Origin of the sequence: Variovorax sp. RTB1, assembly GCF_035018765.1 — a bacterium.
In the GTDB taxonomy this organism is placed as follows: Bacteria; Pseudomonadota; Gammaproteobacteria; order Burkholderiales; family Burkholderiaceae_C; genus Variovorax.
Map to the genome: position 1 here is coordinate 1 of NZ_JASJXG010000037.1, position 50,297 is coordinate 50,297.

Genomic DNA, 50,297 nt, shown 5'->3' on the forward strand with positions numbered 1-50,297 from the left:
GTGGCGCCTTGGGCAGGGGAACTGCTGCATCACTGGTTGCAGGTCCGATACGAGGCCCAGATCGTGGGGGATTGGCTGTTTCCGGCGACGCGGACAGGCAAGCCCTGGAGCAAGGATGCGCAATACCGGGCCGCGCGTGCGGTGCTGGAAGACGCGAGGATCGACAGTGCGGACGGGGGGTCGTTCCGGTTGCGGCATACGTTTGCGTTGCGGCAGCTGCGACGAGGGACAGAGCCAGCGCAAGTGGCGCGCTGGCTGGGGGTGGAGCCCGAGGTCATGGCGCGGTATGACCGGGTGGTGGCGGGGCCGGCGGACGTGGTTTGAGTTTCCATTTTCCGGCCAGCACATTGGCTCTTGTGAGCGTGCTCTTCGCGCGCTGATCCAGAAGCAGACTGACATGGCTCACTCAGACGATCGGAACCCACAGGCTCGCAACAGACCAGTTACATTATTTCGCTGAAGCAATTGGCGCAGCGAACGGCAAACTGAGTGCGGAGGCCGAAGCTGTTGAATTCGCAAAAGGGTACGCAAAGTCGAAGTATCAATGCGTCCAATTGAGAAAAGGTTCGGAGTTGCTTGGCTCTGGTTTCCTCCTCGATACGTCGCCGGCATTCGTTGCAATCGTCAACACTGAGCGCCAACGCGCACGCGTCATTCCACGTGAAGGCGTTGAATTAATTTCCGGCAGGCCGCCAGTGTTACCTGAAGCGCACCGTCCGTAGGCCTTTCTTTTTGCCGGCTTCTCTGTCTTCTCCTTCACACGCCAAAAAAGGTTCGACAGCTTGGTTGCAGCAGAAAGTCGCTCTAATTTCATGGCGAGCGTTGGTCTTGCCGACCAATTCGTTGACAGAATCCGGACTACGGTTCGATGCAGCCGTCATGCGGCCGAGACGACATCGCAGTCGCCCATTCAACGCAAGCGATAAAGCGAGGAATGCAAGGGTCAAATATTATCCGGCAACTTCAAGACACCCGAAGCGAATGAGCGATGACCTTCCCTGCCCTTTCTGCGCGATCGATGCATCGAGGATCGAAGGACAGAACGCGCACGCTTTCTGGATCAGAGATGGCTTTCCGGTTTCGGCAGGGCACAGCCTGGTCATTCCTAAGCGGCATATAGCGTCGTTTTTTGAAGTGACAGCGGCAGAACGAGCTGCCTTGCTCGGGCTTTTGGATGAAGCCAAGGCGCTTATCGCTGGCGAGCATCGACCCGACGGCTACAACATCGGCATCAACGACGGCGCGGCCGCAGGGCAGACGGTGCCGCACCTCCACATCCACCTGATCCCGCGCTACGCCGGCGACATGACGGATCCGCGCGGTGGCGTGCGCTGGATCATCCCGGACAAAGCCGACTACTGGTCGCATCGCGGGTGAGCACACAGCGACTCCCTTCGCCCGAGGAACAACTCTCCTTCCTCGCCAAACTGCAGCGCCTTTTCGCTGAAGGCGACTTCACCGCCACGTACAAGTTCGCACTGCTCATTACCCTGTCGGACCTGGCCGTCGAGCTCGGCAATGATCACGGCCATGAGCTCCTGGTTACAACCCGTCAGATCGGCGAACGTTTCGTCCAGCTCTACTGGCAGCAGGCCGCACCGTATGCCGCCTCCTATTTCACGACTTCTGTGATGCGCGACGAAGCCACCGTGCTCGTTCAGAACAATGGCGCCCAGGCAGCGATCGTCAATCTGGTCAAAGCCTTTCGCGAGCAGACCGGTGCAGCGACCGCGCAGCAGGGAATGCGTGATGCGGCATACCCGGCACTGCTGGCATCCGTCACACGCACCGTGTCGGCCATGCCACTGAATTACCTGCAGAATTTTGGCGGCTCGACCGACGAGTTCCTGTACGTACGTCGCAGCGACGGCCTCGTTGGCTTCAGGCCGGCCAGCGTCTACTGCCTGCGACGCTTCCAGCCGTTGGTGCAGCAGCTAGCCCGCTCGCACTGGGTCGACCACATCAAGGCGAACCGCAGGAACTTGTCGGTGCTTGGTCCAGGCAACGACCTCGAGGACTTCCTGTTCTCGTCGTCGCGGCAGTCGTTGTTGATTCTGGGCCAGGGACTTCGCAAGGTCGACGGATCAAAATGCTTCTACTGCGGCCAGACCATGACGGGTGCCGACGTCGACCACTTCATTCCGTTCTCGCTGTACCCACGCGACGTGGGCCAGAACTTCGTGCTGGCCCATCCTTCTTGCAATCGCAGCAAGTCGAGCACGCTGGCAGCGCGGGGTCACCTGGAGCGCTGGCTGCAGCGGCTCGACACGCATGCCGACAACCTACTCGAGATCGGCGCAGCAGCGGGGATGCCGTCAGACCCGCAGGTCAGCAGACAGGTGGCCCACTGGGGCTATGCCAATGCGATCGTCAGCGGTGCGCACGCGTGGCGCAGCGCTCGCGACTACGAGCTGATAAGCCCGGGTTATGCGGACTGCTTTGCGGGCCAATGCACTTGAGATTGACGGCAAATCCTATCGAATGCTCTTCGCACACGTCCTTCCGATCCATGAAATCTCTTGCTGCTTTCACGTTCCTGGTTTTTACGATCTGCGCTGCGGCACCACCGACCGTGTACCGGTGTGAGACGAATGGCAAGGTCAACTATTCGGATGCGCCTTGCGTGGGTGCAAAGGTTATCGACGTAACGCCAACGCAGGGAGCGGACAAAATGACTGGTCGCTCCAGCAAAGGCCGCGATGTGCAGCGCGAAGAGTTTCACAGCACCCTGGACAACGCCACACGGCCGTTGCACGGGCTCTCCCACGACGAGATGGATACGCGCCGGCGCCGCTACCAGTTGTCATCGACCGACCAGCTTCAGTGCGCCACGTTGGACCAGCAGTTGCCAGCGCTGGAAGAACAAACCTCGAAGGCTGCCGGACGGGCCAGGGGACAGGCCGATGTCGCGCTCTACCAGGCACGCAAGCGGGCGTTCGATCTGAAGTGCTGAAATCGCCAAGCACTGATTCGCTGTACCGGCAGGTGATGGGCGACGCCTTCCTGCAACTGCATCCCGCCGTGCGGCGCTTCCACAGCCCGTTCGGCACGCACATCCTGCGAGGCGAGGCGAGGTGCGGATGCAGGCGCCACATTCATGGGCCGCGAGGCAACTGGCCCGCCTGCTGGGCTCCCCGTTGCATGCAGTCAATGGCACGATCCGCTTCCGGCGCGACGCACAAGCGGACCGAGAAACGTGGACACGTCATTTCCCAACCTGATCGATGACCTCAACGCTGACAAGACCACATCGGTTCATTGTTGAGAAACTTGGCGCGGCGCGACTGACTTTTCGACTGCAGGCCATACAGAGGCGACTGGTGATGCGTCTTGAACAGCTGCACTTCCTCGGCTTGCCCTGCCCCCGATGGGGACACCCGACGATCGCGGCGGAAGAGTCCGGTGAGGGCGAACTTATCCACTTCAACGTCAGCGCTTCCCTGCGCTGGATCCGGCTGGTGAGCGGCTATCGGGGCACACTGCGGATTCCGAAGGAGCTGAACCCATGATCGTGGTCTTCGATACGCAATGCCTGCTGTGCAATGGCTGGGTGAAGTTCCTTTTGCGGCATGACCGCAAAGGCGTCTTCCGCTACGCATCGATCCAGGGAACCGCGGGACAGACCCTTCTGTCCCAGGCCAATCTCAAGGTCGAAGGCCTGGAGACATTGCTGTTGATCGATGGACCACGCATCTGGCAGCACACCGGCGCCATCTTCAGGGTGCTGGGGGCTTTGGGCTGGCCCTGGCGACTGGCCTGGATAGGTTGGCTGGTGCCCGTGCAGGTCAGGGACCCGTTGTATCGCCTGCTGGCCAGGAACCGGTACCGCGTCTTTGGCAGACTCGACGAATGCGCCATGCCACCCGCGGACTACAAGGTCCGGTTTCTGGATTGAAAACTTCCGCACCGGATCACGTCATCCGGGCTAAATGGCGCTGTTTCCGTAGTTCTCCAGAGTGGCTAATGCCGCGCGCAGTGGACCACGACTAACGCAGCCGCGGCAAGCAGCAGGCCACTGAGTATCTTGGTGCGGACATAGCGGTCGATGTTGCGCCGGTTCGAGCGCTGCACCCAAAACAATGCCTGCCGGGCAGTGTCGATGTCGTGCTGGCCTGCGTCTTCGAGAGCGCGTTGCGCCTCGCGCTGCGCTCAGCTGTCGGCCATCTGGTCAAAGACGAGTTTGATGGGAAAGAGATGCGGAGAGAACGATCGTCTGGATTGCCGGTCATGTCAACAAAGTCACGGCAATGCAGACGGAATTCAACCCTTAGGTGAATAGTAATTCGGAGTGTGCACAGATCAGCTTTTGAGATGCCGACTTTTCAGGATGAGCCGCCAAGAGTCTTAGTTAATTGCAAACAGGTAAGCTCGGGACTATCTCAACCCTACTTCCAAAGACTCATGGCAAAGACCTACGAACAGATCCAGCAGCAAATCGAGAAACTCCAACGGCAGGCCAAAGCCCTCCAAGCCGTTGAAGCCAAGGGCGTTATCGATCAAATCAAAGCAGCCATCGAGCATTACGGCCTGACGGCCGAGCAACTCGGATTCGACGGTGCCAAGACTTCCCCCCTTGCGACTTCGGCAGCTCCCGCACCGACGTCGGCGCCTGCCGCGAAGCAGTCTTCGAAGCCAGCGACCAAGAGCACCAACAAGAGCAAGAGCAAGCCGCAGTTCAGTGATGAGTCTGGCAACGTATGGGGTGGCCGCGGTCCGCGCCCGGCATGGCTGCGCGATGCGCTGCAGGCTGGCCGTGACATCAACGAGTTCCGCATCGGCAAGCGCGCCAAGGCAAAGAAGACGCCAATGCCGCTGGGTGCTGCGATTGCTGCAGTCTCGCCGTTGACCAAAACCGCAGCGACACCGGCTCCACTCACCAAGCGTTCCAAGATGAGCTACGGCGACGATGTCGGCCATTCGTGGAGCGGCATGGGTCCGAAGCCGGGCTGGCTGAAGGCTGCAATCGAAGCGGGCAAGTCGCTGGCTGACTTCGCGAAGTAGTCACCGGCCATATACCGGGTGACAGACTTCGTGGACGGCGAGCCGTCGAAGATCAAGCCGGACGGGCTGCGCTACAAGGCCAAGCCTGCCGGCACCCCGTTCAAGACGAACGCAGTCGGCAGCAGCATGTCCTGCCTGCTCTGCGGCCTCCACAAGCCGCGAGCAGAAGGCGCTGTGAAGACAATGTTTGGGGCCAAACAGTTTGTGTGCTTCGGGTGCCGGCCCACCGCGACACGTTGAGGATCTGGCGCAAAGGTTGCTGCGCAGTTCAGCGGACAGGAGCGCTTAGAACGGCTGATCGCGGACGCTGTTTCAGGGCCATCGTGGAGCCTGTTGGGCGGTCGCTACGCTGCCCGAGAACCGCGCACGTTTCATGATCAAGGTAGTGCGGCAGAACCGGATCCGCCGGTTCGCCGGCGTCATGGAGGCGCGTATTAGCATGGGCCACAACGCGTCAGTCCCGCTGCAACAGCGCACCGGATCCGCGCCAACAGCGTGCTTACCCCTACTTGGGTACTTGAGCAGGCCGGGATGACCAACCAACTTCGGAAACATCATCACCTGCGTCATCCCGACCGATCGCAGCGGGGCAGACCCCCGGGCGGGTGATCGCGCGACGCGCGCAGGGCATTCCGTTTCCTCGCGATGCCAGCAGCACTCGTGCACTTCGGTGGAGTGATGCGCCGGCTGGACGATGTACGAGACCGCGCCTCGAATACCGCCGCAGCAAGTTGGAGTAAGCGCTGCTGGATGGGGTCTTCCTAGCGACTCACACCGCAGCAGGATGACCCTGCCGCCGTTGGACCTGAACGTCGCCGGGCTCGGCAACAGGCGGCTTCGAAGGCCAACCATGGGCATCGAGCATTCCTACGAAACACGGCTCGCTGCCAATTTGAAGACGCACTCGAGTTTCGATATGCAAGAGAACTCGGCCGTCAGCTGCCCGCTCTGTAGAGCGCAGAATTTGTCTACCGTGCGTTCCCAGGTGCGTTCAACCCACCTGGTCGATGACTCGGCGTCGCTTGACGGTAACGATGGGCTGCGATGGCGCAGCAGCCGACCCTGTGCTTTCATCCCAACCGTCTTTTAGCGGCGCGGCCGGGTTTAAAAAGCCTTGAAGATCGTGTTCGACACAAATGCGCTCGATCTCGCGTTGGCGATCATCGCCGTCTCGTTTGTCTGCTTTAGTTACGGCGCGGCGCGTCGACTTGGATTGCATGTGTGAGTGCAGCGGGTTGAACCGAGAAGGGCGACTTGCCGCTAACGGTCGTTGGCATTGCAGGGAGACCCTGCTGCCGAAAGACAAATATGCCAGGGAAAGCGGTAGCGCCTGTAGGCGCAGAGCCCGAGGGCCGGCGCGATGCCAGCCCCCATTTCCGTTTGCTTACTTCTTCTTTGAAGCGACAGCCTTCTTTGCTGGGGTGGCCTTCTTCGCCGGAGCCTTCACCGCCACAGCCTTGTCGGCCTTGCGTTTGGCCGCCTTCGGGTCAACGGCAGCCTTGAAAGCGGCGCCGGCGACAAACTTCGGCACTTTCTGTGCGGCGATCTTGATCCTCGTTCCAGCCGTCGGATTGAAGCCCGCGCGTGCTGCACGGGCGACTTGCTTGAAGGTCCCGAATCCAACGATCTGAACTGGATCGCCTTTCTTGACGGAGGCCACGATGGCCTCGGTAACGGTGGCGAGAATGCGTGCGCCCTCCGCTTTGCTCACGCCATGCGCGGCGGCGATCTTGTCTGCGAGTTCGAGTCTGTTCATGTTTTCCTGGGGTACGTGAACGCCTGGCGATGAACGCAGGCGTTGCTTGTTTAAGCGAGGGCGATTCTATGCACTGCTGGTGGGTACTTTTGAGTGCTCAGGCTTCGAAGGCGCTCCGCCGTCCGAAAAGTCGCGTTCGAGCATGCCGAGGGCTGCGTCCAGTTCGTCGATCGGGACCTGCGTCGACAACGTGAATGGCGCTGAGAGCGTCAGAGGTGATTCAAGTGATACGGCCTTAGAAGCACGATCATGTTGGCAGTCTACTTTTCGCCGGGCCGGCTATCCTGATAGGTGAACTCGTCCTTCGCGTTCTCATCGTCGATGGGGCTCAAAAAATGGCGCAGTTCCCCGATCAACGAACGCATGGTACTCACCGTTTCGGTTGCCATTTCCCGAGCTCGAGATATCCGAATTTCTTCCGAGTAAAGCGAGCGGACAACATGCTGGAAACCGAGGACGTCCTGCATTGCCTTGTAAGTGGAATGCGAAATTAGCGCATACCGCACACCCGGGTTTTGGGCGCTGGCGGCGTTGAGCAGTTCGGCTTGCCATGCGCCTCCGGGCGAAACCTTACCGTCGATCGCCTCGACGAGGTTTTTCAGTATCGACTCGGCCTTGGTGTAAATGCCCTGAACCATCGCGCTCAGAGAGCTTGCTTCGCCAACCTCGCTGTAAATCTCGGCGAATTCCGCCAGCATCCGGCGTTGCCGTGCGACCTCGCGTTCGAGCGTGCCGAGTGCCGCGTCCAGTTCGTCGATCTGGACCTGCGTCGACAACGTGAATGGCGCTGAGAGAGTCATAGGTGATTCAAGTGATACGGCCTTGAAAGCGAGATCATGTTGGCAGTTTTCTTCTGGCCAAGTTCAGTCGCGAACATCAGGTCGACGGGGGTCGGGTGGATGGTTTCCACGATGCGCGCATAGACCTCGCATTCGGTCAGTTCACCCGCATCGAGGACAAGAATGTCCACATCCGATCCGTCACCGAACGACGATGGGCCACGGGCATACGAGCCGACCGTGACCGCACGTACACCTACCGCTGCCAGGGACGCCATGCAGGCGTCCACCTGTGGCCGCACAGCCTCGTAGGAAGCCAGTCGGCGTTCGGCCACCAATTCGGCAAGGGGTCTGATCATTCCACGCATGGTGGGATGTTCGCATTGCGGCATCCCGTTGTCGACCTGTGGAGGGATACAACGATTGCTGCTTTCGACCGCGCGTTTCGATCAGCCAAGAAAATGCCCCGGCAGCTTGTGCTCCGGGGCATTGGGTTCACGCGAGACGTGAGCCTTTGGGCAGTCGACTGGCCAGCCATTCATGCACGTCAGCACGGATGTTGCGGCCATCCAGAAGGAAAGCCTCGAACCGTGATGGCACGTAAGGCAGGTACACAAGAGGCATCTTCGCTTCTTCGGGAGTGCGGTCACGCTTGCGGGAATTGCAGACGCCGCACGCCGCCACCAGGTTGGTCCACACCCACTGGCCACCCCGGCTTTCAGGAAGGATGTGCTCGCACTGGAGGTCGCGATCGGCGAAGACCTGAGCGCAATACGCACACGTGTTTCGATCACGCTTGAGCAGCTTGGCCTTGGTAAAGCCCGGGCCCACTTCGAACAGGTTGACCTTTGAGAAGCCGCGCAGCGCAATGATCGGCGCGACGTCGATGATCGACTGCACGCCGCGCGCGACGCAAAAGCCTCCACGCATCGTCAGGAGAGGCCCCGTGCCTTCCTCCCACGCCACCGAATCGGTGGCGTAGTGGGTGGCCGCCTGTTCCGGCGAAATCCACGCCTGTGGCGTCCCCTGGATGTCGAGTTGGAGTACGTGTCGCATGGTGTGGCCTCCTTTCGTGGCCTGTCTATTTGCAGCTTGCTTTCAACCTCTTAGCCCCTCGGTCTATCAACCTTTCAGCCTTTCACGCAAAGCACCTGCTTGAGCGTGTGTTCGATCGAAACCAGATCCGCTTGCGCGGCCATCACGACTTCGATGTCCTTGTAGGCACCCGGAATCTCGTCGAGAACACCCGCATCCTTGCGGCATTCGACGCCGGCCGTTTGCGCGACCAGCGCGTCGATGTCGAAGAACTTCTTGGCGGCGCCACGTGACATGCGACGGCCCGCCCCGTGGCTGCAAGAGCAGTACGAGGCAGCATTGCCTTTGCCCCGCACGATGAAGCTTTTTGCGCCCATCGAGCCCGGGATGATTCCGAGCTCGCCGGCGCGCGCGCTCACGGCGCCTTTGCGGGTGAGCCAAACCTGTCGCCCAAGGTGTTCCTCGATGCTCGCGTAGTTGTGATGGCAGTTGATCGCATCCTTCGTCGATCCAATGTCGCGCCCGAAGGCGCTACGCAGAACGTTCATCACGCGAAACATCATCAGGTCGCGGTTGAGAGCCGCGTAGTCCTGCGCCCAGCGGAGCGCCTGAACGTACTGCTCGAACTCGACGGTACCTTCGGCCAGCCACGCCAGATCCTTGTCGGGAAGCGCAACACCGTTGCGGTGGGCGCTCTCGCGGGCCATGGCGATAGCTGCTTCACCGATGGTCTTGCCGATGAAACGCGATCCCGAATGAAGCATCACCCAGACATCCTGGCTCTCATCGAGGCACAGCTCGATGAAGTGATTGCCGCCGCCCAGCGTGCCCAGCTGCTTCCAGATCCGGCGAACGTCCAGCTTGCCGAGTACGGCCAGGATGCTCAGCGCCTCGAAGCGTGCGTACAACGCGTCCATGCGCTGCCGCAAGACACGGCCATGAGGTCCCTCATGGGTCGGATTCAGTTCCTTGTCATGCACCGAAAAGCCGACCGGGATCGACGCCTCAATGCACGAGCGCAGGGGCCCCAGACTGTCCGGTAAATCGGTCGCCCGCAGCTCTGTTCGCAACGCAATCATTCCGCAGCCAATGTCCACGCCGACAGCCGCCGGGATAATTGCGCCGATGGTCGGAATCACAGAGCCGACAGTCGCACCCTTTCCGAAATGCACATCGGGCATGACGGCGACCGGTCCAGCGAGGATCGGCAGCCCTGCGATGTTGCGCAACTGGCTCAGGGCTTCGTGCTCGATCTCCAGGCCGGCAGTCCAGGCCTGGACGTTTTTCATCAGTTCCATTTTTTTCTCCTTCGCAGTCTTGTTGTTTGGTGCGGCGCGCGAGGTTCGAACTCGCATCCTCAGGCATCGGAGACCTGCGCTCGTCCAGTTGAGCTTTCGCCGCGATGGTCTTGTCTTGGTCCCCGTCGCCGGCCTCGAACCTGCAAGCCCGCTCGGGCACTACCCCCTCAAGGTAGCGCGTCTGCCGATTCCGCCAGACGGGGTTGGGTGGTCGATCGCCGAGGCATCGAACCCCGGACATGGGTCTTGTAAGGACCCCGCTCTACCAAGCTGAGCTAGCGATCGAAAAGTGGTGTCGAAGGCCGAAAGCCTTCGCGATCCGGGCGTCACATGCCCAATCGACTAGATATCCGTGAACTTCGGATGTCGACGATCAGTTTTTGGGGCGATCGCTATCGACGGGACGGGCTTCGTCCAATGCCCTGAGTTCGGAGATCGCTCGCTCGAGCACTGAGCGATCAAGAACGTCCTTTGAGCGGGCCGTTTGCTTCGTGAGGAGCAACCCCTCCAAGCTAATGGTGTGGAGTGGCAGCCCATCGAAATCGACTGTCTGCGCGAACTGGGTAAGCGTCTCGAATGTCTGGCCGTTGGCATTGAGCATGAGGTCAATAACGAACTCGTCCAGGATACGGATGTTCTCGCCCTCCTCAAACCATGCAGGATCGATGTCCGCTGCGGCTTTGTCAGGCAACATTGAAAGGGCTTGCCTGACGAGCGCGCCAGCCGTTGCAGTGGCCGGGAACACTATGTCGATGTCGGTTGTTCCTCGCACGTAGCCGTGGACAGCGAGCGCGTAGCCGCCGATCAGGAGATAGGGGACCCCGTGCGCGTTGAGTGCATGAATGACAGTACGCAGGTCTTCGATCGTCGCCGGACGCGTCGTTGATCGCTCGTCAGTCATTGGCAACTTCTTCGCGCCTGGCGACCGCACGAGCTGCCATGGCGCGTGCGAGGCACTCCTCGTCGAATCGGTTCATTTGCTCGTGCGTCTTAAACCGCATGATCTTTGCTTGCTTCGGGATGCCCGAATCCATAGCCCCTCCCAACGCCGCAAGCGTCTTCATCACCACGCCGGCGCGCCTCAAGTTTTCACCGCAAGGCGTTGCCGTGACGACGGGTTCCATGCGTTTTCCGACGGTGCGCGTATTCATTTCAGAAAGCTTATACGCTCGAGGGCGGTGGCCCAGCACGCATCTTCGATCTGGTGCGCGCAGAGAATTTCGAAATCTCGACCCTCCGGTTAAAAGCCGGATGCTCTTCCTCTGAGCTATGCGCGCGGATAGTGATTGGTGATTGGTGATTGGTGACTGGTAGCTGGTAGCTGGTAGTGCCGGCGGGATTCGAACCCGCGAGTCACCGGCTTATGAGGCCGGGGCTTTACCGCTTAGCTACGGCACTGGGATCGGCCAAAGGTGAAAGGTGAAAGGTGCAAAGGTGCAAAGGTGAAAGATGCAAATGGTCCCGCTTGTCCGACTCGAACGGACATGCCTTTCGGCAACTGCTTTTGAGGCAGCCGTGTATGCCGGTTCCACCAAAGCGGGATGTGCTGGAGAAGTGTTGGTGCCCGGCCCTCGGGCTCGAACCGAGATGGCCTCTCGGCCTCAGGTTTTTAAGACCCTAGCGTCTGCCATTCCGCCAGGCGGGCTTTAAGAACTGTGCAGGGCAAACGATGGGGTGGGCGAAGGGAGTCGAACCCTCGTCAGCTGGACCACAACCAGCGGCTCTGCCATTGAGCTACGTCCACCAGAAAGTCATCTTCAGCCACCTCGCATTCATCGCGGTCGGCAGGCGGCGTTGCGTGTTGCGTTCAAGGACCTCAAGAACATCAAGAACATCAAGGGCCATCGGTCTTGTGGTGCCCCCGGACCGATTCGAACGGCCGGCCCGCGGGGTAGAAATCCGCTGCTCTGTCCAACTGAGCTACGGGGGCAGACTGAATGCATGGAGGCGCGACCGGGAGTCGAACCCGGCTCTGCGGTTTTGCAGACCGCCGCACGGCCGCTTTGCTACCGCGCCAAAAAACTGGCAAATTGGCAATGGACATTTATCGCCGTCCAAGGCGAAGCAATGGAGCAGGCCGCCGGAGTTGAACCGGCCTGCACAGCTTGGAAGGCTGGCGCCTAACCGCTCGGCCAGGCCTGCTTTAAAACGCTGGTGGATCGTCTTCGGTTCGAACGAAGTATTCCGTGAGGAGGCGCGGTTACAGCGCGCTGCAGTCACCCATGCTGCTCACGATCCGTTGGGTCAGTTCTGTCAGTTCTGTCAGTTCTGTCAGTTTTGACAACTACTCTGGTGCGCGCCGGGAGACTCGAACTCCCAAACCCCTGACTTCGTAGGCCAGTGCTCGTCCATTGAGCTTCGCGCGCAAACTCTTTTCCGTTATATTTCGAGAAATGACATTTCCTACGGAAAACCATCTCTACACGCCGCTGGAACCCAAGCAGTTGCGGCAGTACATTGACTCGGAATCGATTTTTCTAAGCCATCGCAGGGCGCGACAGGCGGCCTCCGAGGTGAAGGGATCGATGCGTTGGCGGCCACAAAACGGCGCCGAATACCTGATCAGGCAAACCGTCGGGAATGCCCAGAAATCGCTTGGGCCTCGTTCCGAGAAGACCGAAAGCATTTTCGCAAAATTCACGGCTCGAAAAAACGAGACGACGCGCCGTCTGGCGTCCATATCGACCGCACTGGAAGATCAGCAGCGCATGAACAAGGCGTTGCGCGTCGGCCGGGTGCCCGAGATCGTCGTCAAAATCTTGTCGGCGCTGGAGCGGCAGTCGCTTGCAGACAATTTCTTGACGATCGGAACTCACTCCCTCTACGCGTACGAGACTGCTTGTGGAGTTCGTGTCACTGCGGACGCTGTTGCGACGGGCGATATTGACTTGCTGTTTGACAGCAGGAAACGACTGTCGTTCGTCGCAAAAATAAAGGAGACGGACAACAGCTTTATCGCAGCGCTGCGAAAGGCTGATCCAACTTTTCGCGTGCTCGAGGACCAGAAGCAAACCGCTGAAAACGACGATGGTTTTCAGATCGACGTAGTCCGGCGATCGACGGTTGAGGGAGATCCGCATCCCTTGAGGATGAGCGACGACGAAGAAGACCTCTGGGCTGTGCAAATCGACACCGGCAACAAGATACTTGGCGCAGAGCGATTCAGTCAAATGGTCGTTTCACCGACGGGCCACATGGCGATGATGCACACCATGCATCCCATGACCTTTGTCGCGATCAAACGCGAGCTCACGCGCAGCGACTGGCGTGACCCCAAGAAGCGCGTAAAGGATGGGGTTCAGGCGGACTTGGTCGAACATCTTGTGCAGACACACATGCCCCATTACAAGCGGGTGCCTGGTGGCGTCGACGAGGTCCCGCCGGACGAGCGACATCGCGGATAGGTTGATGGAGGATGCTCGCGCCGGCTTGCGATGACACTCGGACAACTGCAAAACTGGCGGAGAGACTGGGAGTCGAACCCAGGCACCACATCGCTGCGGCACATCGCATTTCCAATGCGAGCCAATAGGCCACTATGGGACCTCTCCAATGTTCGATGGCGGAGGATGCATAGATTCGAACTCGCGTACCCCGTCAGGGGTTGCTGCTTTCAAGGCAGCCGGCTTTGACCACTCGCCCAATCCTCCGTTAAACCTGGTGCCGCGAGAAGGGATCGAACCTCCGCCGCCTGCGTGTTCGGCGCAGCGCTCTACCGTCTGAGCTATCGCGGCAAGAAACTAATAAATCTGGCGTTCCGCAGGGGATTCGAACCCCTGGCTTCCTCCGAGACAAGAAGGCACTCTGGCCACTGAGTTAGCGGAACAATCTCGAACGCTGGTAAGGGAGGTCGGATTCGAACCGACGGATTTCCTGGCTCAGAACCAGGTGGCTTGGACCGCTCGCACCACTCCCCAGAAATCAAAGGCTGGCTCCTCAACGTGGGCTCGAACCACGGACCCTCCGGTTAACAGCCGGGAGCTCTACCAACTGAGCTACTGAGGAATAAAAACGTAAGAATGTGGTGGAGATAAACGGGGTCGAACCGTTGGCCTCCTGCGTGCGATGCAGGCGCTCTTCCAATTGAGCTATATCCCCGGGAAAGTTAACGACGGCGCAGACACGTGGCAGTGCGTATCCATTGACCGACGGATGCATTGGTGCATTCATGGCGGATCGTGTGCGATTCGAACGCACGGGCCGCTGTCGCAGCCACGGCTTAGCAAGCCGTTGTCATGGGCCTCTCGACCAACGATCCAACGAAATTTCCGGTTACGAGTTCCGGCGACGCCCAATTGTTGCGTCCGGTTTCCACGGGAGGGAGATCTACATCACCCGGTCCCGCTCTTTGTGTGGTCGGTGCTGCAGGTCTCGAACCTGCGACCTCATGCTCCCAAAGCAAGCGCGCTACCAACTGCGCCAAGCACCGTAGAAATCTTCCATCCGATTGATGGTGTCCCTTGGAAATTTTGAAATTCCGACCTATCGGTTATCGACCGAGTGCTCTGCCTCTGAGCTAAAGGAACAAGTTTGGGCAAGGGCTGATGGATTCGAACCATCGAAAATGCCTGGTTCAAAACCAGGTGCCTTAGTCCACTTGGCGAAGCCCCAATTGGTTAACAAGACGCGATGCGCATGCGATCTTGGCGCCGGAAGTCTTCGCACGGGAAGTCCCGGCGCCAGAGATCGCTAAGGCGAAAAGCCGAAACAGCGACTCCGGAGTGACGGCGGCATGAGATTGGTATCCCGTATGGGTTTCGAACCCATCTGCTCACCTTGAAAGGGTGATGACCTCACCAGAAGTCGAACGGGACACTTACACGTTGGTTGCACGATGGAGCCTCAAGTCACGATTCGAACGGACGACCAATTCCTTACAGGGGAAACGCTCTACCGGCTGAGCTATTGAGGCGAAAAACATTGACGCTGGCGAGCCAAGCAGGACTCGAACCTGCAACCTGCGGTTTTGGAGACCGCTGCACTGCCAGTTGTGCTATTGACTCGTGTAGTGAATCGGATCTGGTGGTGCCCCAAGGGAGACTCGAACTCCCAGAGACTCGGGTCTGAGCCGAGCGTGTCTACCGATTCCACCATCGGGGCAACTGAAAAATCCTAGAAAAGCCATTTCGGTTGTGTCCACACGCGAACAGGAAGGCCTGGGCCTCCTGGGTGCGATCGCTGCACATGGGGCCAAGACCTCATGCACATCCCGCCAACCCCTTCCCTGGGGCGATCACGGCGGTAGTGCGTAGGCACACCCGAAATGGAGCAGATGGTGGGGGTCGGACCCACGGCCTCAACGTTGGCAACGTCGCGCTCTACCACTGAGCTACATCTGCGTTTTCGCAGGTCCGGTGGCCCCACCAGTGAGGAGCGCGAACCTGCTGCGAATTTTTAATGATCACCCACCGGCGCCACTCGGCGGGTGAGTTCACGGCAGCACGATGACTGCCGTGGCAAGGCTTGCCTTGCGGGTCGATGCGCCGTTGCCAGCGCGTTGAGAAAAACAAAAAGGCCCGGATCCACTTCTGGAATCCGGGCCTCTTGGAAGAGAGCTTGGGAGGTCGCGCTATGCGCTGCCTCCGCCCGGTTGCATCTGATCCTCCTGGCTCGATCCAAGCCACAAATTGGCGGTGATCGAAAGCACTGAGTCCTGATGCATGTTTGTTGAAATTGCCGGATACGTCGTACCTCGAGCCTTGGCGCCCGAGCCTTCAAAGCCGCACGCACCCATGACCTGCCGGCCCGATGCGGGTCGCTGGTTCAGTTGGGAGGCTTGCAGTCTGGTCACGATGTGTTCTCGGTAAATATGTTGGTCGGTTGATCTGCCGGAATCGATTGGTGGCGGGCCGTGAGGCATCACCAGCTAGTCCGCGATCCAGAGCTCGCTGCCAATTGCTGCGAATTCTGTTTCGATGAAGGCACTGTAATCTAGATTTACAGATACCGTCAAGATCTGAGAAAATAATTCAGTTGGGGCATCCAGATCGCAGTCAACGAACAACACGTGACATGGATTACCCGCCGCGCCTGGTCGACCAGCATGCCGCCTCAACCAGCCGTTTTTTCCAATCGTTTTCTCCTACCGCTCTCTCCCTACGTGCCTGCATCAATATCCGTCAACACAAGCGTTCAGAGAAGAGCGAACACGCTGGCCCTGTTCCATCTCTTCACGGGCAAGTACGTCGCCGGCGGCGGCCCAGCCAAAGGGATCGAGGCCGCCTTCGCCGCATCGATCGAGATCTCCGCGTCGCGCTGGTCTCAGATAAAAAATGGCATCAGGCAGATCGGCGATGTGCTGGCGCGGCAGATCGAGACACACAGCAACGTACCCGCCGGCTGGCTCGATATGGAGCATGAAGCGGTGTTGCCCAACGATGCAAGAGTGAAGTTCCTAGACCTCGCCGCGCGCGCATGGGACGCATCGAATGCGGAGGGAAAGCGCGCCCTGCGGAGCGTCGTACAGGAGCGATTGAAAACTGCGGGTTCGAGTTGACTTTTGTGCACATCAGGCGCCCGCGATCGCTCAATCGTTATATTTTGGCGGTCGAACATGAAAGATCACGCCGCACAGAGCCTCCGAAAAAACGATGCGCTCCATCATGCTCAGGAAAGCGATGCGGCACTCAGGCCTTCTGCACCGTTCGTACTGCGCATTCTGGTCACCGGCCATGGCGAGAGTCTGTTGCTTCATGCAGTGAGTGATGCAGGCAGCGTGCCAACCCCGGACTTGATCAGCGTTGCCTTGTTTTCAAAACGGTAAGCTCGAGAGTCTTACGACTCTATTTAACAAGACTCATGGCAAAGACATACGAACAGATCCAGCAGCAAATCGGGAAGCTTCAAAGCAAGGCCAAAGCGCTGCATGCGGTTGAAGCCAAGGGCGTCATCGTTCGCATTAAAGAAGCCATCCAGCATTACGGCCTGACGGCAGAGCAGCTCGGATTCGATGGTGCGAAGAGTTCCACTTCCTCCTCCATCATTTCCCCCGCCGCCACTGCATCGGCACCCAAACAGTTGCCCGTACCGTCCGCAAAGCCGACGCCCAAGGCAGCAACCAAGACTACCGTCCAAGGCAAACCGCAATTCAGCGATGGGTCCGGCAATTCCTGGGGTGGCCGCGGCCCGCGTCCGGCGTGGCTTCGCGAGGCGCTGCAGGCTGGCCGTGACATCAATGAGTTCCGCATCGGCAAGCGCGCGAAGGCAAAGAAGGTGCCGGTGCCGTTGGGCGCTGCGATTGCTGCGGCAACCGCATCGCCTGCATCCACACCCGCTGCACCCACACGTGCTGCGGCTACACCTGCTGCAACCGCCAAGCGCGCGAAGGTGAGCTACGGCGATGATGCCGGCCATTCATGGAGCGGGATGGGTCCAAAGCCAGGCTGGCTCAAGGCCGCGATCGAATCGGGCAAGGCGCTCGCTGACTTTGTGAAGTAATCAGCGGCGATCGGCGCGGCTCACCGACTTCGTAGAACAAGGGCAGAAAGCCCGTTGGTGAAGCCTGCGCGATGGTGGGTGCATCAGCAGTTCAAGCTGCCGTGATGCTCGACCAGGTTTGGCGCTCGTCGAGCGTGCGGAGAGGGGGCGAGGGGGAGCGAGGGGGAGAGTCAGCATCAGCGCCAAGGTCGACCAGCCTTCCCATGGCCTGGAATATCTTTTTTTGTACCATTGCTCTTTCTCAACAGAACGACAAAACCAAACCTCATGGCAACTGCAAAAAAAGCTCCGGCAAAATCAACTGCGTCCGCGGCGCCAGCGAAAAAGAAGGCCAGCGGCTCGTTCACGAAAGCACTCACGCTGAGCCCGGCGCTGGCTGCGGTGATTGGGCCTACGCCGGTGCCGCGCACCGAGATCGTGAAGTTGCTCTGGGTCTACATCAAGGAGCATGACCTCCAGGACAAGGTCAATAAACGCAACATCAACGCCGACGCAAAGCTGCTCGAGGTATTTGGCAAGCCGCAGGTCACGATGTTCGAAATGGCCGGCCTGATCGGCAAACACGTCTCTTAGCCACTCGGGCACCGGAGTTACGGGCAACTTCGCAAGCCTGCCTTTCCCCCCGAAGGCGATTCTCTTGTCCTTTGAAGAGTCTTCATGAGTCATGCGGCAACTACAGCCGCCCCTTGGCCACGCGGGCCTCGTCGAGGGCGCGGTCGATGTCTCCCGACGACAGAAAACCGTCGGCGTCGCGAAACCGTAGTGCCGCACCGGCCGCAAACTGAGCATTCCCTCGAGCGCGAGCCAGCGACGACCGGTCTGACCGGCAGCTAGGCCGACAGTGTTCGACCCCGCAAAAAGGTCACCTCGGGGTCGAATGGTTTCTGGAGGATCTCGTCCAAGAAGGGCGCCTGCTTCAGCAGCAACCGGGGCAAAATAATGAAATGACACGCGTATCTATTGCTTCTGTCGAACCCGCCATGTCCTCATCGTCCAACTCCATTCGCGTCGCCGCTTTGCTTTTTTCTGAAGCGCAAGCGCAGGGTGCGCTCATGTCTCGATCGGCTTCCCAGCAAAATGAGCACTGGGTACGTCTTGAACTGGCGCTCGAAGAGGCGGGCCTGACCGTGGCTGAGGCGACCAGGATGCTGCAGGCAGATCGATCGCCCCAAGCGCTCGTGCGCGAGGTGCCCGAGCACGAGATCTGGGATTTCAAGCGGGCTCGTCAGAAACGAGATCTCGAGAACGTGCGCTCCGGACGTTTGACTGGGCAATCGCTCAGTTGGTTTACGCCCGAGCAAGCCAAGGCAGCGAAGCTCGTCGACTCGCCATACTAATTCGCACATAGGGTCACCACCCCGAGACTCCCCCTGACGAGGAGCCCCTGAACGCGGCGACCGTTGATCTCCCGTTCATGAACATGGGCACCGACATTAGTTAGAAGGTAGACGAGTCCACCGGTCTCGGTCTCGGACTCGGACTCGAACTCAGTCGTTGTGGGCTTGCTGCGGTCGTCGACAATTGACCCAACACCAGGAGTAGCGCTTGTCTGAAGAGTTCGAGATACGTGGGGCACACGAAGACCAGATGGACGCGGCGGCCGAGCGCGAGCCCAGGGGGATGGCGGGACAGTTGGCGGTGATGACGGCGATCCTCGCAACGGTCGGGGCGATGTTCTCGTACATGGCGGGAGCCACTCAGGCGGACGCCGGCATATTCAAGAACGATGCTGCTATCAGGAAGACCGAGGCGTCAAACCAATGGAATTTCTACCAGGCAAAGAGCAACAAGCAGAACCTGAGCGAACTCGGGATGCAGCTTGTCGACGCGGCGCGCAGACCGCTCTTCGAGGCCGAAGCCAAACGCTACGCTGCTGAGGAGGCCGAGATCAAGCTGGCCGCCGAAAAGCTCGAAACGGAGTCGACCGAATTCGACGAGATGAGCGAAGCCAAGCTGCACCAGCATCACCGCTGGGCCCAGGCCACCACGGCGCTGCAGATCGCCATCGCTATGGCCGCGATCGCGCTCCTGACCAGGCGACGCTGGCTGGAGAAAGCCGTCTTCGTGATGAGCGGCTTGGGGCTGGTGGTGGGCGCGCTGGCCTACTTTCATCTCTGAAGCGCGTTCGGTCTCTGCCGCAAGACGCGGTCGGGATCATGTTGCGTTAGTGCAGCCGGCGCCCACAAGCTGCTGTGCGAACACCATCATCTGCTCGGCAGCACCCTCGTCACACCAAGATCGCCCAAACCATAGCTTTGCTCTACACGTCGAGTCGCTTGATGGAGTTGGAACGTCATGACGAAGCCGGAGGAACTGCCCGACGCCGTGGCTTTGCTGCCTTGATCACTGACTCTGGACCAGGTCCCGGACCAGGCCGCTGCTCCACCGCTGCGATGGCCGCAATCGCACGCTCCAGCAGCGCCTTCGTAGCCTCGTGCACGGTCTCCTCACGTGTGAGCGCACTGTCCCGATCCGTCATGCGCGCGGTCGTGGCTTCCAGCGCCGCGCGCGTCGTCGCAAGCTCACTCAGATGCCTTGCGGTGACGAGGGCCCCCGTTGCGATCTCCCGCTCGAGTGATGTCTTGGTGGCCTGCGCGGCGAGGGCCGCTTCGCTGGCTTACAGCTCGACCGCCTGACGGCGCGCAATCTCCTTCACTCCGGCGGCGGTGGCCACGCGGATTTTCCGAGAATGGCACAGCGCAAGACTAGGTACCCGCGCGAGCAGTTGGAGGTCGCATTGGGTCACCCTCCGGGTAACCAGACACAGTAGGCGTACTGGCGCTGCGCCAAGATTGCGCGCCGCATGGCGCCGATGCAAGAATAGGCCGCAGTTTGCGGTACGACAAAGAGTGACGGGGTTCTGTCGTGCCGGTGCGGATAGCTTCCGGAGGGTTTCACTGCGGTCTCCAACAAGTAAGAGACGTTCGTCGGCGAACCCGTACGATAGTGCTGAAAAACGTTATGGCCATCAAAAGGAAACTCAATGGAAAAAAGCGCCCCCCGAATTTCTAAATTGAAGCAATTCGCTTTCGATCGAACACCCCAACTAGTTTTTTTAACGATATTGGTACTGTGGTTTTCCGCATGGGTGCTCGGTTTCAGCTGGGAACAACTGAGGACGAAGACCGAGCAGCCAATTAACGATATCTTTCTGAGTGTAAATACGCTTTTTGCGGGTCTCGCATTTTTCGGAATAATTTGGACTTCGTTCACCCAGTATAAAGATTTGAAGGAGACAAAGTCGCTCATGGCCTCAACAGCCGAAGCAAGCAAAAGCATGGCTGAAGCAAGCGTACGAATGGCAAAGCATGCGGATGAGAAGACAGTTCTTGATTTTTTCCAAACTTATTGCAGCGAATACTTCCAGACGGTCAAAGATCGGTCGATGAATGTCTTAATTGCATCGGTCAGAAGTAGCCAGTACGGAGACTACTTAGTCAGCCGTCTGTTTGCTGCTGGTCAGTTGCAGACGCCGAGCGAATCGTTCCATGCCAAGGTCGCCGAAATCCCGGGTTGGGCAACACAAAAAGAATTTCTCGCTAACGAACGCCACGATCGCTACAAGCTTGACGAACTCATTAACTTTTTCTCACTGTTGGTTGGCCTTGGTAACGCTAAAGATATCATCAATGGGTGCGATTTTTCGTATTCGTGGTGGCGACCTCTGTTGTGGATGATAGCGATCGAACAGGAAAGGCGATTCCTCGAAAACGAAGAAGTAAGAACCTACGCCACCGGGCTATACCTTCAGAACGTAGTGCGTCGTTTAGATAACATTTATAATTTTAAGCCGTTTGCGAATTATGAGGATGCTTGGACGTTCATCCTTAATCACCCCAAGATCGTCGAGTATGGAATTGATCCTGAGTACACAGCGCGGCATATTCAATTTGCCGCAGTGGCGATATAGGTACCCGAACGTTACGCGGTTCGGAATTCTTCTGTAGTGGGGATAAGAATCTAGAGCCGGCCATTGAAATTGGAGCTTTGTCGCATCGAAAATCAACATCAGTTATTTGATCGGGAGGTGACGGGAGGGGTCAGCCCAATGTCGGGCGGCGGTCCACAAGCGCGCCGGCGCGAACCCACTAGGCTTGATTCATGACAAAGCAGGAGGAACTAACCGACGTCGCGGCTTTGCTGCGTTGATCACAGGCTCCGCCTGCGGCCGCTGCTCCACCGCTGCGATGGCCCTAATCGCACGCTCCAGCAGCGCCTTCGTAGCCTCGTGCACGGTCTCCTCACGTGCGAGCGCACTGTCCCGATCCGTCATGCGCGCGGTCATGGCTTCCAGCGCCGTGCGCGTCGTCGCGAGCTCACTCAGATGCCTTGCGGTGACGACGGCCCCCGTTGCGATCTCCCGCTCGAGCGACGTCTTGGTCGCCTGCGCGGCGAGCGCCGCTTCGCTGGCCTGCAGCTCGACCGACTGGCGACGGGCAAGCTCCTTCGCTCCGGCGGCGGTAGCCACGCGGGCCTCCTCGCGGGCGCGGTCGATCTCCAGCAGCTGCCGGCGCTCGTGCGCGTCATGCCGTTCCTGCTGCTCCTTGAGTGACCTGGCATGGGCTGCGCTGTTGGCCTCGGACTCCAGGCGCATCGCGTCGATCCGGCGCACCGAGAGGGCGAGGGCGGTCCGCGCCTCATCGAGTTGACCGGTCAGGGCGCTGCGCTGCCCCTCCAGATCCACGGTCTGGCGCTGCGCCGCGCTCAATGCCTCGCGGGTGGTGGTCAGCGTTTCTTCCATGCTGTCACGCGAGGCCTCCAGGCTGCGCTCGCGCTCGCCCACTGCGAGCTCGCTGGCCTGCAATGCGGCGCGGTCCTCTTGCAGCTGCACCCTGGCGGTTTCGATGCCGACCTCGGCTATGCGCGCCGAATGCCGCAGTGCGCTTTGCCAGAGCTCGCGCATCGAATCGAGCACCGGAGAGGGGAAGCCAAGGACCTGCTCGACGGAGGCCGGCCCCGTGCCCGTGGACAGCGCCATCTTCTGCTTCCACCAGGCGTCCAGCATCGGGCCGATCGTGTTCGGCGAGCCCCGTCCGAGCTTCTGGCGCGTGCGTTCGTTGGTGGGACGGATGCCCGCCAGCCACAAGGCATCGCAGGCTGCGGACACGTCGTCCTGCTGGACGCCGCGCGCTGAGGGAGTGGGTCTTTGTTCCATTGTTTATTCCTGCGATGAGTTAATGCCCGGGCTGAGTGCCGCCAGGCCGGCGTGGTACTCCTCGGCCGCGATCAGCATCGGCGCCCACTGGAGGTAGTGCTGCCTGGTGCGAGGGTCCTGAAAAAATCTTTTGAAGTCACCCGCCTTGTATGCGCTGACGTTGAACAGCTCGCTCGCTGGCACCGTGATGCTTGCCGCGATCTGGCTCTGGCCATAGCCGATGTAGCGCTGTCGATCCCGCTTCCACTCGAAGGTGGCGCCATTCTTCTTCGACCACTTGGTGATGCGCGCAATGTAGCCGGGGCCGGGGTTGCCATAGGGCTTGAACCGCTCGGGTCGGTACTCGGCTCGGTTGCGGTAGTCGTTGTCGCGCCGGGCGCTCTCCTTGGTGCCTTCGGCGCGCTGCCAGAAGTCATCCTGACCAATGGTCTGCGAGCCGACCGAGAGCGACGCATTGCAGCGCGCACGATAAGCCTCGAAGTCAGGTGCCTCGCCATTGAACAGCGTGCCGGTGCCGTCATAGATGAGCTTCACCGCCTTGTCGAAACCGTCCGCGCTCCACGTCTTCGCGGGCAAGTGTGGATGCAGGCAAAGCGAGCGGTCGAAGAGCCCCTGAATGATCAGCGCGACGCGGTTGTATTCCTTGACCTTCTCGGCGATCTTTTCCATGGACTCGTCGAAGTAGACGCTGGTCGAGTCGACAGGCTCGTAGTCCTCGTGTCGATCCGATGTGTACGTCTCGTACGGATTGCGACCCCAGCTGTTCTCGCCAGCGTGCTCCTTCTTCCACTCTTCGTGCCATTCCTCGGCCTTGCGTCGAGTCTCGATCTGCCGGTCGCGCATCTGCTCCCAGTAATGGACCGACACGAACTCCTTCACGTTGCCGCAGGACATCTTTGCCATCTTGGGCTCGTTCGGATCGAACACCGAGGCATCCGGAAAGATCAGGCTGCCGAAGTCGACCTCGGTGTTGATGCGCCACAGCTGGTCGCCGTTGCGGATGTACAGGAACGTGAGCTTGTCCAGCTGCTCCTTGTTGAAGTTCACCACTAGTGTGTGGATGCTGCCCTCATAGTCGCGCTCCTTGCTATGGCGGCGCACGCGCATGGCAACCAGCGTGCGAGGGAAGGGCAGGATGCGGTCTCGGTTCTCGGGCTCGGCCAGCCATGCATCGAACGTGCCGATGTCCTTGAACTCCATGCCACCGACCTTGTAGTTCGCCAAGCACTCCTCGTCCATGTAGGCCATGCGCTGCATGACGTGGAGCTTGTCGAGAATCTCAGCGGGCGCGCCGCCGGCGATCTTCACCGACTCCTCGGTCAGTCCCGCGTACAGGCTGACGCTGAAAATGCGGTCGTCGATGTCCTTCACGATGCTGTTCTGGTCGGCCATGCCGGCGAGCACCGACATCACCGGCGCCTTCATCCACATCGCAAGGCTCGCGTGGGCGGTTTTGACCTCCTCGAACAGTGCAGGCAGCGTCGTCTTCTTTGCGACCTCCAGAGCGGTGCTGTACGCCTTCGGATCGTGCTGGCTCGACAGGACCATCAGCGCGCCGCCAGCATCGCCCTGCGCGGCCGCTCCGATCTGTGCCTGCGGGGTCATACCGAGCAGGCGCGTGACCTCGTCGATCTTGCCCATCAACCGGACGCTCTCGCCTTGGTAGAAGCCGACGCGCTGACGGATCACGGCGTGGGCGTCGGGCTCGTGCCGGAGGTCGGTCCAGAAGTCATTGAAGTGGACGCGGACATAGCTGTGGCCGCGATCCGTGTGCGGCGAGTGAATCTCAACGAAGTTGGAACCGACCTGCATGGCGCAGCCGAGCCATTCGTCCGCGGCTGCGCGGTGCGAGTTCTTGGCGGGCGTGACCCAGTACCAGTTGCCCAGCACCGGACCGGCCTGCGAGGGGATGGACGTGAAGCCGCCGGCCTGGGGCTCTTCGGCACCGGGGACCAACGGAAACGGGGATTGCGAATCGGCATTCATTTTTAGGCTTCCATGCGCCTGTGTGACGCGAATCTGCAACTCGACCCCCAAGCTACACGCGAAACCGCGCCAAAAGCTTGGCCGCCCTGCTTACTTCGGATAAGGTAAACTTATCCGTGGTAGATTCTGTACAACATAACAAATGGTACGGCATGGGATAACGTTTTGTATAGACCGGGATGGGCGAAATTCGGTTATGTCAAATGGATGCGGCTGAAATCGCACCGGTGAACGCGCCAACAATGAGGACGACGATGAACTTCGACCCCGAAAAAACAGCAGATGCAAAGGCAGAAGCAAAGTCAGATGCCGGCAGTCGTTCGAGCGGCCGCGTGCTGGCGACCAGCGCCACGCCGGCGACCTTGAAAAGCAGGTTCGAGCTCGAGGCGGCCGCCGTGAGCGATGCCACAGCACGGGCCGCCGACGAGCTGGCCAAGGAAGGCCGCTCGGAGAACACCGTGGCCTCCTATGCGGGCGCGCTGCAATACTGGGCCGCCTGGTATGCGCTGCGCCGGGAGACGATGCTGGTGGATGTTCAGGGAGACTCGGACACCGAAGCGGAGATCTGGCGTGCCTGGGGGCCGGCCAGCCTCACGCTGCCCGTCGCCTTCCCGGTGGTCGTCACCTTCATCACCGACCATGCCGAGCGCAAGTCGAAGTCGACGCTGTCGGGCCTCACCTGTGAGTTGCCGCCCGGGGTCGATGCGGCCCTCGTCAGGAGCCGCGCCAAGGGCAAGCCCGGGCCGATGAAGCTCAGCACTCTCCTCCACCGGGTGAGCGTGCTGTCCAAGGCGCACAAGCTGAGCGGCGCTGCCTCCAATCCCTGCCAGGACGAGCGCGTCAAAGCGCTGCTGGACCTTACGCGGCGCGCCTACGCCAAGCGCGCTGCCCTCGCGACCAAGCAGACCGCCCTCACCGCCGATCTGCTGGCCCAGTTGCTGGCGACCTGCGACCGCACCCTGGCCGGCCGGCGCGACCGCGCCCTCCTCACTTTCGCCTGGGCCACCGGCGGCCGCCGGCGTTCCGAAGTCGAGGGCGCAACGCTGGAGAACCTGCAGCCCACCGGCGAGAGCTTTGTCTACCGGCTAGGCCACTCCAAGGCGAACCAGCTGGGGCAGGATTTGCCGGAGAACTACAAGCCGCTGGTGGGCTCCGCTGCCGAGGCGATGCGCGACTGGATCGGCGCCCTGCGCGCGGCCAAGATCACCAGCGGGCCGATCTTCCGGCGCGTGCTGGCGGGCGACCGCATGGGCACGCCGCTGGGTGCCGAGGGTGTGCGTTTCATCGTGAAGGCGCGCTGCGCGGCGGCAGGTCTGGACGGCCGCTTCTCGGCGCACTCGCTGCGCTCGGGCTTTGTGACGGAGGCGGGTCTGCGCGACATGCCGATCGGCGAGGCAATGGCCATGACGGGGCACCGCACGGTCGCCACCTTCCAGGGCTACTACCAGTCGGCGGCGATCCGTCGCAGCAGGGTGGCCAGCATGCTGGATACGCCGCCGCCAAAGGACGCCTGATCCGTAGGTCGAGTGTTCGAGTCACTCAGGGCCCACCCTCCGATGCGGCGCGCGCCGCGGGCGTTAACTCCGCACCGGTGCGGAGTTATCGACGATCGATGCGAGCCGCCAAATGCGCACCCGGTGCGCATTTAGGTCAGCCCGAAGCCGCCGACGCCTGCGCTTGCCGCCGGTGCGCCAGATCTTCTTCGGAGCGATGCACCGCGGCCACCAGTTCCACAAGCCGGGCGGCGACCGCCTCCGCTTCCACCGCGAGCCGCGTCGTTCCGATGGTGCCGGACGAGACGCCGCTGTAGTGCACCTCGACGAAGTGGGCGAAGTCGTCGGGGATGTCCTGTGCCACCGCCCGCAGAGCCGCGGTGATGGTGTCGTATGCCGACGGCGCGGTGACTTCGGTCCCGCCCTCCGACAGCCGGGCTTCGTACAGACCAGATTCGATCTTGGTGATGTCGAGGGTGAGGATCATGGGTAGATCGTGCCAAGCGCGACGCGGGGGCGCCAGCATCGCGGGCCTCGATCACACGATGACGGAGCCGTCGTGGATGAATGCCTCGGCAATGTCCGCGAGCAAGTTCATCAGATCGCGGGAATCGGCGTCGCGCATCTCAATGAGCGGATGGGCCGTCGGCTCTACCGCGAAATACAGCAGCAGATACCCGTGCCATTGGTCGTACGCGTAGATAAGCGCTGCATCGCTCGTTTTGCGGGTGCGACGGCGCCATGCCAGGGTCCACTTCGCGGTAGCTTGCGAGTCAGACTCCGGGGGCATGTGAGCGTGCCAGAGGACCGGTTTGCCGTTGCGCCGAGGGGGATCGTAGGGCGCGTCCTTGCCGAAGTAGTAACTTCCGTACTCGCCGGCCGCGCCGTCCGCCTTCCACTCCCGGAACTCCTGGATGAGAACATCCGGGTTCCAGCCGCCAGCGGCGAGGGAATCGCGCAGAAGCTGAGTCGCCTGCACCTTCAAGTTCACAAGCGCCATGCGTCAGGCCGGGCGAAGAAAAGCCCGCTCGGGGCGGGCTGGCTGCGGTGTCGAAGGAATCCTCACCCGCGCGTCTTAGCCTTCTTGGCCATCGCTTCGCGGATGGCCTTGGCAGCGTTCTTGACCTGGAACGCCTCATTGCCATGCATCCACCTGCCCATGGCGTCCATCTCTGGATTGCGCGGGCGCAGCGGAAGCACAGTCGCCGGAGTCACATGGTGCTCGGCGTCGTTGTGGCTGAAGGAGTAGTGGAGCGCGAACATTGGGTAACAACTTGTTTAGCACGTGCTAAGGCTCGTACGGTACCTGAGTCCGGTACCGGCCGCAACACCGGTTGGTGAAGCCCCCGTGATGCAGTGCACAAAATGCAACGTCGTCGACCACAGGTTAGTAAGCGCTCTCACAATTGCTGGCGCCATGTGGACTTCCCCGCAGCTTTCGGGAGCCTGTGCGGGTAATCCATAGAGGGCAAAGTGTTCGCAACCATTTCGTTGATGCTTAGGGCATCAGCACAATCGGCCCGCAGGCGACCTCGTGCATTGATGAGAGAGCTGGCCCCGGAAATCTGTACAGCCCCGTAAGTGTGGAAACTGCTCCTGAAAGTGAGGAGCTTGCCTGTGAAGATTGGAGTTATGCGCAGCAACCTGGCCGCGCCCTTGCACCTTGGCCTGGGCCACTCCAAATCGAACCAGCTGGGCCAGGACCTGCCGGAGAACTACAAGGCGCTGGTGAGCGCGGCGGCCGATGCGATGCGTGACTGGATCGGTGCCCTACGCGCGGCCAGGATCACCAACGGGCCGATCTTCCGGCGCGTGCTGGCGGGCGACCGCAGGGGCACGCCACTGGGCGCCGAGGGGGTGCGGTTCATCGTGAAGGCGCGCTGCGCGGCCGCAGGACTGGACGGCCGCTTCTCGGCGCACTCGCTGCGCTCGGGCTTCGTGACGGAGGCCGGGCTTCGCGACATGCCGATCGGCGAGGCCATGGCCATGACGGGACACCGCACTGTCGCCACCTTCCAGGGCTACTACCAGTCAGCAGCGATCCGTCGCAGCAAGGTGGCCAGCATGCTGGATACGCCGCCGCCGAAGGACGCATAGGCCGGGGTTCGCAAAGCTCCGTTCCTGAATGGGAAGTGACGCGATTCAGCCCTTCGGCGGCTTGGGCTGTGCGTCCGACTGCGTCGGCGCATCGTGCGCGTCTTTGAGCCTTGCAAAAACGTCCTGGCACCGCACGCGCAGTTCCTTCGCGACCTTGGCGTTGCCGCCGGGTAATGCCAGGAATTCCGGCCCCTTAACAATGATTCCGAGTCGCTCGATGTGTTCGTCCTGCATGAAGGCGACCGCACGTTCGGTGTCGAACTCCGATGTGCTGGCCAGCAGCAAAATCCTCAGCGCGTCTTTGGCATCCTTGCGCCCATGCTCGGAAGCGTGACGGTCCACGGCAGCGCCGAGTTTGAGTACCAAGAGGTGCTCGAGTGAGGCGACGCGCACGCCGTCGTACTCCACGGCGAATGCCGCAACTTGGTCGTAGGGGACCGGCAGGGACGACTGACGTTCGGCGTAGACATCAAATGAAAACCCCGCCTTTTGAAACGCATGCTTGGTGAGCCTTGAGTTCTGCGACAACTCTTCGATCTCACGGAGATCGCTCAAAGCGGAAAGAGAAATATAGAACGCAGCGTCCGCGGTCGCTTCGGCATAGGCCGCCGTCAGCGAATGGTTTGTGGCGTGAAGGTAAACGGCAAGGCCGCCGATAAAAACAAGATCCGGCTCATAGAGGCGACCGATAGTGGCGGCTTTCGCGATCAGTGCGGCAAAGATTGCCTCCGGCGATCGCGCGAAAGCAGCAACGCTGGTCATATTGCGTTACTGTAACGAGATCATGGCTTTGCCGCTCTTCTTCCCTCCGGTGCGCTACACGCCTCAAATCGACTGCGCTCACGCGGTGCCGCTCCATGAGTTGTGCAACCGCGCGGAGACACGCTGCGAAGCATTTGGGGCTTGGACGAAGCGCCCCATCGTTGTGCGCGACGCAGGCGAACAACTGCCGTGGATCCGCGCCGAGCCGGGTGACTGGGCGGCCGTCGAGGTCGGCGTCCCGCATTTGCGCGGGAGCCTTCGGGCGCAGTCTCGGTGGGCGCTCGGCGCATTGGCCTTCGTGCTCTTCGACGGCGTGGCCAGGGCAAGCATCGTTGGCAAGGACTGGTCTCGCATCGAGCAGCCGCGTGGCGCTGCACCGGGCGACCGACGACCGCTCTCCAATGCCGAGCGACAGCGCAAGTACCGAATGAGAGCTGGCGTCTAGCAAGGCGCGGCGCCTGCAAGCGTTCGCAAATAGCTTCGTTCAACATCGGCCCATTCGCGCTTGTTGGCGTTGCCTACGGCTACTAAAAGTCGGCGGCGATCCGTCGCAGCAAGGTGGCCAGCATGCTGGATACGCCGCCGCCGAAGGAACCGTAAGCGGGGCGGCCGTGTCTCTGCTGACCCCTGGTCACGCCACGTAGCATCTAACGCGCATTCTCACTTTCCCGCTGAGGGACGACCGGCGGCTGCGGAACATGCAACTCCAACGCGGCTCCAAGCCAAGCGTTTTGTTGTGGGCCTTCGAACAAGCTGCGGTAAGCAGCGAGATCTGGGCCGCGCATTTTTGCTGCCTGTGCATACGGAGCCCAACAGGTTGCAACTGTGTTGGCCATACGGCTGATACACGCTGCCGCCTGCGCATCAGTCAGATCAAAGTAAAAGCTCCGGTCCACCATCTCCTGAGGCGTTGGCAGTTCTCCGACATCGGTATCGAGCGCGATTTTTAATTGCGGACGGCGATCTGTCTGGGGATTGATGTCGAAGGCGGGAGAAAGAGACCAATCCCCATCGACGTGGAGAAAGCCGTGGTTCTTGAGGTGATCATCCGTGTTGTTGACCAGCAGCTGGAAGACAATGCGTCGAAATAACTCTTGCCGCTGCTCTCCTGCAAGGCCAGCCTCCATCATGGCTTCGGCCATCTTGACGTAGGTCACATCAGAATCGATGGCAGTTGACGCATCCATAAAGGTTTGGGCGCTCACATAGTGAAGGCGCAAATCATGACTGGCACCAGCCCGATCAAATCGCTTGAACAAGCCGACCGGATTGTCGCGGCCGATTTCAAACAGCCGTGCCTCGGGAACCGTGATGCCGCACGCATCAGCCAGCCAGTTGGTCATCACTTCTGCTCGCTCGATCGCCGAATTTTCATCTTTCTCCGAAGTAAATTTCGCCACCCATAAGCAACCGTGCGCATCCCGGAGTGTTGCCTTCGGTCGTGCGCCCCCTAAGCCAGACCCGGGCAGCAGATCTTTCCATTCGTCCCTCAACGCCTTGCGACCCTCAAAGGATCGGGCCGCCCGGGCGAGATCCGTCAATTGAACGTCAAAAGGTATGACTGGCGAGATTCCATTCCGTGTGGTCAAAGGAATGCCATGTGTGTCGAGCACACGCAACGCGCCGAGCCTCGTAGCGTCATCGATCAACGTCAAAAAGTGTAGATCAGCTGGCTCAATAGCGCCTTGCTCCCGCGCATCGCGTCGCATCAGGCTGCGCCCCCATCTGTCGGGACACAGATCCGCCAGCACCGGGGGTAGCGCCAGAAAATGTGGCAAGGCAGGATTTTGCGCAGCTGCCGAAAAAAAATGAGGCGCCTCCTGCAAACGGAGCGCGGGCGCAAGTGCGAAAGCAGCTGGGCTTGCACGCCAGGCCGAGTTATAGGTAAATGAGCTGCTTTGCCGCCCTCGCTCGGAAGTAAATCGCAACTCGCCAACCACCGTTTCGGTGTCGATAAGACAGATCTTGAGCGCCTCAGTCACGGAATCTCCTTACTCGCATTCGCTACAGAAGCTGGTGAAGTTTGCTTCGGACGTAAGTCGCTGCGCCTGGCCATCATGTGGACCTTCAAGTCATCCCGCAGCGGGATTTGCATGTCGGCGGCCTGCCGCCATAGGTTCATGTTTTTGATCAGCCAATCCGGATTCAGGTCAAGTTTCATTTGCGTATCGCCGCATCTCAATGTTTCGTGCATTCGGGGTTGAGGGGGGCAGCTATCTGGCGGATTTGTTTTGCAAAGTTAGCCCAGGAACATTCTGCAATTTCCTTGCGGGTGATGGCGGGCCGGCGGTTGTCGTGCCAATAATGAATGACATTTTTCCCACCGCGAACATGGCTTATCAAGAATTCAATGACGGCAGTCCAGCAGCCGACAGTGCAACACCAGGCTCTGAGCTCAGTACACATCGGCCTGAGACCCGGACTTCTCTTGTTACTCCCCGTCTGGTCGACAAGCCACACTTCGACATCTACCACTGCGACCACTCCGACGCGTGGCGCTTCGCAGTTGGGCGCAGTGGCCGGAAGTCTTTGGTCGCCATTGGGGTGCATGCTTGCCTCGCGCAGGATGAAGATCACGATGACGCTATTGCCCGGGCCGAGGCGATGGCCGAGCGGTACGACTGCGACGGCCTCGTCGTTATGAATCTTTGCCCGATCCGCGCCAGTTCCCCGCACGATCTGCCCTGGTCGATTGGCGCGGACGCCTACCAGCGCAACATGCTCGAGCTCGTCAGGACGATCACGAGCGCCGCAGGCGCAACCGTTTGGGGTGACTGGGAACATGCTGGTGTCAGGGACTACCTTGGGCGCGCACGCGAGGACCTCCTGGAGCGGGTGGCGGACACTCGCGTGCGATGGGTCGCGGGTTAAATGCGGGTATCGAAGGCACGGCTGTGCAGGGAACGGGTGCGAGATCAACAGCTTTTGCGACTGGCTGCTTCCGGCCAGAACCGGACCTCCGTCACGGCCCTCCAGTTTCGAGCGGAATCGGACGAATCTACCCAGTCAGTGGCGGCAGAAACGCGCCAGACACCGCGGAGCTTTGTGACTACGGACTGACTAAAGCCCTCGAAATTGAGCACCGCGTCCCCTATATTGGGGTTGACGCCAACCGCCTATTTCACTCCGATGAAAACGCGCAGAGTGAAACTTGCTGAATCACAGTTAGGCAGCGCCAATCTCTATTGACTTAACTAAAACGTCGTCGTATCGTGCCGCTCAACTTGGCGCGCAGCGAATTCAAAACTGCGATACGCGCGACAAGCTCCTCTAGGAGTATTGCTATGCCGATGCATCACCGAATCGTGGCAATTGTGTTGGTGGCGGCGCTCGCTCTGCTGACAGGGTGCGGAGCTAACAACACTGAGGAAGAACTTGCCCAACAGCGGTTGAGTGTTCTTAAATCCGAGGCGACCTCACTTGATGCGCTAAAAGCGGACTTAGGATCAAGCGGTCCGCTCGAGGCGCCCGGCACTGTCAGTATCTTTATTTCCAAAAATCTTATCAACTCCGCGCTCAAGGGAGCGGCAGGTGTGACGTTGCCCATTCCCAACGTCGAGGGCGCGACTATCACAATCAAGCAGATAGTTACCGACTTGAAAGTGGGCTATCCGCTTGTGACTATCGATGCTGAAGCAACTAAGAGAGATCTTGGTGCAACTTTCGAAGTCGTCGGAACTGCTCGTCTGGACACTAAGATTGACCCAGCAAGCCCGTCTCAGCTTCTTATCAATGTCGCACTCGAAGACTTCGTTCCGCGCGCCCAATGGGGTCCATTCGACTTCAAAATAAAGGGCTTTGTGAACGACATTATTAAGACTAAATTAAATAGCGAACTCAGCAATCTTGCAAGCATAAAAATCCCGATCTCGACTGAAATCCCGCTTTCTTTGCCTGCGGCGCAAATACCCGTGAATTTTCCTGGGGCAGTAGCTGAAATAAGTACCCCTGCGCTGAACGTGTCCGGCCACGCCGCAGTTTCTCGATTTATAGTGCTTCCCGACGGGCTCCATGTCTATGGCACTGTAAGTGCGAAAGCAGGATCATGAAATACTCAGTACACGCTCTTGGATTCTGCCTTGGCGCGACGTTCGGCTCAGCCCGGGCTGATGTTACAGCTGACATTGCCGCACAAAACGCGCGGATTGACGGGCTGCTGAAGGATGTTGCACCGCTGATTGCACCGCTTCAAGTAAGCAAGGCGGACGTGCGGGTATTCGCGTCTTTCACCCCTCTCGCCACCGCAATCGCCGGCTTAAATTCATTGCCAGCTACTCAAAGAACCGTCGTTCTTCAATCTACTGCAGCCAACGGCCAGCTCTACAGCGATAACGGGCTATGCAATAGTTATGTAGAACTTCAGGGCCCACGCGACCTACATGCTGAGGGCGCACTGAGTAACTTTAATGCATCAATCCAAAATGATGGGAGCGTCGTTTTTTCGGCTCATGCCCAGGTTGCCGGACATGCTCAGCTCCACTGGCAATTTAAGGGCAAGCGGGGGCTATTTAACGCATGCCCTCCTGGAGGAGGATTTGGAGGTTCGATTGGGGCAAATGCGACAAAGGATTTAGATTTACAGATACAAATTGGCTTTGCCCTTGCGCCGGGAGGACAAGCAGTTTCTTATAGCGCAGTCATTGTCCAGCCACGCCAAGTGAATGTAACGGTGAGCCTTGGGATTCAGTACCTTGGAAACATAGGATTCCCAGTTGCTTTCAATGTTCCCGGAGGTGCTCTCGCAACGGGGCAGTTTCCACTCCTCATAGCAAACGGAGGTAAACTTGTGATACCCGGCACCTCCGGCCCTCGTGAGTATGCTTTCGCCCTCAAGCCAACGAGCTTCACGGCAAACAAGGTTGGCGTTGCATTGGAATGGAATTCGATCGTTGATTTTAAAACGGCCGCAATTGCGCCCCTCTCCCCCTCCCGGTAGCTATTCCACATTGCGGATTTTTTCTAGGCAACGTAAAACTTCTCCCCGGCTGAACTTGGCTTCTGCTTTCTGGTCTTAATTGAGGTTAAAGCAATAAAAAAAGCCATCTCGATTCTTTTTATTTTGATAGCCATTGCTGCAGTGTTTGCAATAATCTTTTGGAAATTGTTTCTGAAACAAGACTGACTATTTGAGCCCGAATGAGATTTCCCAAAATTGAAAATGAATAAAGCCATGAAGACAAGTCTTTTAGGCGCCGGAATCTTCATTACTCTTGCGGCGAGCGTGTATGCAGGAACAACTTACGATTTCACGGTTTCGTGCCCCGACAAACATTTCGTCGCCGAATGGAGAGTCGGGGACGTCGATCCGGGCAAGGAAGCGCTAAGAGTATCGACAGGTACAGCTAACCCCGGTTGCAGCATCGGTGACTACAACCAACTTACCGATGGTCACTTGCCTAAAGATATAAGCAGCGGTGCCCCAGCAGTGTGGAAAGGCATTCCCTTCATTGGGCCCATCCTTTGTCACATATTCTGTTGAATAGACGAGTGCGGCAGCGCAGCCTGCTTTACGCAATTTAGGCATCGATGTCATGCCGCCCGGACCACCGACTCGATGGCCCTTTGCGAGTTCGCTGCCTGAATGGCGTCGCGCGGCGCCTGCCTGAGGCCGATCAACGCCTGCGAGGCAAGCAGCAGGGCCTCTCCGCATGCTAGCGAGCGTCAGACGAGAGCGCGTGACGGTCAGTAGAACCCAAGGAGGCTACGGGCCACCCCCGCCACATTCACTGGGGTCGAAGTCGCGAAGTCAGATCGGCCAGGTCAGCTTTGGAGCATGAGCGTACAGCCGCATTGGGCCCAGAGCGGCCGGCTGGCTAGGCATCGTATGAAGCGAAATAAGTGTAGTAAATACGCATGGAGCAGAACCATCGCCGCAAAGCTTTTCGCAAGTTTGTCGCAGCGCATTAACAGGGTGACTCCCTTCGTCCACATCGGACGGCAAGCTTCTTACAGCCCTTCTTGTCATACTGCACTTGCGAATCAGTTGCTCGGTTCCCGTGCTAAATCTAGGTCAGATTCAGTCCTCCGTCTGACAGTAGCACCTCGCCAGTGAGGTAATCCGAGGCAACCAACATGGCAACAGCATGAGCAATGTCGTCTGGGCTTGCGGCCCGGTGCATAGGAGCACGCTCGCGCCACAACTCTTGTGCGCCAGTCCACTCGGCCGTCAGAGGCGTGTCGACCAAGCCCGGTGCTACCGCATTGACGCGAATATCCGGCCCGAGTGACAGTGCGAGCAAACGGGTCACGTGATTGAGCGCAGCCTTGCTCACCGCGTAGGGAATGGAAGCACCCTTGGGACGGACACCCGCGTGTGAGCTGATATTTACGACGCTGCCCGCTCGACGGCACCGGGCGGCATCGCGCAAAGCCGACTCGGCCAACGCAACGAGATGAAACGGCGCCACAACGTTTACCTCATGGAGTTCGTGCCACACCGCCGAAGTGGCCGCGGCAAGGTCCCCGTGGGGAATAACTCTGCTGATGCCGGCGTTGTTGACCAACACGTCGAGTTGACCCCACGCGGCGATGGCCTCGCTGACAAGCCGGATCCTATCGGCTTCCAGGGCAAGGTCTGCCTGTATGTAGATCGCATGCTTCAATTCGGCAGCCATTGCGTGCCCTGTCTTCGCAGTACTTCGCGAATGGAGGACCACTGCATAGCCCGCGTGGCTGAGCCTGCGCGCGATGGCTGCGCCAATGCCGGAAGTGGATCCCGTAATTAACGCGACACGAAGCGCGCTATCGATTGTCGGATTGATATTCATCTGGAAATCTCGAACTGGTTGCTGTCAAATCCACCGCTGCAGCGCAAATGGGCAAACGTGGGTGGGGTCGTTGACGCTTGCCAACGTCATCGGTTCGATGAAACCAAAGGCAACGGTGTGAATTGCTATGGCAAGCGAGCATGGCCCTATCGTGCAGGGCGTAGATTTGAGACGCCGTGTCTGGCGTGAGCCGATCTTGCCAGAGCTACTTGAACCACTTGGACGTCCATACGAATGGCTCGAAGCGCAAAAGCGATATCGGCGTCAGTCACGGCTATGAGCTCGCATTTACCAACTGCCGTGGGAAGACCGGCCGGTTAGGTTTCTTTAGGCTGCCACTGTCTGCTCCTGGCCGATCTCAGTCCTTTGCCTTGCGCAGATAGTAGTTGTCCCATTCGGCCTGCTCTACAAGTTCAAAGCCATGCCGCGCATAGAACCGATTTGAATCGCTTCCGCGGAGCGCCCCTACTCGCATGAGCGCCCCTGTCGCGTCAGCCTCAGCAAAGAGGTCACCAAGCACTGCGGCACCGTAGCCTCGCCCTTGAAAGTTGGGGTGAATGTAGAGATGGTCCAACAAATGATGATCCGGCTCGCGCCGCACAACCACGAAGCCGATCCGCTCTCCACCACGCATCAAGTGCCGCGTGTTTTTGGGTTCAAAGCCCGCGACGAATCGCTCTCGTGCACGCTGCGGGTCGAAGCGGCCGATGCGCTCGAGGCTTTCCCGCATGGCGAGGATGCGCAATTCGACCAAAGCCTCGACATCGTCCGACGTTGCCGATTCAAAGTAAGTTCCTTGGTCGTTCATCGAGCGTCTTGAATGTCAGGTCCTGGCCCGAATTGTGCCTGTCGCGTGAGCGCCCGTCGTGACGGGCGCCGAGGCGTAATCGCTCAGGCGTCGGTCTGCTCTGCCATCTCCAGCGCGTCTTCTACCTCGATGCCCAGGTAGCGCACCGTACTCTCGATCTTGCTGTGGCCAAGCAGCAATTGCACTGCTCGAAGGTTATGGGTGCGCCGGTAGATCAGCGACGCCTTAGTTCTTCGCATGGAGTGGGTGCCATACGCTGCGGAATCCAAGCCGATTTCCGTGACCCAGCTGTCCACGATCCTCGCGTACTGGCGTGTGCCGAGGTGCGGCGACGCGCTCACACGGCTGGGAAAGAGGAAATCTTCGCCGCGCAGGTGAGCTTGGACAATCCAGGCGCTGACGGCCTCGCGCGTCGGCTGAGTCAGTTCGAATTGGACCGGTCGACCGGTTTTTTGCTGCACCACGTTTGCGCGTGCCGCCGTCCTGTCGCCGCTTGCGACGTCGCGCACATGCAGCTTCACCAAGTCGCATGCGCGCAGCTTGCTGTCGATGCCGAGGTTGAAAAGGGCGAGCTCTCGCGTCCGGCAGGAGATCTGCAGCCGCACGCGGATGGCCCAGATTTCCTTGAGCTTGAAGGGCCGCTTCTGGCCTACGAGTTTTTCCTTGTTCCATGGCGGCCGGGAAGCCTTGACGATCGGTGTTTCCATGGCGCTCTCCTGTGCAAAGTTTGGGGAGTAATACTTTGCGCCGGGAGCGCCTGCCGCTATCAAGCGCAGTCATCGATCACGCAGTTGCTTCCATATTTCAGCCCATCGTGGACGGCGTTTCAGGCTGAACGTGGACGCGATTTCAGCGTGATCGTGGACGATTTGGGGAGCGCGCAAGTGATCTTTTGACCGGGCCTCAAGCTCACCGTCTTTTGCGGTTCAAGCCTGAGCCCACCAACAGAATCACCATGCGCCCAATCCGAGAGACATTGCGCCTGCACCTGCAGGCAGGGTTGAGCTACAGCGAAGTCGGCCTCGCGCTCAAGATCTCCAAGAGCGTGACGGGCAAGTACGTTTCGCTGGCCCGCACACCGGACGTGGTGTCGTTCGGCTCGCTGCCACGGCCTTTGGCCGAGGCAGACCGACCCAGCAGGATCCGCTTAAAAGTATTCGAAATCTGTTCAAACGAAGGGGTAAGCCCTGCGGCGTAGGGGTCAGAGCCACGCTCTTGACCGGTGGGCACTCGCGCATCGAGCCAGGCCTTGACCTTCGGCTTGCGCTATGTGCCCACAGGGAACCCCAGAAGTTGCGCCCGACGATGCGAGCGCTCATGACAGGGCCGTGACAATTGATGTCGGCCGACGCGGGCATGTTCTCAGGCGGCCAGCCCCCTCAGCAATGCCTCGGTGCTTTCATCGGCAGGGTAGAACAGCTCGATGCTCAGCTCTTCAAGCGTGATGTCGCGCGGTGTGCCGAAGGTTGTGAGGGTGGTAAACATCGATAACCGTCCGTGAGGCAGCCGCAGCACGCACGGCACTAGCAGTGGAGTCTCCAGGTGAGCGTCGGACCGGCCTGCCGATGCCAGCGCCGCCACGTTCGGATAGGCCAAGACTTCCTGTTCGAGCGCGGCCAGCGCCGCGTCGCCAGAGCTGACGATAGTGCGCCGGAGGGTCTGCAGCAGATAGGTTGCCCATTCGGCGAAGTTCTCGGTCAGCTCTGCCAGCCCTTGGGGGTGCAGGCTGGCGCGAAACATATTGAAGTCGGGCTTTTTCAGGTGTTCGGGTAACAGTGCTGCCAGGGCAGTGGCACTTCGGTTGGCCAGCACCACGTTCCATTGACGGTCGAGCACCAGACCGGGATGTGGCTCATGGGCGAGCAGCAATCGGTCAAGTGCGTTGCGCACTTGCTGCATGCCCGCGTCGTCCAGTGCGCGAGCCGTGTAACGCGGCGCATACCCTGCGACCAGCAGCAGCCGGTTGCGCTCGCGCAGCGGCACTTCCAGCGCGCCAGTAAGGGCCTCCAACATCGCGGGGCTGGGCCGCGAGCGGCCCGTCTCGATGAAGCTGAGGTGCCGCGTGGACACTCCCACATCCAACGCCAGGTCCATCTGGCTGCGCCCGCGGCGGCTGCGCCAGTCGCGCAGGAGCGCACCCACGCCGCTCTGGCCGTTGACCTGCGAGTGTTCGTTGGCATGTTGCATTGGCGTAGTCCTCAAGTTCGGTCGGGCGCCGAGCACCCCCAGCGCATCATGATGCAGGCTCCAGCGCTGACAGAGGTCCGAAAAACCCCGTCACTTGCACCAACCGCCCTTCGGAGTCGATCTGGGCGATGTCAATCCCCTCCAGCGCCATAGCACCAGTCGGGCCCACCAAATGCCAGGCATAGCGCGCCATGCCATGGTGGATGTCGATGCCGCTGGTTCGGACAAAGCGGTGGCCAGGGAACTGTGCCAATAACTGGTCCGCCTGCTGGCAGATCTGGGCATGGCCGGTGGCGGCCAGTGGGGGATCGATCAACTGGCCGCTTGCCGCCCAGATGCGGTGCACCATTGTCGCGCGCTGGGGGGCGTCGGCTTCGGTATAGGCAGCAAGATGGGTATCGATGAGGGCTGTGAAGTCAGACACGTAAGGGTCTCCAGTGGTGGTGTGAGACCCGATGCTCTTCGGGCCAAAGCGGCGTTGCAATTACCCCTGAGGTCATCGCCACACCGCACTTGGTCGTACAGACTGGAAGCACCAACTCCCGAAAGGAACCCGCAATGTCCTCCCCCGACCTGCTGCCACTGGCCGTAGCCCTGTTGATTGGCGTCCCTGCATTGGGCTCGTGCATCGGCATTGGCTTGGCTTCGATGAAGATGCTTGAAGCCAGTGCGCGTCAGCCTGAACAGATGCCCGAACTACAGACCAAGTTCTTCCTGGCCGTTGGTGTGACCGACGGCGCCTTCATCATCGCCACTGGCATCGGCCTGTGGTTTGCAACGGCTAACCCGTTCAAGTGACGCCGCGGCGCTGAGTTGCTTGTGCCTAAGCCGTGACTCAGCCAGCCGCCGCGGTCAGCTTGACCGCCGGCGCCAGATGATGGCCTGCGTAGTTGCAACTTCGTCGCTCGGCCCTCGCCGCGATTGCAAACCATCACAGCCTCCAACAGCAACACCTGCGACCGCGAGCCCATTCACATTCCCGGCGGCCGAATTCCCCCAGCAAGCGCGCGCGTTGTACGTGAAGAACTGGATGCGGCTCATCACCCAGGTCAACTACGACCCTGCGCCGCTGACGCCGTCGCTCAATCCTCGCACCGGCCTGCCCCTCGACTTCGCTCGGTCAATTCACCGAAGTCCTGCGCAAGATCATCTGTCTTCAGGGCTGCGCCCCCTTGGTCTTTCACACGCCGGACGATATTCAAGCCCTGGGAACAAGGGCTAAGCAATACCGCTGCGCACCCGATATAGCTCGCCGGCAACGACCCGTCGCTCGACGGCACGCTGCTGCGATCGGTCGAGCTCGGCATTGAGGTAGAGGAGCTCGGTTTGTCGCATTTTCTTGGCTTGTTCGACGTTTGCGGGTAGATCTGTCGCGATTATTCAGGCCGATTTCGGATCCTGTCGCTTTTTTTCGCCTGAACCATTTGGTGGAAGTCGGTGAGTCCGTGGCGGCCTGGGAGCAGATCGCGCGCAGCGCGGGCATGAACAACGCTGAGATATCGGGCATGGGCGTTGCGTTCTCCGCCCTGGATAATTGGCCCGATCCACCATCGATTTCGCGGCCGCGAATCAACTCGTTATAGACCGCAAGTTTTGCGTTTTAAAAAAGACCAATGAAGCTTCTTGTCGTGTCCGATCTGCATCTGGAGTTCGGTAACACTTACAGCCCACCGACCAGTGGGTACGACGTCGCCGTCATCGCCGGTGACATCGCCGTGCCGGCTGCGCGCGCCGTTCACTGGGCAAAGCGGGCGTCCACCTTTCCATGTGCCAAGGCCGTGATCTTCGTTGCAGGCAATCACGAGCTTTATGGCAGCGTGATGCAGCCAGCGCTTGCCGCAATGCAGGACGCAGCGAAGGGGTCGCAGGTGCATGCCCTGGACTGCGGCGAAGTCATCGTGGACGCAGTGAGGTTTCTGGGCGCCACCTTGTGGACAGACTTTGCATTGCCGATCGATTCCCCGAGCGGCGCGTATTCCCATGTCCCGCTGGCGCTATCGAAAGCCAAGAAAAGCCTGTCGGACTTTCAAACTATTCGCACGAAGGGATCGGCTCAGCCGATCGCCGATGACGACGAAGGCTCAACAACGACAACGCCAGTGACGCAAGTAACGCAAGTAACGCAAGTAACGCAAGTAACGCAAGTAACTCTGGAGTTTGGAACCGAACGCGGCGCTCGCCTGCTCACCCCTGAAGACACACTGGCGCTGCATGTGGCGCATCGAGATTGGCTGGCCTGCAGGCTCGCTGAGCCGTTCGACGGCAAGACCGTGGTCGTCACCCATCACGCGCCACATCGCAACTCGCTGGCGGCGCAGTACGCCGACGATTGGCTTTCGCCCGCGTTCGTAAGTGAGCTGCCGGCAGCGTTCTTTGAGATTCCGGAACTCTGGATCCACGGACACACGCACACAAGCTTCGACTACCGGGTTGGCAAGTGTCGCGTCGTCTGCAATCCTCGAGGCTACTTGCTGGGCCGCATGCGCGACATACCAGAGAATCCGCAGTTCAACCCGTCGCTAGTGATTGAGATCTAGCGAAACGCCGAGTGTGGATGGGCAGCTATTACGGGCAGATGTCATCGCGCCGATGCTGCTGGCGGTTAGTGCAGAGCTCTCAAATGTGGCAAAGTGATTCCGAACAAAAATGGAGCGGCCGTGGCACTTTTGAAATGCAAGGAATGCAACGCCTCGGTCAGCAGCGAAGCAAAGGCATGCCCTGGCTGCGGCGCAGCGCCGCCGAAGTCGATGTCTCGATTGCAAGTCCTGTTTGTCGGCGCGTGCCTCATCGGGATCGCCGCAGCCGTGTCGCAGCAGTCCAATTCCACGCCGACCCCTGCCGCCAAGTCTCTTACCGCTGACGAGGTGGCCTACAAAGCCAAGGAAGCTGCTTTCGAGGTCGCGGAGGCGGCAAAGGACAAGGAGCGGGCTGGTTTTGCGGCACGCTCTGTTACCGCCGTCATGAGCGCGCTGCGCGACCCGGATTCTGCGAAGTTCACCTATGTTGGCGTCAATGATGCCGCCACGGTTGCGTGCCTACAGTACCGTGCCAGAAACGGCTTTGGAGGCATGAACCAGGACATCGCAGTGATCGCCAACAACAAAGCGACCTCGAAGGCCGCGGATTGGAAACGATATTGCTCTGGCCCGTTGCGCGACATGCTGGCGGCGGCAGAGGCTGCACGGTAGCCAAGACTAAGACGCACGACGATGTCGTGGGCTGTTCTGCATGAAGGGTTTCGACGTACGTCCACCCGGCAGAAGTCGAGCAACCGCGATCTGATCTGGGAGACGATGTTCTTGGGTGACATGCGCAAAGAGCGCATTGCGCGCTGCCGCGCCGTGTCAGTAGCGCACCCGACAGCGTGCCATCTCTCACTGCCCTGCGATATCGATCGGCGGCCGCGGAGGCACAGTGGCAGAGTGCCTGAAACCATTAGCATCCTGAGATGTGCAATCGCTACGTCACGCCGGCCCAGGCTGAGATCGAACGGTTCTGGCACCTCGGCCCGACTAACCAGCCGCCCTTGTTTCCGCGTCAGGTGTTTCCCCGAGCGCCAGGTCCTTTCATCCGCCGCGCCCGGCACTCGACAGGCTACGAGCGCGAGCTGGTCGTCGGTCAGTGGGCGCTGATCCCCTGGTTCGCCAAAGAACCCAAGCTCAAGTTCCTGACCAACAACGCGCGCAGCGAAGAGCTGGCCGAAAAAGCCAGCTACCGAGATCCGTGGAAACGCGGCCAGCGTTGCATCATCCCGGCCGCGTCGTTCGATGAGCCCAACTGGGAAACGGGCAAGAACATCTGGTGGCAGTTCAGCCGCGCCGATGGGGCGCCGTGGGGTCTGGCAGGCCTGTGGAACGCCTGGACCGACAAAGACACAGGTGAGGTGCACGAGAGCTACACGATGCTCACGCTCAACGCCGACCACCACGCCCTCATGCGCCGCATGCACAAGCCCGATCCCAAGTTTGGACCGGACGCCCAGGACAAGCGCAGCGTGATTCCGATCGAAGCCGGGGATGTGGACCAGTGGCTGGCCGGCACCGTCGCAGAAGCCCAGCATCTGCTGCGCCTGGCGCCGGTGGAGGTATTCGTCGCCGGGCCCATTGATGCCAGCGAGTGAATCGACAATGATCCGAGTCATTGCCATACCGAAAAAACCGAAGTAACCAAACTAACCGGATCTTTTCTCATGTCCCTCGAAGAGCAATTCGACAGCTACCGGCAACGCGCTTCTGCCGCGCAAGGGACGGCCTCCCAGGCCTTCGCCCGGCTGCTCGACCTGGCGGAGCATAAGAACAGCGGCCAGATCCAAACCGTCGTGCAGTTCCTGGCCAGCACCTACAACGGCCAGGCTTTTCCCTTTGACCCGTTCAACCTGCGCAGCGTCGACGTGGACATCAGCGACGACATGCTGCTGTGCCTGGACGCCTTGCGCTGGGGCAAGGCCGACCTCTACAAGCTGGTGCCCAACGGCGATCGGCGTGTGAAGGATGTCATCAAGGACTGGGGCCTGAAGTGGCCTGAAAACGATTGAGCTTTGCGGCGTTGCCGACGCCGTTCTTTTGAGCGCGCACCACTGGGAAGCCAAGTGCGAAAGTCGTGCCTTCACCGACAGTGCTCTGGCCGGAGATCCAGCCTTTCATAGGGAACGGTTCTAAGTAAATGAGGTCGCCGATTGTCTGCACTGTTCCGCAGGCCGTCGAAAAACTTGTTCGGCTACCTTCCTGCGTTTTTGAATGGGGAACGCACGGTGTGCAAGCTTCGTTGTTAGAGTATTACTTATGAATACCGCCATCAGCCCGACCCCTGTCAAGCTCGATCCCGAACTCAAGGTGCGCCTGAAGCGCTTGGCCACGGCACGCCACCGGGCACCGCACTGGCTGATGCGCGAAGCTATTGCCCAGTATGTTGATCGTGAAGAAAAACGCCAGTCTCTGCACCAGGATGCGGTGGCCGCGTGGGAAGAGTTCGAAGAAACCGGCTTGCACGTCACGGGCAACGAGGTGATGACATGGCTGGAGACTTGGGGCACTGACAACGAGTTGCCGACGCCTGCATGCCACAAGTGAGGTTTGCGCCGGCGGCTCTGCGCGATCTGGGGCGGCTGCGCGAATTTCTGCGCCCGAACAGTCCTGCGGCCGCCCGGCGTGCCGGGGAAACCATTATCAAAGCAGTCCAGATCCTGCGCGAGCAGCCAAGGGTGGGTCGTCCGGTGGAGGATCTGCCGCCTGAATACCGTGAGTGGGTGATCGACTTCGGCGCCAGCGGGTACGTTGCGCTGTACTACTACGCTGGCGATGCTGACGTGCTCACAGTGCTGGCCTTACGCCATCAACGGGAGGTGGGCTACGAGGGTGGTTCAGGCGCCCAAGGCGGGTAAACAGCCGAGCCATGACGCTCGTCATCGATAGCGATACCAATGACGCACATGCCAATTCCCTCACCCACCAGGAGCTGACAAGAGCTCCACCAGGAGCTCTTCGTGTCCAGCACCCCAGATCTTTTGCCCCCGGGCTTCGAGCCTCGCCAGGATCCGCTCGGCCCGAAGATCCTGTTTTTCGGCGACCCTCACGGCGACTTCGCGCCGGTACTGCGTGCGGTCGAACGTTTGCAGCCCGAGGCGATCGTCTTGCTGGGTGACATCCAGTCGCGCACACCGCTGCACGATGCGCTGGCAACCATCCGCGCTAAAACCGACATCTGGTTTATCCACGGCAATCACGATACCGATTCGGACTCCGATTACGACAACCTCTGGGGTTCGGAGCTGGCCGATCGCAACCTGCATGGCCGCGTGGCCGAGGTTGCCGGCTACAAGGTGGCCGGCCTGGGCGGAGTTTTCCGCGGGAAGGTCTGGGATCCAGTCACGCCCATGGAAGACGCGGCGTTCGACTCGCCCCAGAAGATGCTGCAGCACGTCAACCGTGGCGGCCGGCACGGCCAGCACGATCTCTGGCGCGGTGGCATTAGTCGCAAACACCGCTCAAGCATCTTCCCCTCGCACTATCGGGCGCTGCTTGCCGAGCGCGCAGAGATCCTGGTGACGCACGAAGCACCTGGGGCGTATCACCACGGCTTCGAGGTGCTTGACGAATTGGCCGCAGGCCTGAGAGCCAGACTCCTGGTCCACGGCCACCATCACAAAGCGATCGATTACAGGCGAGAGGGACTGACGCCTGCCGACAGCCCGTTTCGTGCATTCGGGATCGACATGGGGGGCTATCTGGCTTGGCCGCTCGGCCTTGCCTCAGTACCTGGTGGACCACTGCCATGACCAAACCGAAACCCGATGCGCGAGACCAGGATCCGGTCTCGTCAGCCTTTCGGGCGACTGTCGAAATCATCTGCGTCCGGAGGCTCAATATCGCGCCTTTGAAGGTCGCGGGAGTCCCTCGACAATTTCAGGATCGCCGAAAGTTCTTTCGCCATAAGCGGGTGATACCTTTCAAGGTGATCGAGACCAATTGCGACTCGGCTACGCCACCCCTTTCCTCGGCTCATCAGATCCACCGCGGCATCCTTCAAGGCCTGGGGCGAGCGTTCCAGCGCGTACGACACGATGGATCCGACCTGACCTGCATCCTTTGCGACCTTGGTGCGGAACTGCTCCTGGCGTTCTGCCATGACGACCAGCTTGTGAAGTGCGTAACGTATTGGCGAAGGGATGTTGACGACCAGCGCGTTCTCTCCGGAAATGACGACTGTCTGGGTCGTTTTCTCGAGCGAGAACTCCATGAACTTGAGCGGTTCGAGGTTCACGTTCAAGGGCTCATGTCGGTACACCGCGTCACTGCGCCCGGCCACCGTCAAGAGATCGATCCGCATCTCACCTTTTGCGCTGATGTAAGTCGCTGCCGGACCCGTGGTGATCGACTTCGCTGGGAGCAGGCCCATCCCAAGCGACGTGATCGCGTCATGAACGTTCGCATTGGCGTTGGTCGGGAGCGCCAGCGAGACGTTCTCTCCGGCGTGCGTGACGTCGATGTCGATGTCGTTTGTCGACCAGCCGCCAGTCCAGCGCACGCCAAGCATGTTCGACATCGCGATGAACGCATGCGTGCCGATCAACACGCCGCCGGCGTTGAAGAATCCGTGCTCGGCGAGGCGATTGATCACCTTGAAGTGCTGCGAGGTGACGTTTATGCATCCGAGCGCCGTGCAGGCCCCAGCGAGCCTGGCCAGGCCATCACGTTCGCCCCGCTTGCCTTCCACGCGCTGCCTGATCAACTCGCGTAGGCGCTCGTCATCGGGCCCGAGGTAGGACTGTCGGACTTTCCCCTCCAGGCCCCTGAACTGCCAGTACCAGTAGTGGACGCCCTTGATCTCCTTCTTGTTGAAGGATCCAGGCAGGTCGCGGATCGATCGATCCAGCATGCGAGCCTGCGCCTGCTCCACCAACTCGGCGTAGTTGGTCTGCGCAGACAGGGATAGATCGTCGAACAGAGGAGGTTGGGTACGGCCGTGCAAAGTTATACTCTATAAAAAGTAAAACGAAGTGTAGCGCAGCCGTTCCTTACACTTCATATTGCTATGTCCTGGTCAAGTTATTTCGGACACGTCGATAGGTTGATTGATTGCCGATTTCAGCTCGAAAGCATTGGGTGGCAAGTTGCCCAGCGTGGAGTGCAGCCGCACACTGTTGTAGAAGCCGACGATGTAGTCGGCAATGTCGCTCATGGCCTCGGCATGGTTGGCGTAATCGCGCTGCCAGACGCGCTCCATCTTCAGATTCAGGAAGAAGCGCTCCATGACCGAGTTGTCATAGCAATTTCCCTTGCGACTCATGCTGCCGATCAGTCCATGCTTGACCAGCAAGGATCGATGTGAGTCGCTTGCATATTGACTTCCACGGTCCGAATGCACAATCAGGCCTGAAGCCGGTTGACGCTGTGCAATGGCCAGTTGCAGCGCCTGGCACACCAGCGTGGCCTGCACGTCAGGGGCCATGGCCCAGCCCACGACCTTGCGCGCAAACAGGTGCAGCACCACTGCCAGATACAGCCAGCCGCTACGCGTTCGGATGTAGGTGATGTCGGCGACCCAAGCCTGGTTGGAGCGCGTCGGATTGAACTGACGATCCAGCACGTTGGGCCAGATCGGCAATGCATGCCGGCTGTCGGTGGTGTGTACGAACTTGCGCTTCCATACCGCGCGCAGGCCATGCTGGCGCATCAAACTGCGCACGCGATAGCGGCCCATCACGACGCCTCCCAAGGCCACTGCCGCGCGCAGACGACGGCTTCCGTAAGCCTGACCACTGGCGGCAAACGCGGCCTTCAGATGCACACTGGCTTCGCACACAGCGCGCGGGACCACGCTGCGGCGGCGCGCCGCGTAATAGCCCGAGCGGCTGACCTCCAGCACACGGCACAGCTGATCCACCGGTATGGCCTTCTGTTGCAGTTGCTCGATGAGCACAAAGCTCATCGCAGTTCCCGGGCAAAGAAGGCCGATGCTTTTTTTAAGATGTCCACATCGCCTCGCAGTTGCTTGTTCTCGGCTTCGAGCTGGCGGATGCGTTGATGCTCGGCGGTCAAGGGCTTGCCAATGCCAGGCTGACCGAGTTGTTCGGCATCGGCCTGTGCCAGCCAGCGCCTCACAGCCGTCTCGCCCAGTCGCATGTCCCGGCACACCTGGCCGACACCGAGCCCTTGCACGCGGATCATTTGAACGACTTGCAGCTTGAAGCTCGCGTCAAATACTCTTCGGGTTGATTTCGTCACGTTTACTGTCCAACTGATTTCCACCCATCCGAGTGTGCGAATTCATTAGACCAGGACACTTTGATCGACGTATAGTCGTCGCCGTCAGGAAGTCTCGAGGTGTTGATGCCTCGAGACGGGCATTAAAACTTGCGCGTCGACACGGTCGGTGAAGCGGAAATCAGGCACTGCGCGAGTACCGGACCGCCGCGCAAAAGTGCTGCGGCAAGGGCCCGCTCTGCGGAATCCTCCGAGCCCTCCACGACGTACTCGAAGAACGCGGCTCGCGTCTCGCCTTCGTTCTCCGGCGCCCGCATGGTTTCCCGCTCGACCGCACCGTGGTCGCGTAGCCATTCGTCGAACTGGGTAGCAAGCATCGAGGGCATGGCTGGATACTCTGGCCGACTGAGAACGTCGTGCTGCAAGGTATGCAGATCCATCGGAGACAGGCTGCGCATCAACACTTCGGCGCGACGTCGCACCCGTGCCGCCCGTGCTTCTATGAGACTCGTGGACGTGGACGTGGACGTGGGCGTGCCCGGGACTGTTGGCGTGGTCAAAGTAAGGACTCGATAGACATGCGAACCATCCTCTCAGCCGCTGGCGCGTTCGGTCAAGGACGCAAGAAAAGAAATTCCGGCGGCCGTCATTGCACAGGCGTCGGTCCCGTCGCTACGATGGTTCGAGCTGAAGCCGAGCATTCACCTGCTCACGTCACGATGAAGTTCCACGTCGATCACACCTCCCCTCCCCTGTCCCCAGGTCGCGGAACGATCTTCGTTTTCGGCAGCAACACCGCAGGGCGCCACGGAATGGACGCGGCACTGTATGCCGCCAAGCACATGGGTGCGGAGCGCTATGTAGGTCATGGCCGAACGGGAGACGCCATTGCAATCCCGACCGAAGGAGGCGGCAGGACCGGCCCGCTGTGGACGTTGCCGCTGGCGGAAATTGCGCCCCTGGTGAAGTCCTTCGTGAGCTACGCAGCCACACACCCGGAACTGGACTTCCTGGTGACCCGGATCGGGTGCGGGCTGGCAGGTTACGCGGACGGCGGATTCCCCGAGCGAGGCGCAGCGACTGTGATCGACACCGAGCTACTTTTGGCCAAGGCCTACCGATGTGTCCAGGCCGACTCCAGGCGCGTGATGGTTGGGCGCGGTGGCAGCGGCCTCTGAGCGGCGCGTCTCATACGGTCGATTCAGGGCGTTCCACCACTCCTGCGCAGCATTGGAGGCGTCAAGCCAAGTCTGGCCGCCTATCCAGATCCGGTTTTCGGGGACCTTCGGCTGCTGTGTCGGCGGCTCCGCGTGCCGGACTGGCTGTGCAACTTCCAGCCAGGCGATGATCGAGACGAGAATCACGAAGGCGGCAGGGGATGCGTGTTTCATAGAGCTGAGAGTGATCGCTGAGGATCACTCTGCCAGTACAAGGCTCGTCCGCAGCGTCGTTGCGACGGTCTTCGTGCGGTGCGGCGCGAACTCACACCGCCGCGGCGCGAACTTAGGTCTTTGGCTTACATGGGCCTGAAAAGATGCGCGAACTGGCGCGTGGCCATCAGTGACGTTTTCAAGCCTTGGACGGTCAGGAGATAATTTCCCGAGTCCTGCCGCTCCGCAGTGGTGATCGCGGACGCCCGCACGACAGTCCCACGCCGGACCTGCCAAAACTTATCGGGGTCGAGGCGATCGATGAGGTCGGCCAAGCTGGTCCGGACGAGATGCTCTCGCAGCGCGGTGATGACCCGGACATACTTATTTGCAGCCTCGAAGTAGAGGACATCCTCGATGGGCACCATATGCAGCAACGGCCCATCGTTGGACACGATCCTTTCAAGCCTCGGCGGAGCATCCTTTTTTTCGTAGCCCGCAGCCCAGAGCCAGTGCGGCGGTACCAAAGCCAATTCGCTTGGCTCCGAAAGCAGGAATTGCCGCACAAAAGGCTGCCGGAACAAGACCTTGGCCTTGCGCTCCGGCTCGAGACGATCGATTGGTGTGCAAAGGCCGTATGCATCGTTGAGACTCTGTATGCTCTGGACCGACTCCCAGAGCGAAAGGATCACCACCTCGGTGACCCCGTCCGCAAGATCGCTAAACAGCGGCGCTGCTCGCAAATTTCCCGGCATTGCGATAAACGTTTTCAGCGTATTCGCGGCCAGATACTCACTGCATTCCTCACGCACCGACGATTGGATCCAAAAGCCGTAGGCACGCAGAACTGCGCCTGGTGGCTTTTTGAGGTTGTGTGTGACGCGTGGCAATTTTTTTTTCTAGTGGGGAGATCGCAGGATCAGCAGGAATTGTGCCTAATGGAACGGGCGCCTTTCGAATCGCAAATCCTATCGCGAAAATGAGGCCTTCGAATAGTCGTTGACAGGTACAAACGATGCGCAGGTCCTGCGATTTTGGGAGCCTGGAATTCGGGTTCTGTCGCGATAGCAGAGCGAGGTCGAAAGAATCCTTGAGTTGGTCGGACTCAGAAGGCCAATGAATAGAACTTGTCAGCAGCGGACGAAGCTCTGTCTTTGAGGACATCGAGCTGTCCTTTCGCGATCATGTGCATCGTCTCGATGCCTGCGATGATGGCGCGAGCGCAGCGAAAGGACTTGAATCCGAGCATGGGTCGCACGATGCGTTTGATCGCCCGATGGTCTTGCTCGATGAGGTTGTTGAGATACTTCGACTGACGCATCTCGATGTCCGCGCCGCTGTCGGCGCACATGCCCACGATCGCCGCCGTGTTGGCGCCGCTCTTGTCGATCGTGATCTTCTCGGGCCTGCCGTGCAGGTCGATGGCACGCTCGAAGAAGCATCTCGCCGCGGCGACATCGCGGTGAGCGCGCAGCAGGAAGTTGATCGTGTGGCCGGCGCGGTCCACCGCGCGGTACAAGTACTTGCATTCGCCGCTGACTGAATCGCCCCGGTTTTGAACTGACCCCCAGAAGTTGGACATTGTGGTCCCGCCGATCAGGCGGTGTTTCTCAACCGGTATTGAACCGGGCTAAGCCCTTTCAATCGCAGCTTGATGCGCTCGT

At 60.0% G+C, this 50,297-nt stretch carries 58 protein-coding genes, 27 tRNA genes and 1 pseudogene; 32 read left to right on the forward strand and 54 right to left on the reverse strand.

The window, feature by feature from the left end:
- The 7 genes from QN397_RS19375 to QN397_RS19405 form a co-directional block, all read left to right on the forward strand.
- Window positions 1–324 (forward strand): tyrosine-type recombinase/integrase (locus tag QN397_RS19375; RefSeq protein ID WP_323501655.1); only part of this gene is annotated, 324 nt, incomplete at its 5' end.
- A gap of 657 nt (window positions 325–981) precedes the next feature.
- The gene (locus tag QN397_RS19380) at window positions 982–1,377 is read left to right on the forward strand and encodes an HIT family protein (RefSeq protein WP_323501656.1); all 396 of its coding nucleotides are present in this window, start codon (window positions 982–984) and stop codon (window positions 1,375–1,377) included.
- A complete protein-coding gene (locus QN397_RS19385; protein ID WP_323501657.1) occupies window positions 1,374–2,459 on the forward strand; it encodes an HNH endonuclease in 1,086 nt (361 codons plus the stop codon). Before QN397_RS19380 ends, QN397_RS19385 begins: the two co-directional genes overlap by 4 nt.
- 212 nt (window positions 2,460–2,671) lie before the next feature.
- A complete protein-coding gene (locus QN397_RS19390; protein WP_323501658.1) occupies window positions 2,672–2,953 on the forward strand; it encodes a hypothetical protein in 282 nt (93 codons plus the stop codon).
- 271 nt (window positions 2,954–3,224) lie between these two features.
- A complete protein-coding gene (locus QN397_RS19395; protein ID WP_323501659.1) occupies window positions 3,225–3,509 on the forward strand; it encodes a DUF4166 domain-containing protein in 285 nt (94 codons plus the stop codon).
- The gene (locus QN397_RS19400; RefSeq protein ID WP_323501660.1) at window positions 3,506–3,895 is read left to right on the forward strand and encodes a thiol-disulfide oxidoreductase DCC family protein; all 390 of its coding nucleotides are present in this window, start codon (window positions 3,506–3,508) and stop codon (window positions 3,893–3,895) included. The genes QN397_RS19395 and QN397_RS19400 overlap by 4 nt, the downstream gene beginning before the upstream one ends.
- Window positions 3,896–4,401: 506 nt before the next feature.
- Complete coding sequence (locus QN397_RS19405; protein WP_323501661.1) at window positions 4,402–5,001, forward strand: H-NS family nucleoid-associated regulatory protein; 600 nt, start codon at window positions 4,402–4,404, stop codon at window positions 4,999–5,001.
- Between the two features lie 991 nt (window positions 5,002–5,992).
- On the opposite strand, the gene QN397_RS19410 is transcribed toward QN397_RS19405, so the two are convergent.
- The 20 genes from QN397_RS19410 to QN397_RS19505 all read right to left on the reverse strand — a co-directional run bounded on the left by QN397_RS19410 (window position 5,993) and on the right by QN397_RS19505 (window position 12,235).
- Window positions 5,993–6,220, reverse strand: coding sequence for a hypothetical protein (locus tag QN397_RS19410; RefSeq protein ID WP_323501662.1), 228 nt, complete (start codon window positions 6,218–6,220; stop codon window positions 5,993–5,995).
- Between the two features lie 165 nt (window positions 6,221–6,385).
- The gene (locus QN397_RS19415; protein ID WP_323501710.1) at window positions 6,386–6,796 is read right to left on the reverse strand and encodes an HU family DNA-binding protein; all 411 of its coding nucleotides are present in this window, start codon (window positions 6,794–6,796) and stop codon (window positions 6,386–6,388) included.
- 221 nt (window positions 6,797–7,017) lie between these two features.
- Complete coding sequence (locus tag QN397_RS19420) at window positions 7,018–7,533, reverse strand: hypothetical protein (protein WP_323501663.1); 516 nt, start codon at window positions 7,531–7,533, stop codon at window positions 7,018–7,020.
- Window positions 7,534–7,553: 20 nt separating this feature from the next.
- The gene (locus QN397_RS19425) at window positions 7,554–7,895 is read right to left on the reverse strand and encodes a nucleotidyltransferase domain-containing protein (RefSeq protein WP_323501664.1); all 342 of its coding nucleotides are present in this window, start codon (window positions 7,893–7,895) and stop codon (window positions 7,554–7,556) included.
- A gap of 136 nt (window positions 7,896–8,031) precedes the next feature.
- The gene (locus QN397_RS19430; protein ID WP_323501665.1) at window positions 8,032–8,592 is read right to left on the reverse strand and encodes an HNH endonuclease; all 561 of its coding nucleotides are present in this window, start codon (window positions 8,590–8,592) and stop codon (window positions 8,032–8,034) included.
- Window positions 8,593–8,666: 74 nt separating this feature from the next.
- Window positions 8,667–9,869, reverse strand: coding sequence for an RtcB family protein (locus QN397_RS19435; protein ID WP_323501666.1), 1,203 nt, complete (start codon window positions 9,867–9,869; stop codon window positions 8,667–8,669).
- Between the two features lie 27 nt (window positions 9,870–9,896).
- Window positions 9,897–9,972 (reverse strand) — tRNA-Arg (locus QN397_RS19440).
- A 13-nt stretch (window positions 9,973–9,985) separates the two neighbouring features.
- Window positions 9,986–10,072 (reverse strand) — tRNA-Leu (locus QN397_RS19445).
- Window positions 10,073–10,077: 5 nt separating this feature from the next.
- Window positions 10,078–10,154 (reverse strand) — tRNA-Val (locus tag QN397_RS19450).
- Window positions 10,155–10,242: 88 nt separating this feature from the next.
- The gene (locus tag QN397_RS19455) at window positions 10,243–10,770 is read right to left on the reverse strand and encodes a hypothetical protein (RefSeq protein ID WP_323501667.1); all 528 of its coding nucleotides are present in this window, start codon (window positions 10,768–10,770) and stop codon (window positions 10,243–10,245) included.
- On the reverse strand, window positions 10,763–11,020 hold the full coding sequence (locus QN397_RS19460; RefSeq protein ID WP_323501668.1) for a hypothetical protein: 258 nt from the start codon (window positions 11,018–11,020) through the stop codon (window positions 10,763–10,765). The genes QN397_RS19455 and QN397_RS19460 overlap by 8 nt, the downstream gene beginning before the upstream one ends.
- Before the next feature lie 51 nt (window positions 11,021–11,071).
- A tRNA-Lys gene (locus tag QN397_RS19465) sits at window positions 11,072–11,146 on the reverse strand.
- Between the two features lie 45 nt (window positions 11,147–11,191).
- Window positions 11,192–11,267: transfer RNA gene (locus tag QN397_RS19470), tRNA-Ile, on the reverse strand.
- 58 nt (window positions 11,268–11,325) lie between these two features.
- Window positions 11,326–11,410, reverse strand: a tRNA-Leu gene (locus QN397_RS19475).
- 17 nt (window positions 11,411–11,427) lie between these two features.
- Window positions 11,428–11,514: transfer RNA gene (locus QN397_RS19480), tRNA-Leu, on the reverse strand.
- A gap of 25 nt (window positions 11,515–11,539) precedes the next feature.
- Window positions 11,540–11,613 (reverse strand) — tRNA-His (locus QN397_RS19485).
- Between the two features lie 109 nt (window positions 11,614–11,722).
- Window positions 11,723–11,799: transfer RNA gene (locus tag QN397_RS19490), tRNA-Arg, on the reverse strand.
- 12 nt (window positions 11,800–11,811) lie between these two features.
- Window positions 11,812–11,885 (reverse strand) — tRNA-Cys (locus QN397_RS19495).
- Window positions 11,886–11,937: 52 nt separating this feature from the next.
- A tRNA-Gly gene (locus QN397_RS19500) sits at window positions 11,938–12,011 on the reverse strand.
- A 148-nt stretch (window positions 12,012–12,159) separates the two neighbouring features.
- Window positions 12,160–12,235: transfer RNA gene (locus tag QN397_RS19505), tRNA-Arg, on the reverse strand.
- Window positions 12,236–12,262: 27 nt separating this feature from the next.
- Between QN397_RS19505 and QN397_RS19510 the strand changes: the two genes are divergently transcribed.
- Window positions 12,263–13,273, forward strand: coding sequence for a GSU2403 family nucleotidyltransferase fold protein (locus QN397_RS19510; RefSeq protein ID WP_323501669.1), 1,011 nt, complete (start codon window positions 12,263–12,265; stop codon window positions 13,271–13,273).
- A 54-nt stretch (window positions 13,274–13,327) separates the two neighbouring features.
- On the opposite strand, the gene QN397_RS19515 is transcribed toward QN397_RS19510, so the two are convergent.
- The 15 genes from QN397_RS19515 to QN397_RS19585 all read right to left on the reverse strand — a co-directional run bounded on the left by QN397_RS19515 (window position 13,328) and on the right by QN397_RS19585 (window position 15,208).
- A tRNA-Ser gene (locus QN397_RS19515) sits at window positions 13,328–13,420 on the reverse strand.
- A gap of 9 nt (window positions 13,421–13,429) precedes the next feature.
- A tRNA-Ser gene (locus QN397_RS19520) sits at window positions 13,430–13,519 on the reverse strand.
- Window positions 13,520–13,527: 8 nt separating this feature from the next.
- Window positions 13,528–13,603, reverse strand: a tRNA-Phe gene (locus QN397_RS19525).
- A 16-nt stretch (window positions 13,604–13,619) separates the two neighbouring features.
- Window positions 13,620–13,695, reverse strand: a tRNA-Asp gene (locus tag QN397_RS19530).
- Between the two features lie 103 nt (window positions 13,696–13,798).
- Window positions 13,799–13,874: transfer RNA gene (locus QN397_RS19535), tRNA-Asn, on the reverse strand.
- Between the two features lie 17 nt (window positions 13,875–13,891).
- A tRNA-Ala gene (locus tag QN397_RS19540) sits at window positions 13,892–13,967 on the reverse strand.
- A gap of 71 nt (window positions 13,968–14,038) precedes the next feature.
- Window positions 14,039–14,127: transfer RNA gene (locus QN397_RS19545), tRNA-Ser, on the reverse strand.
- 95 nt (window positions 14,128–14,222) lie between these two features.
- Window positions 14,223–14,298: transfer RNA gene (locus QN397_RS19550), tRNA-Pro, on the reverse strand.
- Between the two features lie 22 nt (window positions 14,299–14,320).
- A tRNA-Ile gene (locus QN397_RS19555) sits at window positions 14,321–14,395 on the reverse strand.
- Window positions 14,396–14,400: 5 nt separating this feature from the next.
- Window positions 14,401–14,480 (reverse strand) — tRNA-Gln (locus QN397_RS19560).
- Window positions 14,481–14,608: 128 nt separating this feature from the next.
- Window positions 14,609–14,683: transfer RNA gene (locus tag QN397_RS19565), tRNA-Glu, on the reverse strand.
- A 21-nt stretch (window positions 14,684–14,704) separates the two neighbouring features.
- Window positions 14,705–14,781: transfer RNA gene (locus tag QN397_RS19570), tRNA-Thr, on the reverse strand.
- 15 nt (window positions 14,782–14,796) lie between these two features.
- Window positions 14,797–14,872, reverse strand: a tRNA-Trp gene (locus tag QN397_RS19575).
- 20 nt (window positions 14,873–14,892) lie between these two features.
- Window positions 14,893–14,969 (reverse strand) — tRNA-Leu (locus QN397_RS19580).
- Between the two features lie 164 nt (window positions 14,970–15,133).
- Window positions 15,134–15,208, reverse strand: a tRNA-Gly gene (locus tag QN397_RS19585).
- A 668-nt stretch (window positions 15,209–15,876) separates the two neighbouring features.
- Here QN397_RS19585 and QN397_RS19590 point away from each other — a divergent pair.
- The 7 genes from QN397_RS19590 to QN397_RS19620 all read left to right on the forward strand — a co-directional run bounded on the left by QN397_RS19590 (window position 15,877) and on the right by QN397_RS19620 (window position 21,216).
- Window positions 15,877–16,365: a hypothetical protein gene (locus QN397_RS19590; RefSeq protein ID WP_323501670.1), complete on the forward strand. Its 489-nt coding sequence runs from the start codon at window positions 15,877–15,879 to the stop codon at window positions 16,363–16,365.
- 57 nt (window positions 16,366–16,422) lie between these two features.
- Window positions 16,423–16,632 (forward strand): hypothetical protein, encoded by a 210-nt coding sequence (locus QN397_RS19595; RefSeq protein WP_323501671.1) that lies wholly within the window; start codon window positions 16,423–16,425, stop codon window positions 16,630–16,632.
- Between the two features lie 35 nt (window positions 16,633–16,667).
- The gene (locus tag QN397_RS19600; protein WP_323501672.1) at window positions 16,668–17,306 is read left to right on the forward strand and encodes an H-NS family nucleoid-associated regulatory protein; all 639 of its coding nucleotides are present in this window, start codon (window positions 16,668–16,670) and stop codon (window positions 17,304–17,306) included.
- 267 nt (window positions 17,307–17,573) lie between these two features.
- A complete protein-coding gene (locus QN397_RS19605) occupies window positions 17,574–17,879 on the forward strand; it encodes an SWIB/MDM2 domain-containing protein (protein ID WP_323501711.1) in 306 nt (101 codons plus the stop codon).
- A 407-nt stretch (window positions 17,880–18,286) separates the two neighbouring features.
- Window positions 18,287–18,643 carry a TA system antitoxin ParD family protein gene (locus QN397_RS19610; RefSeq protein ID WP_323501673.1) on the forward strand — a complete coding sequence of 119 codons (357 nt, stop codon included), beginning with the start codon at window positions 18,287–18,289 and terminating at the stop codon, window positions 18,641–18,643.
- A 208-nt stretch (window positions 18,644–18,851) separates the two neighbouring features.
- The gene (locus tag QN397_RS19615) at window positions 18,852–19,424 is read left to right on the forward strand and encodes a DUF4337 family protein (protein ID WP_323501674.1); all 573 of its coding nucleotides are present in this window, start codon (window positions 18,852–18,854) and stop codon (window positions 19,422–19,424) included.
- Between the two features lie 865 nt (window positions 19,425–20,289).
- On the forward strand, window positions 20,290–21,216 hold the full coding sequence (locus tag QN397_RS19620; protein WP_323501675.1) for a hypothetical protein: 927 nt from the start codon (window positions 20,290–20,292) through the stop codon (window positions 21,214–21,216).
- A gap of 189 nt (window positions 21,217–21,405) precedes the next feature.
- On the opposite strand, the gene QN397_RS19625 is transcribed toward QN397_RS19620, so the two are convergent.
- Together QN397_RS19625 and QN397_RS19630 are read right to left on the reverse strand one after the other, a co-directional pair.
- Window positions 21,406–22,461, reverse strand: coding sequence for a DNA-binding protein (locus QN397_RS19625; protein WP_323501676.1), 1,056 nt, complete (start codon window positions 22,459–22,461; stop codon window positions 21,406–21,408).
- A gap of 3 nt (window positions 22,462–22,464) precedes the next feature.
- Entirely contained in the window at window positions 22,465–24,447 is a 1,983-nt protein-coding gene (locus tag QN397_RS19630; RefSeq protein ID WP_323501677.1) for a hypothetical protein, read from the reverse strand.
- 254 nt (window positions 24,448–24,701) lie between these two features.
- Here QN397_RS19630 and QN397_RS19635 point away from each other — a divergent pair, with 254 nt between their 5' ends.
- Entirely contained in the window at window positions 24,702–25,961 is a 1,260-nt protein-coding gene (locus QN397_RS19635; protein ID WP_323501678.1) for a tyrosine-type recombinase/integrase, read from the forward strand.
- Between the two features lie 136 nt (window positions 25,962–26,097).
- Here the strand turns inward: QN397_RS19635 and QN397_RS19640 are convergent, their stop codons facing one another.
- The 3 genes from QN397_RS19640 to QN397_RS19650 form a co-directional block, all read right to left on the reverse strand.
- The gene (locus QN397_RS19640; protein ID WP_323501679.1) at window positions 26,098–26,427 is read right to left on the reverse strand and encodes a hypothetical protein; all 330 of its coding nucleotides are present in this window, start codon (window positions 26,425–26,427) and stop codon (window positions 26,098–26,100) included.
- A 51-nt stretch (window positions 26,428–26,478) separates the two neighbouring features.
- Window positions 26,479–26,940: a type II toxin-antitoxin system YafO family toxin gene (locus QN397_RS19645; protein ID WP_323501680.1), complete on the reverse strand. Its 462-nt coding sequence runs from the start codon at window positions 26,938–26,940 to the stop codon at window positions 26,479–26,481.
- Window positions 26,941–27,002: 62 nt separating this feature from the next.
- On the reverse strand, window positions 27,003–27,203 hold the full coding sequence (locus tag QN397_RS19650; RefSeq protein ID WP_323501681.1) for a hypothetical protein: 201 nt from the start codon (window positions 27,201–27,203) through the stop codon (window positions 27,003–27,005).
- 354 nt (window positions 27,204–27,557) lie between these two features.
- Here QN397_RS19650 and QN397_RS19655 point away from each other — a divergent pair, with 354 nt between their 5' ends.
- Window positions 27,558–28,037, forward strand: coding sequence for a tyrosine-type recombinase/integrase (locus tag QN397_RS19655; RefSeq protein WP_323501682.1), 480 nt, complete (start codon window positions 27,558–27,560; stop codon window positions 28,035–28,037).
- A 45-nt stretch (window positions 28,038–28,082) separates the two neighbouring features.
- Here the strand turns inward: QN397_RS19655 and QN397_RS19660 are convergent, their stop codons facing one another.
- Window positions 28,083–28,799, reverse strand: coding sequence for a hypothetical protein (locus tag QN397_RS19660; protein ID WP_323501683.1), 717 nt, complete (start codon window positions 28,797–28,799; stop codon window positions 28,083–28,085).
- 22 nt (window positions 28,800–28,821) lie between these two features.
- Between QN397_RS19660 and QN397_RS19665 the strand changes: the two genes are divergently transcribed.
- The gene (locus QN397_RS19665) at window positions 28,822–29,244 is read left to right on the forward strand and encodes a hypothetical protein (RefSeq protein WP_323501684.1); all 423 of its coding nucleotides are present in this window, start codon (window positions 28,822–28,824) and stop codon (window positions 29,242–29,244) included.
- Between the two features lie 202 nt (window positions 29,245–29,446).
- Here QN397_RS19665 and QN397_RS19670 read toward each other — a convergent pair whose 3' ends face one another.
- Together QN397_RS19670 and QN397_RS19675 are read right to left on the reverse strand one after the other, a co-directional pair.
- Entirely contained in the window at window positions 29,447–30,781 is a 1,335-nt protein-coding gene (locus QN397_RS19670) for a HipA domain-containing protein (protein ID WP_323501685.1), read from the reverse strand.
- Window positions 30,778–30,960, reverse strand: coding sequence for a hypothetical protein (locus QN397_RS19675; protein WP_323501686.1), 183 nt, complete (start codon window positions 30,958–30,960; stop codon window positions 30,778–30,780). The genes QN397_RS19670 and QN397_RS19675 overlap by 4 nt, the downstream gene beginning before the upstream one ends.
- Before the next feature lie 20 nt (window positions 30,961–30,980).
- On the opposite strand from QN397_RS19675, the gene QN397_RS19680 reads away from it, so the two are divergent.
- The 4 genes from QN397_RS19680 (at window position 30,981) to QN397_RS19695 (ending at window position 34,278) form a co-directional block, all read left to right on the forward strand.
- Window positions 30,981–31,670 carry a DUF1643 domain-containing protein gene (locus tag QN397_RS19680; RefSeq protein ID WP_323501687.1) on the forward strand — a complete coding sequence of 230 codons (690 nt, stop codon included), beginning with the start codon at window positions 30,981–30,983 and terminating at the stop codon, window positions 31,668–31,670.
- Window positions 31,671–32,083: 413 nt separating this feature from the next.
- Window positions 32,084–32,848 (forward strand): hypothetical protein, encoded by a 765-nt coding sequence (locus QN397_RS19685; protein ID WP_323501688.1) that lies wholly within the window; start codon window positions 32,084–32,086, stop codon window positions 32,846–32,848.
- The gene (locus tag QN397_RS19690; RefSeq protein ID WP_323501689.1) at window positions 32,845–33,735 is read left to right on the forward strand and encodes a hypothetical protein; all 891 of its coding nucleotides are present in this window, start codon (window positions 32,845–32,847) and stop codon (window positions 33,733–33,735) included. Before QN397_RS19685 ends, QN397_RS19690 begins: the two co-directional genes overlap by 4 nt.
- A 222-nt stretch (window positions 33,736–33,957) precedes the next feature.
- The gene (locus QN397_RS19695) at window positions 33,958–34,278 is read left to right on the forward strand and encodes a hypothetical protein (RefSeq protein ID WP_323501690.1); all 321 of its coding nucleotides are present in this window, start codon (window positions 33,958–33,960) and stop codon (window positions 34,276–34,278) included.
- Between the two features lie 526 nt (window positions 34,279–34,804).
- Here the strand turns inward: QN397_RS19695 and QN397_RS19700 are convergent.
- The 3 genes from QN397_RS19700 to QN397_RS19710 form a co-directional block, all read right to left on the reverse strand.
- Window positions 34,805–35,566 (reverse strand): SDR family oxidoreductase, encoded by a 762-nt coding sequence (locus QN397_RS19700; protein WP_323501691.1) that lies wholly within the window; start codon window positions 35,564–35,566, stop codon window positions 34,805–34,807.
- 358 nt (window positions 35,567–35,924) lie between these two features.
- On the reverse strand, window positions 35,925–36,374 hold the full coding sequence (locus tag QN397_RS19705; protein ID WP_323501692.1) for a GNAT family N-acetyltransferase: 450 nt from the start codon (window positions 36,372–36,374) through the stop codon (window positions 35,925–35,927).
- Window positions 36,375–36,457: 83 nt separating this feature from the next.
- Entirely contained in the window at window positions 36,458–37,081 is a 624-nt protein-coding gene (locus QN397_RS19710) for a tyrosine-type recombinase/integrase (RefSeq protein WP_323501693.1), read from the reverse strand.
- Window positions 37,082–37,329: 248 nt separating this feature from the next.
- Between QN397_RS19710 and QN397_RS19715 the strand changes: the two genes are divergently transcribed.
- Window positions 37,330–37,572 (forward strand): hypothetical protein, encoded by a 243-nt coding sequence (locus QN397_RS19715; protein ID WP_323501694.1) that lies wholly within the window; start codon window positions 37,330–37,332, stop codon window positions 37,570–37,572.
- 164 nt (window positions 37,573–37,736) lie between these two features.
- Here QN397_RS19715 and QN397_RS19720 read toward each other — a convergent pair whose 3' ends face one another.
- Window positions 37,737–38,561 (reverse strand): helix-turn-helix transcriptional regulator, encoded by an 825-nt coding sequence (locus QN397_RS19720; protein ID WP_323501695.1) that lies wholly within the window; start codon window positions 38,559–38,561, stop codon window positions 37,737–37,739.
- Between the two features lie 46 nt (window positions 38,562–38,607).
- Window positions 38,608–38,985 carry a hypothetical protein gene (locus tag QN397_RS19725; RefSeq protein WP_323501696.1) on the reverse strand — a complete coding sequence of 126 codons (378 nt, stop codon included), beginning with the start codon at window positions 38,983–38,985 and terminating at the stop codon, window positions 38,608–38,610.
- Between the two features lie 134 nt (window positions 38,986–39,119).
- Here QN397_RS19725 and atpE point away from each other — a divergent pair, with 134 nt between their 5' ends.
- The 8 genes from atpE (at window position 39,120) to QN397_RS19765 (ending at window position 44,835) form a co-directional block, all read left to right on the forward strand.
- A complete protein-coding gene (gene atpE, locus QN397_RS19730) occupies window positions 39,120–39,359 on the forward strand; it encodes a F0F1 ATP synthase subunit C (protein WP_323501697.1) in 240 nt (79 codons plus the stop codon).
- 815 nt (window positions 39,360–40,174) lie between these two features.
- The gene (locus tag QN397_RS19735; protein ID WP_323501698.1) at window positions 40,175–41,098 is read left to right on the forward strand and encodes a metallophosphoesterase; all 924 of its coding nucleotides are present in this window, start codon (window positions 40,175–40,177) and stop codon (window positions 41,096–41,098) included.
- A gap of 93 nt (window positions 41,099–41,191) precedes the next feature.
- Window positions 41,192–41,749 (forward strand): hypothetical protein, encoded by a 558-nt coding sequence (locus QN397_RS19740; RefSeq protein ID WP_323501699.1) that lies wholly within the window; start codon window positions 41,192–41,194, stop codon window positions 41,747–41,749.
- Between the two features lie 260 nt (window positions 41,750–42,009).
- Window positions 42,010–42,681: an SOS response-associated peptidase gene (locus QN397_RS19745; protein WP_323501700.1), complete on the forward strand. Its 672-nt coding sequence runs from the start codon at window positions 42,010–42,012 to the stop codon at window positions 42,679–42,681.
- Between the two features lie 69 nt (window positions 42,682–42,750).
- The gene (locus tag QN397_RS19750; protein ID WP_323501701.1) at window positions 42,751–43,095 is read left to right on the forward strand and encodes a hypothetical protein; all 345 of its coding nucleotides are present in this window, start codon (window positions 42,751–42,753) and stop codon (window positions 43,093–43,095) included.
- A 247-nt stretch (window positions 43,096–43,342) separates the two neighbouring features.
- Window positions 43,343–43,630 (forward strand): CopG family ribbon-helix-helix protein, encoded by a 288-nt coding sequence (locus QN397_RS19755; protein WP_323501702.1) that lies wholly within the window; start codon window positions 43,343–43,345, stop codon window positions 43,628–43,630.
- Window positions 43,618–43,941 (forward strand): type II toxin-antitoxin system RelE/ParE family toxin, encoded by a 324-nt coding sequence (locus QN397_RS19760; RefSeq protein ID WP_323501703.1) that lies wholly within the window; start codon window positions 43,618–43,620, stop codon window positions 43,939–43,941. The genes QN397_RS19755 and QN397_RS19760 overlap by 13 nt, the downstream gene beginning before the upstream one ends.
- Window positions 43,942–44,043: 102 nt before the next feature.
- Complete coding sequence (locus tag QN397_RS19765) at window positions 44,044–44,835, forward strand: metallophosphoesterase (protein WP_323501704.1); 792 nt, start codon at window positions 44,044–44,046, stop codon at window positions 44,833–44,835.
- A gap of 41 nt (window positions 44,836–44,876) precedes the next feature.
- On the opposite strand, the gene QN397_RS19770 is transcribed toward QN397_RS19765, so the two are convergent.
- The 3 genes from QN397_RS19770 to QN397_RS19780 all read right to left on the reverse strand — a co-directional run bounded on the left by QN397_RS19770 (window position 44,877) and on the right by QN397_RS19780 (window position 47,649).
- Complete coding sequence (locus tag QN397_RS19770; RefSeq protein ID WP_323501705.1) at window positions 44,877–46,028, reverse strand: GSU2403 family nucleotidyltransferase fold protein; 1,152 nt, start codon at window positions 46,026–46,028, stop codon at window positions 44,877–44,879.
- A gap of 72 nt (window positions 46,029–46,100) precedes the next feature.
- Window positions 46,101–47,284, reverse strand: a protein-coding gene (locus QN397_RS19775) for an IS3 family transposase (protein WP_323501706.1) whose coding sequence is annotated in 2 segments (ribosomal slippage) — window positions 46,101–47,014 and window positions 47,014–47,284 — 1,185 coding nt in all. Because the reading frame shifts where the segments join, the coding sequence is not laid out codon by codon here.
- Between the two features lie 122 nt (window positions 47,285–47,406).
- Window positions 47,407–47,649: a hypothetical protein gene (locus QN397_RS19780; RefSeq protein WP_323501707.1), complete on the reverse strand. Its 243-nt coding sequence runs from the start codon at window positions 47,647–47,649 to the stop codon at window positions 47,407–47,409.
- Window positions 47,650–47,982: 333 nt separating this feature from the next.
- Here QN397_RS19780 and QN397_RS19785 point away from each other — a divergent pair, with 333 nt between their 5' ends.
- Window positions 47,983–48,441 (forward strand): hypothetical protein, encoded by a 459-nt coding sequence (locus QN397_RS19785; protein WP_323501708.1) that lies wholly within the window; start codon window positions 47,983–47,985, stop codon window positions 48,439–48,441.
- A 338-nt stretch (window positions 48,442–48,779) separates the two neighbouring features.
- On the opposite strand, the gene QN397_RS19790 is transcribed toward QN397_RS19785, so the two are convergent.
- From QN397_RS19790 to QN397_RS26775, 3 genes and pseudogenes are all read right to left on the reverse strand, one after another.
- Window positions 48,780–49,523, reverse strand: coding sequence for a LytTR family DNA-binding domain-containing protein (locus QN397_RS19790; RefSeq protein ID WP_323501709.1), 744 nt, complete (start codon window positions 49,521–49,523; stop codon window positions 48,780–48,782).
- A gap of 215 nt (window positions 49,524–49,738) precedes the next feature.
- Window positions 49,739–50,173 (reverse strand): annotated as a pseudogene (locus tag QN397_RS19795) (IS6 family transposase); the annotation flags it as partial.
- 56 nt (window positions 50,174–50,229) lie between these two features.
- Window positions 50,230–50,297 (reverse strand): IS3 family transposase (locus QN397_RS26775; RefSeq protein WP_416352345.1); only part of this gene is annotated, 68 nt, incomplete at its 5' end.

Coding starts and splice junctions, on each gene's coding strand:
- QN397_RS19605 (WP_323501711.1), top strand. CDS start 17,574: ATGGCAACTGCAAAAAAAGCTCCGGCAAAATCAACTGCGTCCGCGGCG.
- QN397_RS19715 (WP_323501694.1), top strand. CDS start 37,330: ATGCGCCCAATCCGAGAGACATTGCGCCTGCACCTGCAGGCAGGGTTG.
- QN397_RS19720 (WP_323501695.1), bottom strand. CDS start 38,561: ATGCAACATGCCAACGAACACTCGCAGGTCAACGGCCAGAGCGGCGTG.
- QN397_RS19630 (WP_323501677.1), bottom strand. CDS start 24,447: ATGAATGCCGATTCGCAATCCCCGTTTCCGTTGGTCCCCGGTGCCGAA.
- QN397_RS19410 (WP_323501662.1), bottom strand. CDS start 6,220: ATGCAATCCAAGTCGACGCGCCGCGCCGTAACTAAAGCAGACAAACGA.
- QN397_RS19390 (WP_323501658.1), top strand. CDS start 2,672: ATGACTGGTCGCTCCAGCAAAGGCCGCGATGTGCAGCGCGAAGAGTTT.
- QN397_RS19425 (WP_323501664.1), bottom strand. CDS start 7,895: ATGATCAGACCCCTTGCCGAATTGGTGGCCGAACGCCGACTGGCTTCC.
- QN397_RS19735 (WP_323501698.1), top strand. CDS start 40,175: ATGAAGCTTCTTGTCGTGTCCGATCTGCATCTGGAGTTCGGTAACACT.
- QN397_RS19690 (WP_323501689.1), top strand. CDS start 32,845: ATGAAATACTCAGTACACGCTCTTGGATTCTGCCTTGGCGCGACGTTC.
- QN397_RS19700 (WP_323501691.1), bottom strand. CDS start 35,566: ATGAATATCAATCCGACAATCGATAGCGCGCTTCGTGTCGCGTTAATT.
- QN397_RS19395 (WP_323501659.1), top strand. CDS start 3,225: ATGACCTCAACGCTGACAAGACCACATCGGTTCATTGTTGAGAAACTT.
- QN397_RS19455 (WP_323501667.1), bottom strand. CDS start 10,770: ATGACTGACGAGCGATCAACGACGCGTCCGGCGACGATCGAAGACCTG.
- QN397_RS19600 (WP_323501672.1), top strand. CDS start 16,668: ATGGCAAAGACATACGAACAGATCCAGCAGCAAATCGGGAAGCTTCAA.
- QN397_RS19400 (WP_323501660.1), top strand. CDS start 3,506: ATGATCGTGGTCTTCGATACGCAATGCCTGCTGTGCAATGGCTGGGTG.
- QN397_RS19660 (WP_323501683.1), bottom strand. CDS start 28,799: ATGACCAGCGTTGCTGCTTTCGCGCGATCGCCGGAGGCAATCTTTGCC.
- QN397_RS19685 (WP_323501688.1), top strand. CDS start 32,084: ATGCCGATGCATCACCGAATCGTGGCAATTGTGTTGGTGGCGGCGCTC.
- QN397_RS19595 (WP_323501671.1), top strand. CDS start 16,423: ATGAAAGATCACGCCGCACAGAGCCTCCGAAAAAACGATGCGCTCCAT.
- QN397_RS19625 (WP_323501676.1), bottom strand. CDS start 22,461: ATGGAACAAAGACCCACTCCCTCAGCGCGCGGCGTCCAGCAGGACGAC.
- QN397_RS19705 (WP_323501692.1), bottom strand. CDS start 36,374: ATGAACGACCAAGGAACTTACTTTGAATCGGCAACGTCGGACGATGTC.
- QN397_RS19750 (WP_323501701.1), top strand. CDS start 42,751: ATGTCCCTCGAAGAGCAATTCGACAGCTACCGGCAACGCGCTTCTGCC.
- QN397_RS19510 (WP_323501669.1), top strand. CDS start 12,263: ATGACATTTCCTACGGAAAACCATCTCTACACGCCGCTGGAACCCAAG.
- QN397_RS19650 (WP_323501681.1), bottom strand. CDS start 27,203: ATGTTCGCGCTCCACTACTCCTTCAGCCACAACGACGCCGAGCACCAT.
- QN397_RS19665 (WP_323501684.1), top strand. CDS start 28,822: ATGGCTTTGCCGCTCTTCTTCCCTCCGGTGCGCTACACGCCTCAAATC.
- QN397_RS19430 (WP_323501665.1), bottom strand. CDS start 8,592: ATGCGACACGTACTCCAACTCGACATCCAGGGGACGCCACAGGCGTGG.
- QN397_RS19675 (WP_323501686.1), bottom strand. CDS start 30,960: ATGAAACTTGACCTGAATCCGGATTGGCTGATCAAAAACATGAACCTA.
- QN397_RS19745 (WP_323501700.1), top strand. CDS start 42,010: ATGTGCAATCGCTACGTCACGCCGGCCCAGGCTGAGATCGAACGGTTC.
- QN397_RS19760 (WP_323501703.1), top strand. CDS start 43,618: ATGCCACAAGTGAGGTTTGCGCCGGCGGCTCTGCGCGATCTGGGGCGG.
- QN397_RS19755 (WP_323501702.1), top strand. CDS start 43,343: ATGAATACCGCCATCAGCCCGACCCCTGTCAAGCTCGATCCCGAACTC.
- QN397_RS19695 (WP_323501690.1), top strand. CDS start 33,958: ATGAATAAAGCCATGAAGACAAGTCTTTTAGGCGCCGGAATCTTCATT.
- QN397_RS19780 (WP_323501707.1), bottom strand. CDS start 47,649: ATGCCCTCGATGCTTGCTACCCAGTTCGACGAATGGCTACGCGACCAC.
- QN397_RS19380 (WP_323501656.1), top strand. CDS start 982: ATGAGCGATGACCTTCCCTGCCCTTTCTGCGCGATCGATGCATCGAGG.
- QN397_RS19620 (WP_323501675.1), top strand. CDS start 20,290: ATGGAAAAAAGCGCCCCCCGAATTTCTAAATTGAAGCAATTCGCTTTC.
- QN397_RS19405 (WP_323501661.1), top strand. CDS start 4,402: ATGGCAAAGACCTACGAACAGATCCAGCAGCAAATCGAGAAACTCCAA.
- QN397_RS19460 (WP_323501668.1), bottom strand. CDS start 11,020: ATGAATACGCGCACCGTCGGAAAACGCATGGAACCCGTCGTCACGGCA.
- QN397_RS19710 (WP_323501693.1), bottom strand. CDS start 37,081: ATGGAAACACCGATCGTCAAGGCTTCCCGGCCGCCATGGAACAAGGAA.
- QN397_RS19610 (WP_323501673.1), top strand. CDS start 18,287: ATGTCCTCATCGTCCAACTCCATTCGCGTCGCCGCTTTGCTTTTTTCT.
- QN397_RS19785 (WP_323501708.1), top strand. CDS start 47,983: ATGAAGTTCCACGTCGATCACACCTCCCCTCCCCTGTCCCCAGGTCGC.
- QN397_RS19635 (WP_323501678.1), top strand. CDS start 24,702: ATGAACTTCGACCCCGAAAAAACAGCAGATGCAAAGGCAGAAGCAAAG.
- atpE (WP_323501697.1), top strand. CDS start 39,120: ATGTCCTCCCCCGACCTGCTGCCACTGGCCGTAGCCCTGTTGATTGGC.
- QN397_RS19435 (WP_323501666.1), bottom strand. CDS start 9,869: ATGGAACTGATGAAAAACGTCCAGGCCTGGACTGCCGGCCTGGAGATC.
- QN397_RS19645 (WP_323501680.1), bottom strand. CDS start 26,940: ATGGCGCTTGTGAACTTGAAGGTGCAGGCGACTCAGCTTCTGCGCGAT.
- QN397_RS19640 (WP_323501679.1), bottom strand. CDS start 26,427: ATGATCCTCACCCTCGACATCACCAAGATCGAATCTGGTCTGTACGAA.
- QN397_RS19680 (WP_323501687.1), top strand. CDS start 30,981: ATGTTTCGTGCATTCGGGGTTGAGGGGGGCAGCTATCTGGCGGATTTG.